Raw genomic sequence first — 57,671 nt, 5'->3', positions numbered from 1 at the left:
CCCTGCAACAGGAAGCCGCATTTCAGGCTTTTGTGCGAGCTCTGCAAGAGACGATGAGGGCCCTGCAGACCCCGCAAAGGCGCACTTCTTGGATGGCGCAAAGGAAAGAGGCTTTAAGGCGCCGCCTGGAAAGGGTATTGGACGTCATTTCCAAGGAACATCTTCAGGCACAGCGATGGAAAGAAAAACTGCGCCACTATGCGGAAGACGCCGTGGCCGAGATCGTCGATGATCAGCATCGACGCTTTTCTTCAGAGACTCGATCTTATCTTCAAGCTGAAATTCGCGCTCTGTTTTCCCGTTATGATGTGTTGGCAGGCCCGAGGCGTTGGCTTTCGCGGTGGGTCACGGCTCCGCTGCGCTTTCTGGGGCTCATGTCTTTCGAACCCTATCCGGACCGTGCCGAAGCCTTGCAGCGGATCAGGAATCGCATGGATCTCAGCGGTATTCAAAGCGCCGTGCAACGTTACGGGCGAAGGGTTCTGGAAGAGACGGTACCCAATCGGCCCGAAAGCCCCATGCACCAGGCCGTCATTCAACCGGGTGTGCTCATGACCCCCGAGGAAATCAGCCAGCATGTCTATCACGAACAGGAACAGCTCATTCAGTGGCTGGAAACGGTTTTTCTGGACCTGGCTCGAGACATTCCCAAAGGGAAAAAATGGGGCATCTATTCCACGTCGGTTCTTTGGGGCCTTTTGATACTAAGCCTGGAAGTGGCGGTGGGGGGCGGTCTTTCGGTGGTGGACGCCGTCATCGATGCGGCCATTGCGCCTTTTGTGACCAAGGGAGCGGTGGAACTCTTCGCCTATTCGGAAATTCAAAAAATCGCGCGACAGCTTTCGGAAAAATACCGAGCGAGCCTCCTTTCGGTGGTGGAGGCGCAGCGGCGCCGCTTGGAAGCGTGCCTGGAACTTCTGATGCCTTCAGCCGACGCCGTGGATACTCTTCGCCACTGGGCTCGTGAAATCGCCGTATGAAAGGCAGCGCCTCGTCGTGGGCTGGCAGGCCGTGTGAGTCGGCGCCGGCCCGTCGCGCCCGCCATAGAACGCTCGATGGCGCCCCATGTTTAAATTGAAAACGATCCGGGACATCTCTCTTTCCGGGACCGCGCGCCTCTGGCTCGCACAAGAACCGCGTGGAAGGCCCTACCTTCTAGAGAAAATGCCCACTTCAACAGCCTGACAAGGCCCGTGACATGAAGCGTGCGTCGCCATAAAAAGACAATCCAAAGTCGAGAGGGGAACTTCTGTGTCGAGCGTTGAAGACCTTCGCCGTCGAGTTCACGATCTTCAGTCCGTGCTGGCGTCGGCATCCTTGATGCCCATTGTGGACGAAGAGCGCCGAGACCTGCGGCGTCGCCTGCAAGATGTTCAACAAAAACTAGAGAGCGTGGAAGACCAATTCCTGCTCATGGGACTAGTGGGCGGCACGGGAGTCGGCAAGTCCACCCTCATGAACGCCTTGGCTCAAAAACCCATCGCTTCCGTCAGTCACAGAAGGCCGCACACGGATCGAGTCCTGGTCTACCGGCATGCGGACTGTTTGCTTCCGCGTTCTCTCAAGCTCATCGACGAGCTTGTGCACGAAATCGTTCACCAGGCGGACGCCGCTCGGCAGGTCATTATGGCCGACCTTCCCGATTTCGACAGCCTTGTTCAAGAGCATCGGCAGCGGGTTGTGGCGTTCATGGAACACATGGATTTGGTGTTGTGGGTGACGACGCCGGAAAAATATGCCGACGGTCGGTTTTACGAAATGCTGCGCGAAGCCCCCAAGTCGCGGCAAAATTTTGCTTTCGTTTTGAACAAGGCGGACCTTTTGTTTTCCGGATCAAGCCGTTCCATCGACTCGGAAGATTTCCACAAAGTCGTTCACTCCATGGGCCGACTTCTTGAGGAAAACGGCGTGGACGATCCCGTGCTCTATGTGATTTCTGCCCAGGAAGTTCTTGATGGGGCGCCCCTTTCTGTCTGGAATCAATTTCCTTTTCTTCGCCGCTGGGTGTTTCAGAAGCGCGACGCCAAGGAAATTCGAGCCATCAAGGAAGCCAACCTGGATGTGGAGTTTCAGGCTGTGTTTCTTCGAATTCGTGAAGGAATGGAGCAACTGGAGCGGGCCGTGCGTTTCCTGAATCTTCTCGAAGCCGACCTCTTGCATCAGGACCGCCTCGGTCAGACAGTGTCCTGGGGACGAACGGTGTTGGGTGAAGTGTCTGTTTTGGAAAGCCTGACCCACAGCCTGCAGAAGGTCAGCGATCTTCAAGGCCCAGCTGCGCTGTTTGGCTGGATGGTCCGCTTGATTTCCAGAGTGTCGGACGCTTCCCAGAGCATGACCACCCTGAGCCGCCATGTGGCCACAGCCCTTCACGAACGTTTTCAAAAGCAGATGACATCGTTTAAGGATCACAGCGTCGCCTTGGCGTATCAAGAAGGGCTGGTGGATCCGCTGCGAACAGAACTCTTGGAAAGACTGCATGGATCCTGGCCACAGATTTCCCTGGCCGAGGCGGTGCGGGAAGCCATAGAGATTGCGGTGGTCCAGGCTCAAAGGCGCACGAAGGGCTTCATGCAGTGGCGCCAGAGGCTGTGGAGCTCTTGGATCACAGCTTTGTTGCTGTTGGCGTTGGGAGGGCAGGATGCGTGGCGGGCTGCCCTGGCCCATCCCGGGGCGGCGCAGATCGTGGCCTTGGTGGCCGCCATGGTGGAAAAACTTTTCAGCGGCCAGGGGCTCGCCGCACTCGGCACATGGACTTTTCTGCAATTTTTGGTGGGAGCTCGATTTTATCGAGAATACAAGAAATCCTTGCAGCGGCACAGCGAAACGATTATAGACTCGCTGCAGTCGGCTCTGGAACAGGTTCTTCGTGAGGCGCTGGAAGCCCACGCCGCCGTGGTCCGCCGGTGCCGAGAAGACCTGGAAGAAGAAATGGCCGTGATGGCCCGTTTGGGCGGAGACGAGGCTTCAGCTGAGATGCCCGTGACGCCCGGGGCTTTCGCGGATCGATGACATAGAAAGGATCGGTTTCCGTGCCACTCAAGATCCTTATCTTAGCCACGATTTTTGTACTTCCCTTGGTGCCCACCTTTTGGGCCATTCAGGAAATTCCCAGGCGCCGATTTCGCAGCCGACGGCGCAAAATGGTCTGGTTTGCCGTGGTGGCCACCGTGCCGTGCCTTGGAGCCATTCTGTATTGGATTTTGGAAAGGCGTCATACGACACCGATGATGCCTGCGTGAAGGAGGACATCCCGCTCATGCTTACCGTTTTTCGTAAACATGCCGGCAGTTGGCTCATCAAGGTCGCCCTTTTTGCCGTCATTGTGGTTTTCATTTTCTGGGGCGGATACTCATATAAATCCACAAAGGCCAGCCGTTTGGCGAGGGTCGGGGATGTCTACGTCACTTACGCCGACTACAACCAGGCCTACGATCAACTGCTGAACATGTATCGGCGCCAGTTTGGCAACCAGCTGACTCCGGAGCTGCTGGAACGCGTGAACCTGAAACAGCAGGCTCTGGATCGTCTCATCGACCGTATCCTCATCATGCAAGCGGCGCACGAGCTGGGCTTGAGTGCCGGTCCGGAAGACATTCAAGCGGAAGTGCTTTCCATACCCGCCTTTCAGGTGGACGGGCGGTTCGACAGGCAGCGCTACCTGGCTGTTCTGCAGCACAATCGAATGACACCGCAGGCCTTTGAACAACAACTGGCTCAGGATTTGACCCTGCGGCGCGTGGAAGCCTTTATCAAAGGGCAAGCTCTCGTGACCGACGCGGAAGTGGCCGCGGATCTTCAGTATCGGTTCAGCACGGTGCAGGTGGCCTATGCCCAGTTTGACCCTAAGAGCTTTCTGGACAAGGTGACGGTGGATGAGGCGCAGGTGGCGGCCTTTTTCGAAAAGAACGCCGACCGTTACAAGGAACCGGAAAAGCGCCTTTTGGCGTATGTCCCCTTTGTGCTGGACGATGAGATGGCAGGCGTTTTCGTAGAGGACGACGAAATTCTTACCTATTACCAAGACCATCGAGACACGTTCCATCAGGAAAAGCAGGTCAGAGCGCGCCACATTCTGTTTCGGGTTGACGCCGAGGCTTCCGAAAGCGAAGTAAAAAAGGTGGAAACCGCGGCCCGTGAAGTCTTGAAAAAGGCGCGTCGAGGCGAAGACTTCGCCGCCTTAGCCAAGGCCTATTCGCAAGATGGGTCGGCTCAGGCTGGAGGCGACCTGGGATGGTTTACCAAGGATCAGATGATACCAAACTTTGCCGAAGCGGCTTTTGCCTTGAACCCCGGGGAAGTGAGCGATCTGGTGCGTACGCCCTATGGCTTTCACATCATCAAAGTGGAAGAAGTGCGTCCTGAAGAAACGGTGCCTCTGGAAAAAGCCAAGGCCCAGATCGAACTGAACCTCAAGCGGGAAAAAGCTCGGGATGTGGCCTACAACAAGGCTAGAGAATTTGCCGATGCCGCCTACGCCGAGGGCGACCTCGTCAAGACGGCCGAACGCATGAATCGATCCGTGGAGGTTTCCGACAAAGCTTTGGCGTCCACCGATCTTCTTCCTAAGCTGGGTCGTGTCCCCGATGTCATGAAGGCCGTGTTCAGCCTTGATGAAGGAGAAGTGTCCGACCCTTTGGAATGGGCCAACGGCTTTGTGGTCGTTCAGGTTAAGTCGGTTCAGGCGCCGCGAGTGCCTCCTTTGGAATCGGTGGAAAACCGCGTCGAGCAAGACCTGAAGATGGAACAAGCTCGAGAGGAAGCGGAGAAGGCAGCCCAAGCTCTTCTGGACCAAGCGCGCACTCTGGGCGCCTTGGACAAGGCGGCGTCTTCGGCGGGGGTGACCGTGCAGGTCAGTGGCTGGTTTTCTCTCATGGAACCCGACGAAAAGCTCAAACTGTGGGGCGAGGCCGCCGAGGAGGTTTTTCAACTTCAGAAACCCGGCGACATGCCGCAGGCTCCCTTGGCGCATCAGGGAACATTTCTGGTCTGCCAACTTCTCGGCCGCCAGGACCCGGCTCCGGAAACACTGGAAAAGGAACGGGAAAACGCTCGCGCACGCCTCACCCAGATGAAACAAACTCAGCTGTGGCAGGCGTGGCTTTCCAAACAGAGGACCATTGCCAAGGTGGAAATTCTTCAGCAACTGTAACGTGAAAATGCATCACGCGAGTTTTTCTCCCTGGAAACATGCCCGAGGGGGCGTGGTGGCGGTCGGGGATTTCCTTTCCCCGGCGCTTTCGCTCAGTGTGTGTGGCTTGAAGAGAGAGCGGCAGTTTAGTGCCGGCCGAAAATGATGGATCCCCGTTGACGCGTGGATAAGGAATTCATGCGGGGGATGGTGAGTGTCAAAGGGATGGTGAGTGTGACGGGGCGGGAGACGGGACGTTTGCAGAGCGCGAGAGATTCATTTCAAGACAAGGTGCTGGAAGGGCCACGTTCTCCTAGGAGCATTGTTTGAACGAGAACAAAGCGACCTTGGAAGCCCCAGACCTCTTGGCCGCTCTTGATGCCGGCGGGAACGCGGGCGGCGAAATGGCCATGTGGTCGAGAAGGTTTTTCAGGAGTGCCCACGCTTTAGGGCTCCAAAGAGGGGCGTGGTTCCGAATGGTCTTTGAATCCTGAATGTGCGGTCCCTCCGTGATCTCGTCGCTGCAATGGCGAAGCAGCCGTTCCACACCCTCTTCTGTGGATTCCAAAGGAAACAGTCGTCCCACGAGCCGGTCTTCGTGAACGAAGGCCTGGCTTCCATAAGCCGCGCTTCGCGCCACATGGAGGGCGCCTTGGGGCACGGCGAAGGTGTCGCCGTGCCAATGAAAGGCATCAGAGGATGCCCGAAAGTCCTGAAAGAGCCCCGAAGCGCGAAATCCCTCCATCCTCTGCACGGGATACCATGCAATTTCTCTAAAGGGCCCGCGCGGCGCACGGGTGATCCCATAGCGTCGGCCAAGAATTGGTCCCCCAGGCAGATGCCGAGAATTTTTTGCCGGCCTAATGGCGTCTTTTCTGAAACGCCTTTTCGCGTTCAGCCACGGGTAGGGCTTATCTTGTTAAAGTTCATGGGGCCGCCCATGACGACAAGCTCATCCAACACGTCAGGTGCCGGCAGCGGATTGTCTGCGTAGAGCCGGCTTTGGCGGAGGATGTGGCGGCGACGGCGGGCCCACGAAGGCGATGTGCCCTGGACCCTTAAGGGGTACGTGGGTCAGCACGTGAAGCCTCACCATGGACGACTCGTGATTTGTCCGGTGATGTGCCAAGGTGGGCGCCAATGCCGAAGCGGGTTTTCCTCCGATAGGGCGAAGGCAGCGAACGGGGAACGGGTGTCGCCGCCTCGCCGGCGTCGAGACGTGAACACCTTGTCGGCTTCCATGGAAAGCGGAGACAAGGCATTCACACCCAGCTCGATCGTTCATACCGTCGCCTGAAGGGCTCGGTCCAGATCCTTAAGAAGGTCTTCCGTGTCTTCGATGCCCACCGAGAGGCGGATGAGGTTGTCTCGAATGCCCATCTTTTCTCTTTGGTTCGGCGGGACGGAGGCGTGGGACGTTTCCACGGGAAAACAGGCCAGAGATTCCACCCCACCGAGGCTTACGGCCGGCTTGAACAGAGTGAATCTTTCCATCACGCGGTGCGCGGTTTCGGCGTTTCCTTTGGGTTCAAAGGAAAGCATCCCCCCGAAACCTCGCATCTGGCGGGCTGCGATGGCATGTTTCGGGTGGTCTGTAAGTCCGGGATAATAGACCCGTGCCACACGAGAATCCTGAGCGAGATAGGAAGCCACGGCCATAGCGTTCTGGTTGTGTCGAGCCATGCGCAACGCCAAAGTCTTGAGACCCCTTTCCAAAAGAAAGCAATCGTAGGGGCTCAAACTGGGGCCATAGAGCGAAATCACGGGCGCAATGGTTTCCATGAGTGTGGAGCGACAGGCCAGGGCGCCGCAGCACAAATCACTGTGTCCGTTCAAATACTTGGTGCCGCTGTGCACGACGATGTCGATGCCGAGGTCCAGGGGGTTTTGGTTGATGGGTGTGGCGAAGGTGTTGTCCACCACCGTGAGCACTCCTCGGGCCTGGGCCATTCGAGCCAGAGCTTCCAGATCCAGGATTTTCATCAGCGGATTGGAAGGAGTTTCCACGTAAATGAGGCGCGTTTTGGGGCGTAGGGCCGCCTCGAATTCTTCAATGCGATGGGAATCCACCCAGGAGACGTCGATGCCTCGGCGCGGCAGGTCTCTTTGGGCCAACCCGAGCGTGCCTCCGTATAGGTCACTCTGAAGGACGACGTGATCGCCGGTCTGACAAAAGGCGAGGAATATGCTGCTGATGGCGGCCATGCCGGAAGAGACCACGATGCCGGCCTGAGCGTTTTCCAAGGCGGCGATCTTTTGGGCCACCGCCACCTGGCCGGGAATGTTCTGGTATCGCGGGTACACCACACGGCCCGTGGGCCCGGGGACTTGAAATGCAGACGACGCAAAAATAGGTGTGTTGACCCCGCCCGCCATGGTGTCTTCAAAGGTCCCCGCGTGAACACATCGTGTGGACAATCCCCAATTGGACGATTCTTTTGCCATAGTCCTTGGTCCTTTCTTTGGCTTTGAGAAAATCAGGCGTCCACTCGTGCCGCTACGGCCAAGGCCGTGGCCACCACATGGTCGACGTTGAAGCCGAAGTGTTTCATGAGAACAGATCCCGGCGCCGAGGCTCCAAACCGGTCGATGCCGATGACGGCACCCTGAGTTCCCACCCAGCGATGCCAGCCCATGGTGGATCCGGCTTCCACGGCGCACCGGGCTCGAATGTCGGGAGGCAGCACGGCGTTGCGGTACGATTCTTCTTGCCGTTCAAAGATCTCCCAAGACGGCATGGAAACCACCCGGGTGGGGATTCCCTTTTCCTGTTCCAGAACTTTTTGCGCTTCCAGAGCCAAGTGGACTTCCGATCCTGTGGCGATAAGGATCAGCCGCGCAGGCTCGGCGCTTTCCGACACCACGTAGGCCCCTTTGGCCACGCCGTCAAGAATTCTGCCCCGATCCATGTTCAGGACCGGCACGTTTTGCCGCGTCAAGGCCAAGGCCACAGGACCCTCGGCTTCCAGGGCGATCTTCCAAGCCGCCGCCGTTTCGTTGGCGTCGGCGGGGCGAAGCACCGTGAGATCGGGAATGGCTCGAAGCGATGCCAAATGCTCCACGGGCTGGTGTGTGGGACCGTCTTCACCGACCCCGATGCTGTCGTGTGTGAAAATGTAGATCACTTTGGTTTTCATGATCGCAGCCAAGCGAATGGCGGGGCGCATGTAGTCTGCGAACACGAGAAAGGTGCCCCCGTAAGGGCGAAGGCCACCGTGCAGGGCCATGCCGTTAAGAATGGCTCCCATGGCATGTTCCCTGACCCCGAAGTGCAGATTGCGGTCGCCGCCCTGAGTCAAAAAGGTCTTGTTGGACGGTGCGAGATCCGCGGATCCACCCAAAAGATTGGTGATGACTTGGGCCAGTGCATTGAGGACCGTGCCGGAGGCGTTACGGGTGGCGATAGGCCCCTTGGAAGGATCGAAAACCGGAAGGGCTTTTTCCCATCCTTCGGGAAGGGTTCCGGTGAGGTATTGATTCAGAAGAGCGGCATCCTCGGGATACGCTTCGGCGTACCGGGCCAGCAGGGCATGCCATTGTTCTTCACGATGCTGCCCTTCGGTCACCGCCCGGCCCATGCTCTGGCGCACCTCCTCCGGGACGTGAAACGAAGCCTCCACAGGCCACCCGTAGCTTTCTTTCGTTTTTCGCAACGCCTCGGGGCCCAGAGGTTCTCCGTGGCAGGCAGGGTTGTTTTCTTTCGGGCTGCCGTAGCCGATGAGGGTGCGCACCGCGATGAGTGAAGGCCGATCGGCCGTCTTTTTGGCCCGTTCAATGGCCGCGTCAATGGCTTCCAGGTTGTTACCGTCGGTGACCCGTTCCGTATGCCAGCCGTAAGCGTGAAAACGCGCCAGCACGTCTTCCGTGAAGGCCAGTGCTGTGTCCCCTTCGATGGTGATGTGGTTGTCGTCGTAGAGGTAAATGAGCTTGCCCAATTTCCAATGGCCGGCCAAGGAGGCCGCTTCGGAGGCCACACCTTCCATTAGGTCGCCGTCAGAAACGAGCCCAAAGGTGTAGTGGTCAATCACGGGAAACCCAGGCCGGTTAAACCGTTCGGCGAGCCACTTTTCCGCCAGGGCCATGCCCACGCCCATGGCAAAGCCTTGTCCTAGAGGGCCCGTGGTGCATTCAACACCTGGAGTGAGACCGTATTCGGGGTGCCCGGGCGTTTTGCTTTTCCATTGGCGAAAGTTTTGGAGTTCTTCCATGCTGAGGTCATAGCCCGTGAGATGCAACATCGCGTAGAGCAGAGCCGAGCCGTGACCTGCGGACAAGATGAAGCGATCTCGGTTGACCCACAACGGATGGGAAGGATTATGCCGAAAGTGGCGGCGCCACAAGACATAGGCCATGGGGGCAGCCCCCAGAGGCAAACCAGGATGACCTGACTTGGCCCGTTCCACCATATCCACCGCCAGTAGCCGAATCGTCGTCACACACCGTTCATCCATCGTGTCCGCCTGCATCATTCACTCCTTGTCACCACAAATTAAAAGTCATTCCAAACCCTCATGATTCACAGCGCCACTCCCGCGCACTCGTGCCTCACCTGCACAACGATGTCAAGTCACCATATCGACAGGTGTTTGAAGATCTGCGTCCAGGAAAGCTTGTCCGAGCCTCGTATTGGATTCTGCCGAAGTGCCGTGAAGCGGGATACGGTTCGGCCGCGTGTGCCGCTTCTTTAAGAACCGTTCACAAACAAACTTTTCGGTTGCAAAGAAAAAAGCCAATTGCCACAAGACTTGCCGTGCCCGTCCTGCTCTGAATGGAGATCGTGATCAAGACTTCGAGACAATGTGGGCTTGAATGGACGGCCGTCTTTATTAAGGTCTTGACTTTCAAAGGCGTATGAACGAATAAGAAGCGCCGGCAAGTGGGATCTCAAGCCTGAAAGCGCAACGACAACCAGGGGAGGATGGATGATGAGTGAGTCGGATGGCAGTCACAGTTGCCGACCCACAACCCGTCACCTGATGCACAAACCATCGAACGATTCCCCAACGCAACCCAGAGGGTGTGTTGCGGCCTATGACCTAATCGGTGTACTGCGCAGGCAATTCTAGCCCACCGGTTCACCTTCGGCCGCGCCCCCGATGGGCTGCGGTGAAGAAGGAGGTGAACCATGCTGCAAAAAAATCCGCTTTCCCTTCACGAGCTGAGGGAAAAGATCTCAGCCCGGGATTCCAAGGCCCTTCGAGTTTTTTGCAAACAAGAGCACCCGGCAGCCGTTGCCGATGCTGTTGCCGCCCTTTCGGCGGATGAATTTTGGGCGGTGCTGCGGCATGCGGAGCCACCGCAGCGTGCGGAGATCTTCAGCCACCTGGATGAGGACCTGCAGGTGGAAGCGGTTAGAACGCTGCCGCGCGATGAACTCGCCCGGCTTTTGGCCGACATGTCTGCGGACGATCGCGCGGACCTCTTCAAAAGGCTGCCGGAAAACATGCGGGAAGCCGTTCTTCCCGCGCTGGCTCACGCGGAACGGGAAGATATTCGGCGCTTGGCGGCCTATCGCGAAGGGACCGCCGGCGCGGTGATGACCTCCGACTACGCCGCCTTGCCGCCGCACATGACGGCATCCGAAGCCATCGAGCATCTAAGAGAAATTGCCCCGGACAAGGAAACCATCTATTACGCTTATGTGGTCGATGAGCGTCGTAAACTTCTAGGTTTCGTATCGTTACGAGAGCTTATTGTGGCCCCGCGGCACGCCCTCGTCGGGGACATAATGCATCGGGAAGTCGTTTTTGCCCGCGTGGACGACGACCAGGAAGATGCGGCTCGAAAAATACAGAAGTACGATCTCATCGCCCTGCCGGTGATCAACGGCGATGACGCCTTGGTGGGCATCATCACGCACGACGATGCCATGGACATCATCACGCAGGAGCACACCGAAGATATGGAAAAACTCATGGCGATTGCCGGAAGCCATGAAGTCGGTGTGTACCTCAAGACCCCTTCCTGGGTGCATTTCAGGAATCGAGCCTACTGGATCATCGGCTTGGCAGCTTTGGGTTTGGTCTCCGGCATCATTATTCATAGCTTTGAAACGGCTCTCGCTCAGATGCTCATCCTCGCCCTGTACATGCCCATGGTGGCTGACACGGGGGGCAATGTGGGCAGCCAGTCGGCCACAGTGGTTGTGCGTGCCCTGGCCTTGCGGGAAATCTCTCCAAAAGACGCGCTCAGGGTGTTTTTGAAAGAATTCCAAATCGCTTTCCTCCTTGCTCTGGCCCTGGGTGTGCTTTCGTGGGGAAAAGTCATGTTCCTGTCTCAGGGCTCGGACATTCCTTCGGGATATAACCTGGTCCAAATCGGAGCCGTGATCGCCCTTGCTCTGAGTTTGCAAGTGGTGACGGCGGCCGTTATTGGAGCCATGCTGCCATTGGCTGCCGCAAAGATGCAATGGGATCCCGCCGTCGTGGCCAGTCCCGCCTTAACAACCGTTGTGGACATTACCGGTTTGCTGATCTATTTCGGCACGGCCAAGCTGTTGCTGGGTCTTTAAGGGCGAATTGCCTCTCCGTGGCTGGCCGGATCATGCTCTGTGAACCAAAAACCTTATGCTGAACTCGGCCACAATGGGGGCTGGGGCGATGGCGCCTTGACAATATTTCCTGGGCTAAGGCATAAGCGATTTCACATCGCATTCTGTGAACCATCTTGGTGATCCCGTGCCAAAGTCGATCATGCGGAAAGCGGTGCTCGCCCCAAACCATCATTGACCTGGGCGCCGCTTCCGCACCATAAACCCGTGGGGGCGTTCTTTGAGAAGCTTCCTTTGACCCACATCCCGTTTATTTGGAGTGCGCGCCATGGTGGCGAAGCTTCGGCGGTCTGTTCGGCTATGGGTAGGGTACCTCGCTTTTGTGACGAGCTTCTTGTGGACTCTGGCGGCTCTGCCGGTCTTCATGCCCGGAGTGCAGGCCGCCGACCGGCAGCCTTTGCGCGTCGCCCTGGACGACAATTACCCTCCGTACATTTTTCGAGATGCCGAAGGTCGACTTCGAGGCATTTTGGTGGATCGGTGGGCCCTATGGGAAAAAGCCACCGGACGCTCCGTGCAGCTTCTGGCCATGGACTGGGCGAAGGCTCAGGAAGTGTTTCGCCAAGGCCAAGCTGATCTCCTCGATACGGTGTTCCTTACACCGCAGCGGGCCGAAGTTTGGGCGTTCGGAAAAGCTTATGCCGAAATCCCCGTGAGCGTCTATTACCACGAAACTATCTCGGGCCTTGCGGATGTTCACGCCCTCAAGGGATTTGCCGTCGCCGTGAAAAAAGGGGATGCATGCATTGAAGTTTTGCGGGCGAAAGGCATCACGAACGTGATCCTTTACCCCAGCTACGAAGCCATTGTGCGGGACGCCGCGGCGGGCACGGTCAAGATTTTTTGCATGGATGAGCCGCCGGCCAATTACTTCCTGGCCAAATACGGTGCCCACGGGTCTTTTAAAAAAGGCTTCACCCTCTATAGCGGGTGGCTTCATCGGGCCGTGCTCCAAGGGCGTGAAGATGTGCTCCACGCCGTGGAACAGGGCTTTGCGTCCTTGGATCCGGAAGCGCTCCAGAAGATCGATCGACGGTGGATGGGGATTCCCTTGGCATCGCGAATTCCGTGGCGCACGATCGTCTGGGTCTTGGGCTCGGTGGGTGTTGTGGTTATGGCGGCCTTTGGATGGATTGTGCTGCTCAGGACTCAAGTGCGCCGAAGAACGCAGGAAATCCAAAGGCTTTTGAGCGAAAGCCGAAAGCGACAAGAAGTTCTTCGAATCACTTTTGAAAGCATGGCCGAAGGGGTCATCATCACGGACAAGGAAGGCTTCATTCAGGATATGAACCCCATGGCGGAAGAACTTACGGGATGGAAGGCCGAAGAAGCCCGAGGCCGTCCCTGTGCCGAAGTGTTTCGCATTGTCAATGAAAAGACGCGCGTTCCCGTGCCGGATCCTGTGGCCAAGGTCCTGGAACAAGGGGTGACCGTCGGTTTGGCCAACCACACAGTGCTCATGGCTCGCAACGGTACGGAACGGCCCATTGCCGACAGTGCGGCGCCCATGGTGGATCTTGCAGGGCAGATTCTGGGTTGTGTGCTGGTCTTTCGGGACCAGACGGAAGAGCGCCGCACGCTGCAGCTGCTCCATGAAGCCCTGGAAAAACATCAATTGGCCCTTGAGGCGGCGTCCATGAGTTCTTGGGACTGGCATGTGTCGAAAAGACGGATCGTGCGAGATGCGGCATGGGCCGAACGCCGAGGACTGGATGCGAAGCGCGTTTGGGAGGACGAAAAGGCATGGTCGGAAACCGTGCATCCCGAAGACCGCCCCCGCGTGCTGTCCTGCCTTCGGGAACACCTTGAGGGCAAAACGCCGTATTTTGAAGCGACCTATCGTGTGCGCACCAATGAAGGTGGCTATGTGTGGATTTTAGATCGCGGCAAGGTCATCGAGCGCGATGATGCCGGAAAGCCTCTGCGCATGATCGGCATCGAGACGGATATCACCGCGCAAAAAACCATGGAAGCCCGATTGCGGGTTCTAACGCAGGCGGTGGAACAAAGCCCTCTATCCATTGTCATTACAGATCCCTCGGCACATATCGAATATGTCAACGAGCAGTTCTGCCGCCTCACAGGCTACACGCCTCAGGAGGTCATGGGGCAGAACCCGAGAATTTTGCAGTCCGGAAAGACGCCCCGCGAAACTTACGACGCTTTGTGGACGGCACTCAAGCAAGGGCAAGTGTGGCGGGGTGTTTTTTGTAATAAGAAAAAGGACGGCACCTTGTTTTGGGAAGAAGCCACAATTTGTCCCATAGTGGACGAAGCCGGACGCATCAGCCATTACTTGGGTCTGAAGCAGGACATCACGACCACAAGGCAATTGGAAGACCAGTTGTCTCAAGCACAAAAACTGGAATCCATCGGACGCCTGGCCGGCGGCGTGGCCCACGATTTCAACAACGCGCTGCAGATCATCATGGGGTACGCCGAAGTGGCCCTGGGGTTGGTGCGTTCCGAGGATCGCGTGCACCGAATGCTCAACGAAATCTACAAGGCCGCGCAGCGTTCCGCCGGCGTGGTGCGACAACTGCTCACCTTTGCCCGCAAGGAAGTGATTCGCCCCGTGCCCCTGAACCTCAACGAGCACCTTGCGGAAACCCACCGCATGCTCCAAAGGCTTATCGGGGAAGAAATCTTTTTGGAACTGCGCCCCGGGCGAAACCTTTGGCCGGTGCTCTTGGACCCTTCCCAAGTGGATCAGATGGTGGCCAACCTGGTGATCAATGGTCGAGACGCCATTCAAGGCACGGGCATGATCACCCTGGAGACCGAAAACGTTGTTCTGGATGGAACTCGAAAGGCGGGTCCCGTTCACATTCCTAAAGGCCAGTATGTGCGACTGACGGTTTCGGACACCGGCTGCGGCATGGATGCCCAGACCCTGGAGCGCATCTTTGAACCTTTTTTCACCACCAAGGAAGTGGGCAAAGGGACGGGGTTGGGATTGTCCACGGTCTACGGCATCGTTAAACAAAACCATGGTTGGATCGACGTGGAGAGCATTCCGGGCCGAGGCACACGCTTTGATCTCTTTTTCCCACGCCTGATTGTCGATGACGAGGGGCACCGCGCGGAATCGGGGCCATCGCCGGAAGAGGAGTTGCAAGGAGCAGGAGAGACGGTGCTTTTGGTGGAGGACGAACCCGCCGTCTTGGAATTAGCCCAGTCGGTTCTGGAAAACGGGGGCTACCGGGTCCATGCGTTTTCAGAGCCCCAAGCGGCCCTGCAATGGGCGGAAAAGACGTCCGATCCCGTGCATCTGCTCCTAACGGATGTGATCATGCCCCAAATGAGCGGTCGGGAATTGTGGGATCAACTGAAAACGTGGCATCCCGAGGCGGCCTGTCTGTTCATGTCCGGATACACAGCGGATATTCTCGTGCATCGCGGTGTCGGGGGCGAGGACTCCTTTTTCATTTCCAAGCCCTTCACGGCCCAAGCGCTTTTGTGGAAGGTTCGCGAGGTGCTTGGTGCCGAACCAAACCACAGATCAACCCCATCCCCCAAAAAGTGACATGCAATGAAACCTTAGGAGTTCTCGCCACATCGGCTTGACTCTGTGAGAAGGGCTGCTTTATAACCCCAAGGGATTTCGGCCGTGCAGCACACTTACCCGTCGCGTTGTCTTTTGTGCGGAATCCTGGAGGGACGTGAGCCGTACCACGGCCGACATCAAGTGAAGTATCCTTTTGAATCTCGAGTGGACAGGGAGAAAGACCATGAACTCCAACGGCACGAGCACCCCCCTGATCGGATCGGTCCTGGTGGTAGGCGGTGGAATTGCGGGCATGCAATCGGCGCTGGATTTGGCGGAAATGGGTTATTACGTGTATTTGGTGGAAAAGGAGGCGTCCATTGGGGGTGTGATGGCCCAGTTGGACAAGACCTTTCCCACCAACGATTGCGCCATGTGAATCATCTCGCCCAAACTGGTCGAGGTCGGCCGGCATTTGAATATTGAAATTTTGACGTTGAGTGAAGTGGAAGCCCTGGAGGGGGAGCCCGGGAATTTTCGGGTGAAAATACGGCAGAAGCCGCGTTTCATTGATGTGGACAAATGCACGGGCTGCGGGGAATGCGCTCGGGTGTGTCCTGTGGGCTTGAAAAACGAGTATGACATGGGTTTGAGCGAGCGGCGGGCGGCGTACCGCCGGTACGCTCAAGCGGTACCTGGGGCTTTTGCCATTGAAAAGCGCGGAACGTCTCCGTGCAAAGCCACCTGTCCGGCGCACATTTCGGTTCAGGGCTACGTGGCTCTGGCGGCCCAGGGCCGGTATCGCGAGGCTTTGGAACTCATCAAGAAGGACAATCCGCTTCCGGCCATTTGCGGCCGGGTGTGCCACCATCCTTGTGAGACGGCGTGTCGGCGAGGCACGGTGGATGAGCCGGTGGCCATTGATTTTATCAAGCGCTACATCGCCGATTTGGATCTCAAAGCCGAAACCCGGTTTGTGCCGGACATTAAGGTGAAGCGGGACGAAAAGGTGGCCATTATTGGATCCGGCCCTGCGGGGTTGACCTGCGCCTATTACCTGGCTCAGGAAGGCTATGGGGTGACGGTGTTTGAAAAGCTGCCGGTTCTCGGGGGCATGCTGACGGTGGGCATTCCGTCCTACCGGCTGCCTCGGGAGATCGTTGAAGCGGAAATCCAGGTCATTCGCGAGATGGGGGTGGAATTTAAAACCGGCGTGGAGATCGGCAAGGATATCACCATCGGGCAGCTGCGCGAGCAGGGCTACAAGGCGTTTTTTATCGGCATTGGAGCGCATGAGTGCAAGAAGCTGGGCATCGAGGGTGAGGATCTGGAAGGGGTGATTCCGGGCGTGCGGTTCCTGCGGGACGTGAACCTGGGGGAACGCATCTATTTGGGCGACCGCGTGGCGGTTGTGGGTGGCGGGAACGTGGCCATGGACTGTGTGCGCACGGCTTTGCGCACGGGATCCACGAAGCCCTTTATTGTTTATCGACGAAGCGTAGCGGAGATGCCGGCCAATGAGGAAGAGATCGAGGAGTGCCGCGAGGAAGGCATCGAGATTCTCACCCTCACCAATCCCGTGCGGATCCTTGGGGAAGACGGCAAGGTCAAGGGCATCGAATGTGTCAAGATGGCCCTTGGAGAACCGGATGCCAGCGGAAGGCGCCGACCTGTAGCGATTCCGGGATCCAACTTTATTCTGGAAGTGGATGCGGTGATTGCGGCCATCGGCCAGGAGACGGACTGGGCGTGTCTGACGCCGGAATGTGCCTGCTCGCTCAGTGACTGGCGAACCCTCAAGGTGGATCCGGTGACCTTGCAGTCGGACGATCCGGACATTTTTGCCGGAGGCGATGCGGTGACGGGGCCGCGCACGGTCATTGAAGCCATTGCGGCGGGGAAAGAGGCGGCCATTTCCATTGATCGGTTTTTGCGCGGTGAGGATTTGAAGAAGGGGCGCGAAAAGCGCTGGGAAGCGGTGCAGGATGTGCCGACGGAAGGCTACGATCGCATGCCTCGAGAGCGCATGCCGCGGCTGAGTCCCGAGGAGCGGCGGGGCAATTTCAACGAAGTGCAGTTGGGTTTCAGCGAAGAGCAGGTGCGCCGCGAAGCGCAACGGTGCCTGAACTGCGGCGTTTGTTCGGAATGTTACCGCTGCGTGGACGCCTGTTTGGCCAACGCCGTGGTGCATGAGGACCAAGAAAGGGTTCGAGAGCTTCAGGTGGGGGCGGTGATTTTGGCGCCCGGTTTTGAACCGTTTGATCCCAGCCTCTATGACACGTACGGCTATAAGCGGCTGGCCAACGTGATGACGGCCATGGAATTCGAGCGGCTTCTTTCGGCCTCGGGTCCCACCATGGGCCATGTGGTGAGGCCGTCGGACCACAAGGAACCCAAAAAGATCGCGTGGCTGCAGTGCGTTGGATCCCGAGACATTCACCACTGCGACCATGCGTACTGTTCGGCCGTCTGCTGCATGTACGCCATCAAGGAAGCGGTCATCGCCAAGGAGCATGTGGGCAAAGATCTGGAGGCGGCCATTTTTTACATGGACATGCGCACGCACGGCAAAGACTTTGAGAGGTACTACAACCGAGCTATGGAAGAGCACGGGGTGCGCTTCATTCGCTCCCGTGTCCACAGCTTGGAAGAAGTGCCGGGCAGTGGCGGGGACGTGGAAGTCCGTTACGTCACGGAAGACGGCCGGGTGGTCTCAGAAGTCTTTGATCTGGTGGTGTTGTCCGTGGGGCTGCAGACGCCCGCGCACGCCAAGACTTTGGCCGACCGGCTGAACGTTCGACTCAACGAGGATCTTTTCGCCGAACACTCTTCCTTTGACCCCGTGGCCGGTTCCCGACCCGGTGTCTTTGTGTGCGGGGCTTTTCAAGGCCCCAAAGACATACCCCAATCGGTCATGGAGGCCAGTGCGGCGGCGGCGGCCGCGGGAAGGCTTTTGGGAGCGGTGCGCGGCACGCTGGTCAAGGAAAAGGAAATTCCAGCTCAACGCGACGTCTACGGAGAACCTCCTCGCATCGGCGTCTTTGTATGCCATTGCGGCATCAACATTGCCGGCGTGGTGGATGTGAAGGCCGTGGCCGAATACGCCAAGTCCCTGCCGTATGTCGAGTACGTCGCAGACAACCTCTACACGTGTTCGCAGGACACGCAGGAAGTCATGAAAAAGGTCATTCGCGAACACCAGTTGAACCGCATTGTGGTGGCGGCCTGCACGCCCAGGACACATGAGCCGTTGTTTCAGGAAACCATGGCCGATGCCGGGTTGAACAAGTATTTGTTTGAAATGGCTAACATTCGCAACCACGATTCATGGGTGCACAGCATGGATCCGGCTCTGGCCACGGAAAAGGCCAAAGATCTGGTGCGCATGGCCGTGGCCAAGGTGGCCCTTTTGGAGCCGCTGTCGGAGCCAGAACTGTCCGTCACACGGCGCGCTTTGGTGCTCGGGGGCGGCGTTTCAGGAATGACGGCGGCCTTGAGTTTGGCCGATCAGGGCTACCCCGTGGATCTGGTGGAAAGTGGAGCGCAGCTGGGTGGTCAGGCTCTGAATCTGAACCACACGTGGCGCGGCGAAGACATTCAGAAACATGTCGCGCAGCTGCAGCAACGCGTTCTCCAACACCCCAACATCACGGTCCATCTGCAGGCGCGGCTGACCCACGTGGACGGTTTTGTGGGCAACTTTAAATCGGTGATCCAAAATGGCGCGGAACCCGTCACGGTGGAACACGGCGTGGCGGTCATCGCCACGGGCGGTCGGGAATTCAAGCCCGACGAGTATTTATACGGACAGGATTCAAGGGTGCTCACCCACCTGGAACTGGATCAAAAGCTGCGCGCGCAGGATCCGGCGATTGAAAAGGCTCAGTCTGTGGTCTTCATTCAATGTGTGGGCAGCCGGGAGCCCCAGAGGCCCTATTGCAGTCGCGTGTGCTGCACCCACACCATCCAGAGCGCCTTGGAAATCAAGAAGCGCAACCCCGACGCGGAGGTCTACGTCCTGTATCGGGACATTCGAACCTACGGGGAGCGGGAGCGCCTCTATCAGGAGGCACGGCGAGCGGGGGTTCTGTTCATTCGGTACTCTTTGGAGGACAAACCCAAGGTGGTGCAGGCCGACGGCCGTCTGACCGTTACGGTCACCGACCACATTTTGCGACGCCCCGTGGTGTTGCCGGCCGATGTGGTCACCTTGGCCACGGCCATCGTGCCCAACGCCGATGAGGCTCTGGCCCAGCTCTTTAAAGTGCCCATGAACGAAGACGGCTTTCTCATTGAAGCCCACGCCAAGCTGCGCCCGGTGGATTTCGCCACGGACGGCGTGTTCCTCTGCGGCCTCGCTCATTATCCGAAGCCATTGGAGGAAAGCATTGCGCAAGCCCAGGCCGCGGCGGCGCGAGCGGCAACCCTTTTGGCCCGGGACCGGATTCACTTTCCGGGAACGGTAGCTCGAACCAATCCGTTCTTGTGCAGTGCGTGCGGCACCTGTGTGGCCATTTGTCCTTATTCGGCGCCTCGGTTCAATGAGCGCGGCGTGGCGGAGATCAATCCGGCCCTCTGTAAAGGATGCGGCTTGTGTGTGGCGTCGTGCCGCTCCGGAGCTATTCAGCTTCAAGGGTTCGATGATGCGCAAATCCTGACCATGATCGACAGCCTCTAAAAGACCATGCTGGGAGCGAAAGCGATGAATTCCTGGGAACCCAAAATCATAGCATTTCTGTGTAACTGGTGCTCCTACGGCGCGGCGGATCTGGCCGGTGTCAGCCGGTTGCCGTATCCTGCGAACATTCGAGTGATTCGCGTGCCGTGCAGCGGCCGCATCAATCCCAAATTTATTCTGGCCGCGCTGCGCCACGGTGCCGATGGTGTGTGGGTGTCCGGTTGCCATCCGGGCGATTGCCACTACATCGAAGGCAACTATTATGCGCGGCGCAAGTTCGCTTTGCTCAAGAACTTCCTGGAATACACGGGCATTGAACCGGGACGCCTTCACTTTTCGTGGATTTCTTCGGCAGAGGCGTCCAAGTTTGCGGAGACGGCTCGAGAGGTGGTGGAAGCCGTGCGGTCCGTGGGTCCGGCCAGGCATTTTATCAAGACAAAACCGATGTGGGATGATGTCGAGGCGCCGGTGAATGCGGCCTGTCAAGCTGAGGTGGGATAGATGGAGGCGTATACGAAGAAGATTCGAGAGGCGGCCCAACGGCTTCTTGCGGAGAAAAAAGTGGACGGTGTGATCGGCTTCCGTCAAGGCACGATCCCCATGATGAGCGAGCCCGTTTTCATTCGCCACGTTGACCAGGTCAACCAACTGGTGTGGAACAGCTTTTGCGGCGTCAATCTCGCCAATTACCTGGTCAAGCGCAAAGACCGTGTGGCCGTGGTGGCCAAGGGATGTGACAGTCGAAATATCGTCTTACAAATCCAAGAAAATCAATTCCAAAGACAGCAGATCTATATCCTGGGCGCACCGTGCCACGGCATGGTGGATCGGCGCAAGGTGTGGGCTTTTCTGCAAGGGCGGGAGCCTGTGCAGGTGACGGAAAACGGCTCCCAACTGCAGGTGTCGGGCAAAGGTTTTGACGAGGTGTTGCCTCGGCAGGAATTTCTTCAGGAAAATTGCCGCATCTGCACGCATCGCAACCCCGTCCTTTACGATGAACTTCTCGGGGAGGAAGTGCCGGAACAGAGCGATGTGGACCGCTATGAGGACGTGCGCCGCGTGGAGGCCATGACTCCCGAAGAGCGATGGCGCCACTTTGAAGATCTTCTGGCGCCGTGCATTCGCTGCTATGCGTGCCGCAATGCCTGCCCCATGTGTTACTGCCCCACCTGTTTCGTGGACGAATCCCGGCCTCAATGGGTGGGCAAGACCCTGGACGCCACGGACACTCGCACGTTTCATCTGCTGCGCGCGTTTCACCTGGCCGGACGATGCACGGACTGCGGCGCCTGCGAAAGGGCCTGCCCCATGAATATACCGGTTCGCCAATTGACCAAGAAGCTGGAAAAGGATGTGAAGGCCCTGTATGGCTATGAGGCCGGCCTGGTTGTGGAAGGGCGGCCGCCGTTGGATACTTACAGACCGGACGACCCGCAGGACTTTATCAAATGATCCAGACGCGAAGCCGCATCAGCCGAGAACCAACGCGACAGAGGATGAATCCATGCTGACAATCTACGTGCCCAAGGAAAAAATGCCCCTTGTCATCGGCCGCATCATGGACAGGGCTCAAGTCTTTGCGCCGGTCAAGGAAGGTGACGCTCATCGGTTTCGGCTCGTGAACCGTCCCCACCACGTGGATCTGACCTATCAAAACACGCGGCTTTCTCCCAAGGAATTGATGCATCCTCCGGCGGAAGCCATGTTTGCGTACACCCTGAAAAAGGGGGACCCCAAGGAAGGGATTTTGGAAGAGATTCCCAAAGCCTTGGGGCCTCGCGTGGTGTGGGGTATTCGCCCCTGCGACGCCAAGGCCTTTCAATTGGTGGATGTCAATTTCATCACCGATCAGTACGTGGATCCGTGGTGGCAGAAACGCCGTCAGTCCACTGTTCTCGTGGGCTTGGGCTGCCATGAACCCTGCAGCACCTGCTTTTGCACATCCGTGGGATTGGGGCCTTTTGACCGCAGCGCTCTGGACGTGCTCATGACCGAGTGTGCCGACGGCTATCTCGTGGAAGCTGTGACCGAAGCTGGCCAAGCCCTGTTGGCCGACGTGCCGGATGGGGAGCCGGCTTCCGAGGATCACGTCTCTCAAGCACGCAGCATCGCCGAAAAAGCCGAAAAGAGCCTTCCCCGGCTCTTTCTTACCGATCCCCTGCGGGACAAAGCCACCAACGAGTTATTTAATGCAGCCTTTTGGGAGGAAGTGCAGTTTGCATGCATCAACTGCGGCACCTGCACCTTTTTGTGCCCCACGTGTTGGTGCTTTGACATCCAAGACGAGGTGCATCGTGATGAAGGCGTGCGGGTGCGCCTGTGGGATTCATGCATGTTCCCCCTGTTCACTTTGCACGGATCTGGCCATAACCCGAGAAACCAAAAGCTGCAGCGAGTACGCCAGCGTTTTATGCACAAATTTAAGTACTATGTGGACAAATACGGCAATGGGCCGGCCTGTGTCGGCTGTGGCCGATGTGTTCAATACTGCCCCGTGAACATCGACATTCGACGGGTGGCGAGTATGATGACGGCGTCCTGCGTGTGCCCGACCACCTAGGAGCCTGCTAGGAAAGGTGCCATGGGGATGTGGCACATGCGGCGAACCCACTCCCGCTGTGCGGCGCTCCCACAAAAAGGAAGTCGAAAAGCCCGGGAAAGAGCCAATCGCGGACATGCCCGTCAGGACCATGAGACCTGCTGCCCGGGTGGATTGATCGGAGGACCAAGGTGAAGAATCCCTATCTGCCCTATCCTGTGAAAATTCAAGAGATCATCACGGAAACTCAAGATCGGAACCTGAAAACCTTTAAGCTGGCGTTTCTCAATCCGGAGGATGCGGCGTCTTTTGACTATAGACCCGGACAATTCGCCGAACTGTCTGTGGCGGGTCAAGGGGAAGTGCCCATCGGCATCGCGTCGTCTCCCACCGAAAAGGGCTTACTCATGTTCACCGTCAACCGCGTGGGCCGCGTGACGAGTTACTTGCACAACATGAAACCGGGCGATGTTATGGGCGTGCGCGGTCCTTTGGGCAATTGGTATCCGTGGGACGAGATGAAAGGTCAAAACGTGGTCATCATCGGCGGCGGTTTCGCTTTCACCACCTTGCGTTCATCCATCGTGTGGATGCTGGACCCTGCCCATCGCGGAGACTATGGTGAGATCACGGTGGTCTACGGAGCCCGCAACCCCGGCATGCTGCTCTACAAGGACGAGCTGGTGGCCTGGGAGAAGCGCGACGACATTACCATGCATTTGACGGTGGACGCCACGGACGATCCCCAGTGGAAATACAACGTGGGGTTCGTGCCGGCCGTGACCAAGGAAAAGGCGCCTAGCGCGGACAACGCCTACGCCATCGTCTGCGGCCCGCCCATCATGATCAAATTCACGCTGCCCGTATTGGCCGATTTGGGATTTCCACCGGATCGCATTTTCACCAGTCTAGAAATGCGCATGAAGTGTGGCATCGGCATGTGCGGTCGCTGCAATATTGGCACGGAATACGTGTGTAAAGACGGCCCCGTGTTTTCCATGGAAAAACTGGCCTCCTTGCCCAACGAATACTAGCCGAGCCTCACAGGCGGCCTTGGGGAAAAATTACTTTTAAGCGCGCTGGTCTTGTGTTAGATATAGATGGAAACGATGAAACGGGAACCGAGTCAGGGGAGAGAACGATGGAGCCGTTGCTGTTGACGAAACGAGAAAGGCGCAAGCTGGCGAGCCAATATGCCGAGCTGTGCCTGACGTGCGGCACCTGTGCCGGCGGGTGTCCCGTCACAGGGGTGGACGGCCTGGATGTGCGCAAGGTGGTGCGTTTAGCCGTTCTAGGCCTGGACCAGGAGGTGGTGGATTCCAAGTTTCCGTGGGTCTGCACCTTGTGTGGTCGGTGTGAGCATGCGTGTCCCATGAACATTGATTTGTTGAAGCTGTTGCGGTCTGCCCGTGCCATGCGTGAACGGGACAAAGTGCCGGGCGTGTTGCACAAAGGTGTGGAGATGTGCCTTAAGACCGGCAACAACGTGGGGATTCCCGAGGAAGATTTCCGGTATCTTCTGGAAGACTTGGCTGCCGAACTGGCCGAGGAGCTGCCCGGTTTTGAAGTGCCCATTGACAAGAAGGGGGCTAAATATCTGTTCACCATCAATTCCAAGGAGCCCTTTGCGGAACCCGAAGACATGATGTTCTGGTGGCGCATTCTTTACGCCGCCAATGAATCATGGACGGTGGCGTCCAAAAACTGGGAAGGGGTCAACTGGGGCTTATTTACGGGCGACGATGCGGCCATGAAGGAAATCGTCGGGCGCATCGTGCAAAACTACAAGGAACTCGAGTGCGAGTACCTGGTCTTACCTGAATGAGGGCACGCCTATTATGCGACCAGGCTTGGTCTGCAAATGTGGTTTGCCGATGAAGGCGTGAAGTTTGTCAGCGTTCATGATCTCCTGAAGCAGTACCTGGAAGAAGGCCGCATCAAGGTAGATAAGTCCATTCACCATGAACTGACCACTTACCATGACCCCTGCAACTATGGGCGTAAAAGCGAGCGGGCCTTCGGGCATGGCTATTACGAAGAACCTCGGTGGGTGGTGCAACAGTGCTGTGAAAATTTCGTGGAGATGTACCCGAATCGGGCCAACAATTTTTGTTGTGGCGCAGGCGGCGGGGCCTGGGCGTCTCCGTACGTGGAAGAGCGCATCTTTTATGGTCGTGTAAAGGCCAAGCAGATTAAAGACACCGGAGCCAAGTTGCTCATCGCCCCCTGTCACAACTGCCGCGACCAGATCATGAAGAGTTTGCGCAAAGAGTATGATTTCATGGACGTGGAAGTGAAATACCTGTGGGAATTGGTGGCGGATTCGCTCATCATTGAGCCTCGAGAGGAGGCGCAAGAGCGAGAATAACTTCCCACAGAGTGTGTGCTTATCGAGCCCCGGAAACTTTGTTTTCCGGGGCTTTTTCTTTGCCTGCAGGTTCTATAACCTCTAAAATCATTGAAACGAAGCGTGCAGGGACAAAACAAGAGGCGAGTGAAACAGGAGCGTCGCCATGGGCAAGAAAAAGGAATCGAAAAAAGGACTGAAGCTTTCCGAGAACGAAAAAGCGGAACTGAGTTTTTTTATGGACCGGCTTCGCATGCAGGACCCACAGGGACCAAGCCTGGAGAATTGTCTGAGAAGCCTGAAACAGGCTTTGGCCCGGCGCGAAGTCTTGGCGGCAGCCCTGTTGGAAGCCTTGAGTCTGGAAGGCAGCCCGGTGTGTTTTCGCGCCTTTTGTGAACTGCAGGGCATCGTTCGGGACAAGCGCCTGGCAAGAATCGTGCGCCAAGCTGCCTATCGATTTCGCCAAAAGGGTTTTGTGCAACCTGAGCCTTTGACGTTGGCCGAAAAATCGACCCCGGTAGTGCTCATCAAGGCCGAAGAGGTGATAAACGAGAGCTTCATGGTTGTCGGCGTCAAAGAGGGCTTATTTCACTACGGCGCCTTTGTGCATGCCAGGGACGAGAGGCAGCCCTACGGAGTCTCGCTGCTGCTGGGCGCCGGGCTGGTTTTTCATGACCTTGTTGTGGTTCCCATGTCTCGAAAGAGTTTTCGAAAGTTGCTGCGCCAGGCCGCCGAACAAATGGAAAGCCGAATCCATGAGATTCCTCTGGGCCACTTGGCGCGTCTGTTGGAAACTATGGCCGAATTGGGCCGCTTACCCAACGAGAAGAGGGTTCATGTGGCCAAGGCACGAAAGCTCCTACAACCTCACGCTCTGCAAGATGCACGCCCCCTATTCGTGCAGCTGTGGGAAGAAAAGGGACGGACACCCTTGAGAAACATCGAGATGCACGATCTTGTGGATTTTCTCACTCAAAACGTGTCCATCATTCCCTACGAGTCCCTTTTCCCCGATTCGCTAGCTCTTGAAGCGGTGGTGCACACTTTGCGGACGCTTCAGGACAGCGTCATTGAAGTGTCAGAGCATCTCAAGCGCGAGCGCGTGCTGGAAGCTCTGCGCTCGGCCACCCGGCGCCTTCTGCCTTTGACGGCGTGTCGCCTTCTTGCCAAGCATTGGGAGGAACTGGCTCTATGGTGGCTCATGGACAGCAATGAGCCTAACGAGGCCGAAAAAATCTTCTCTTTGGCCGAGCATGTGCGCACCGTCGAGGATTCGGGATTGAGCCCGATCCTGAACCGAGTCGTGGAAATGGCCTGTGCTGTTTTCCATAAGTTCATCACCAATGATCTGGAATCCGATTTTCGACGCCTCCACGAGGTGACCATAGCGCCTGAGGAAGAACTGGTGCAGACATCGGCGGGCCTTTATGTGCCTCGCCTTGTTTTGGAGTGATGCAAAAGGAGGGGGCCCATGAAGCGGTGGAGCTTTCAGGTGAAGACATCGGCGCGCAGTGACGCGGTGGACGTGACGGCCCTGGTGGCCGAAAAGGTTCGAGAAAGCGGCATAGAGGACGGCATCTGCTGCGTCTACGTCCCTCATACCACGGCGGGCGTGACCATCAACGAAGGGGCGGATCCGGCGGTCATGGAGGATGTGCTCCGCACGTTGGACCGCCTGATTCCATGGAAAGCCGACTACAAGCATATGGAAGGCAATGCGGCGGCCCACATTAAGACGACGCTCACAGGGTCCAGCGTGACCGTGCTTGTGGAGCGGGGACGACTTCTTCTCGGCACATGGCAAAGAATTTTTCTGTGCGACTACGACGGGCCAAGGACGCGAACGGTCCAGGTGGTCATGCAGGCATCCCGTCTCACCTCGTGAGAGGCCTTAACACAAAAGGACGCTCGAAAGAAAAAAAAAAATATTACTTATCAAGTTGTTGTCGGCATGGCCCGCAAGGTCGCTGCCCCGGACGCGAACTGCGAGGGCCTTCTTTCGTGGAGTTTTTGAATAAGCCGCCCGGGCGGCAAAGCGTACAGTTGAAGCGGCGCACGCCGTAAGAGCGCATCGCGCTGTGCGACCTGCGCCAAAAGAGATCAGCGCACGGTCGCCTGAGCATCTGTCTTGAACGGAATCGTTGATGTGGCGCTGAAGCTGGCGCCATGATGATCAGGGAGGTTTCATGGAACGCTTGGATGCCATTTTTTCTCCGAAATCCGTGGCCGTTGTGGGCGCATCGACCGTGCCCGGAAAGGTCGGTCATGATCTTTTTGCCAATATTTTACGCGGCGGCTACACGGGAATCCTCTATCCCGTCAACCCTGCGGCACGCTCGGTGCTGAGCGTCAAGGCCTATCCCACCTTGAAGGACATTCCCGATCCGGTGGAGCTGGCCATTTTGGTGGTGCCGCCCAAAGCGGCGCTGGCTGTGGTGGATGAGGCAGCACAAAAGGGGGTCAAGGCTGTTGTCATTGTGTCCGCAGGTTTTCGAGAGGTCGGGCCAGAGGGGCGGGCCATTGAAGAAAGCATTGCGGCGCGGTGCCGTGAGGCGGGCATGCGCCTTGTGGGGCCCAATTGTCTCGGGGTCATCAATCCACATCCTTCGGTGCGCATGAACGCCAGTTTCTCCAACCGTATGCCGGCCCCGGGCCATATTTCCTTTATTTCTCAAAGTGGTGCCTTGTGTACGTCGGTTCTGGACTTTGCCGCGGAACGGGATTTCGGGTTTTCCAAGTTCATTTCCATCGGCAACAAGGCCGATGTGGACGAATTGGATCTCCTGCGCTACCTGCACCAGGATGAAGACACGCAGGTCATCATGATTTACCTGGAAGAGCTGCGCCGAGGTCCGGAATTCATTCAGGAGGTCAAAGAAATCACGTCAGGGGATCGGCCGACCCCAGTTCTGGTCATCAAATCGGGCCGCACGGTGGCCGGAGCTCAAGCTGCCGCCTCACACACGGGATCCCTGGCCGGGTCGGAAGCCGTCTACGAGGCTATTTTCAAGCAGGCAGGAATCCTTCGCGTGGATTCCATCGAAGAATTGTTTAATTTTGCCGGAGCCTTTGCCAGAAAAAAAACGCCCTTGGGCAACAAGGTGGCCATTGTGACCAATGCCGGCGGTCCGGGCATTGTGGCCACCGACATGACGATTTCATCCGGCTTGGAATTGGCTAGGTTCCGCGAAGAAACCGTAGAAGCTCTGCAAAGCCATCTGCCCGCCACGGCCAATTTACACAACCCCGTGGATGTCATCGGGGACGCCACCCAAGACCGATACGAGAAAGCTCTAGAAGCCGTCATCAAAGACCAAGGGGTGGACGGCGCCTTGGTAATTCTGACCCCTCAGTCCATGACCAACGCTTTGGAAACCGCCAAGGCCATTGTGAAGATCGACCAGCGGACTCAAAAACCCATTCTGTGTTGTTTCATGGGCATCTTTGACGTCTCGGCCGGCGTCAAGGTCCTTCAGGAACACGGCCTTCCCGTGTATCGGTTTCCCGAGCATGCCGCCAAGGCTTTTGGCGCGCTGTACCGTTACTCCAGTTGGCTAAATCGGCAAAAACTTGCCCAGTTTTCCTTGCAGCACGACAAGGAAAAGGCACGGCTGATCATTGAAGCCGCGCTACAGCAGAACCGAATGGCGTTGACTGAATGGGAAGGGGCCGAGTTGGTGCGCTGTTACGGCTTTCAGACCCTGCCGTCCTTTGTGGCGTCAACACGGGAAGAGGCCGTAGATTACGCCGCCAGCCTCACCTTTCCGGTGGCGATGAAAATCGTCTCGCCGCAGATTCTGCACAAAAGCGACGCCAAAGGCGTCCGCCTCAACCTGGCCTCGCCCCGAGAGGTCGCAGAAGCCTTTGACACCATTGTGGCCAACGCCAAGGCCTATAACCCTGAGGCGGAGATTCTGGGAGTTTTGGTGCAGAAGATGGCTCCATCCGGAGATGAGGTCATTTTGGGCATGACCCGATACCCCGTCTTTGGGCCGCTACTCATGTTCGGCCTTGGGGGCATTTTTGTGGAAGTGTTCAAGGATGTGGAGTTTCGCATGGCCCCCATCGGCCGCAATGAAGCGCGGCGCATGATTCGAGGCATTCGAGGCTACGACCTCTTGAAGGGGGTGCGCGGGCGCCCCGAGGCAGACACAGGAGTTTTGGAGCGCTATCTCGTCAGCCTTTCCAATTTGGTTTTGGATCATCCCGAAATCAAGGAATTGGACATGAACCCGGTCCTGGTTCATCCAAAGGGTTCGGGAGCCACGGTGGCCGACGTTCGAGTCATCCTGGAACCCGTGAAAGGGCTGTGAAAAAAAGGGGCAACAGTTGACGATGCTCAAGGGGACGCTTAAAGTTACACGCAAAACAAGGCTCCATGGTGGATCACGGCAATCCGTGACGAGTTCGTTGACCCCATGACCTCACGAAGGAGAATGCTTATGCAAGAAAGACCCGGCGCCGTCACCATGAAAGGCTCCCCCTTGACCCTCGTGGGGCCCGTCATATCCGTAGGAGATACGGCTCCTGATTTCGAAGCCCTCAACAATGATCTTCAACCCGTGCGCCTCTCCCAGTTCAAGGGAAAGACGGTCATCTTGTCTTCCGTGCCATCCCTGGATACGCCGGTATGCGATATGGAAACCCGGCGTTTTAATCAGGAAGCGGAAAAGTTGGGTGAAGACGTTGTCGTGCTGACCGTCAGCATGGACCTGCCCTTTGCCCAAAAGCGCTGGTGCGGTGCGGCGGGTGTGACGCGGGTCCTCACGCTTTCTGATCATCGAAACGCTTCCTTTGGGCAGGCTTACGGTGTACTCATCAAGGAATTACGCCTTCTGGCGCGAGCCGTCTTTGTGGTTGGAAAAGACGGCGTCATCAAGCACGTTCAATTGGTTAAAGAGACGAGCGAAGAACCCGACTACGATGCGGTCCTGAAGGCCGTCAAGGCGTGACGGCGTGGGGGACCTTCTGGGTGAAGACAAGCATGCTGCGCTGCGGCGAAAACTGAAAAGTTTTGGCGATGCGTCATGGTGTGCCGAGGTGATGCCGTGCAGCGGCGAGCTTTCGGCACGCCATGTCTGACCACGGGGCGTGCCTGTTCCAGCCGCGCAAGAAAACTCATGAATCAACCCACACAAGGAGGAATGAACCAATGGCGGAAAGACGACAAGTGTACAAGTGCGACGTCTGTGGAAACATCGTGGAAGTGCTTTGGGGAGGCCAGGGCGAATTAGTCTGCTGCGGCCAGCCCATGGTCCTGCAAAAGGAAGGCGTTGTGGACGCAGCCAAAGAAAAGCATGTGCCGGTGGTGGAAAAGACGGCCGACGGCTACAAGGTCAAGGTGGGCAGCGTGGCCCATCCCATGGAAGAAAAACACTACATTCAATGGATCGAGCTTGTTGCCGATGATATTTCCTACTTTCACTTCCTGAAGCCCGGGGACGCTCCCGAAGCCACTTTTTGTGTGCAGGCGCAAAATGTCTACGCGCGCGAGTACTGCAACCTTCACGGTCTGTGGAAGGGGTAAGAGGGTATGTTGAGTGAAAAGATGGCCACAGCATTGAACGACCAGATCAACGCTGAACTGTATTCCTCGTACCTGTACTTGGCCATGGCGGCTTATTGTCGTGAGGTGGGCCTCAACGGCTGTGCCCGCTGGATGGAAGCTCAGGCCCTGGAAGAGTTGTCTCATGCGGTGAAATTCTACGACTTTGTCACCGAACGTGGCGGACGAGTGCTCTTGAGGGCCGTCGAAGCGCCGCCGAGCCGTTGGGATTCTCCTTTGGCCATGTTTGAACACGTCGCCGAGCACGAGAACAAGGTCACGGGCCTCATTCATCAGCTGGTGGATCTGGCCATTGCGGAAAGAGATCATGCCACCAACAATTTTCTGCAGTGGTTCGTTTCCGAGCAGGTGGAAGAGGAGGCCAGTGTCGGTGAGATCGTCCAGCAAATGAAGCTCATGGGCGAAGCCCAGGGCGGCCTTTTCATGCTGGACAAAGAGCTGGGCCAAAGGGTTTTTACCCTGCCTCCGGGAACGACCTTGGTGGCCCCCGCCGTCAAATAGGGGTGCAGCGCCCTAAATTCACGGCCGGGCAGCGCTCGAAACCTCCATGAAAAAGCCGGCAGAAAGGCCGAGGAGCTTTTCTGCCGGCGTGCTACCGGATTGTGCGGCCATCAGCTTGGGTGTAGGAAAGCCTGCAGGTTGCCGACGAATGGGCGCAGGGTTCGACAAAACAGGTGAAGCGGCATCCTGGGGCATCTGAGGGCCACAAACCGTCCACCACAAGGGATTCAAGGAGAAAAACCGATGGAACCGGCAGGAACCTCGCTGGTCAATCTTCTGTGCAAGGCCTTGGAACTTAAGGGAAAAAAAGAAAAGCTATACCAGGAGGCCATGGCGTCCTGTGAAGACGCTGTAGGGCGGGAGACGTTTCGTATCCTGTACGAAGCGGAGCAGGAACACGAAAAGGCCTTGTCGCGAATCAACGAAGAGCTGCAGGCAGGAAAGGACTGGACGGCTGCGTGTCGGTATGAGCCTTCAGAGCAGAACCTCTTTCAGCGCCTAGCCCATAGGATCTCCTTGGATCACGACAAGCTGCCCGAGGCGTGTACGGACGAAATCAAGGCTCTGGATGCCGGCATTCAACTGGAAGAGGCGTGCATTCGACTGTTTGAAGAAGAGATGCAGCAGCTGACGGATCCCTTCCAGAAGGAGTTCCTGAGGCGCCTGTCGGCCGAGGAGCGAGAACATCATAGAGTGCTTCAGGATTTGCGATTCTATTACACGGATCCTCAGGGATGGTTTATGGAAAAGAGCCGAGCGCGCTTGGACGGTGCCGGAGCCGTCACGTAGGCAGAGGGCTGTCCCTTGGGGGTTGCCGGCCACCACGCTGAATTCACCAGCATGAGCGCACACGTCTATGCCTGCCTGCGAAAAGCGGGAGATGAAATCCCGCGAGGGGTGTTTGCCCGCGCCCTCAAAAACGTAGAGGCGGAAGGGACCGCAAATCTTAGGCTTTTGGAATCTCGCATCGAGCCGTGCGGCATTCCCCCAGAGAAAATGGCTTGATGAAGGAGCGGCGCAAGCCGCGACACGGCGAGTGTGGGAGCCTCACCTGCTGTCGGCGTGGTGCCCGCTGCACCACAGTGTGGCGGCGATCCGGGTTTTCTCGGCGTCTCAAACCCGCCCGTGGACGACGCTTTAATGGGAAATAGCCTGATTGTGGAAAACCTTTGGGACACCTTTCATGCCCGCTCCTCGGTGGCTCAGGCCCTGGCGGCGACCCTTTTTACCTGGTTCATGACGGCTCTTGGGGCTTCTGCCGTTTTCTGGCGCCGGTCTTTTTCCCAGAGGTTTCTGGATGCCATGCTGGGTTATGCGGCAGGGGTCATGATGGCCGCCAGTTATTGGTCTCTTTTGGAGCCGGCGTTGAAGCTTTCGCAAGAGGCGTCCCTGCCGTGGATGCCCGCCGCCGCGGGTTTTTTAGCGGGAGGCCTTTTCCTTCGCGGGATCGATGCGGTGTTGCCCCATGTGCACTTGGGTTTTCCAACGACCGAAGCCGAGGGTTGGCCTACGCGATGGCGGCGCAGCATTTTGCTGGTTTTGGCCATCACGATCCATAACATTCCGGAAGGCCTAGCCGTGGGCGTGGCGTTCGGGGCCGCGTCCGCCCATATTCCTGAAGCGACCGTTTCGGGCGCCGTAGCTTTGGCTTTGGGCATCGGGTTGCAGAATCTACCGGAAGGCACGGCGGTTTCCGTTCCCCTTCGGCGCGAAGGTCTAGGGCGTTTGCAGAGTTTCTGGTACGGGCAATTGTCCGGGGCGGTGGAACCGGTGGCGGCGGTGTTTGGAGCCGCCATGGCGGCCACTTTCCTGGCGTTGCTTCCCTATGCCTTAAGTTTTGCTGCGGGGGCCATGATCTATGTGGTGGTGGAAGAAGTGATCCCGGAAGCGCAAAGGGGTGGTCACACGGATGTGGTCACCATGGCGTGCTTGCTGGGTTTTGTCTCCATGATGATCCTCGATGTGGCTTTGGGATGAGCGAGGAGGTGCCGAGGTGAAGAAAGGTCGCCCCTTTGTTCTATTCATAGTTCTCGGCGCGCTGTTTTACGGCGAGGGATTGCCGGGACGGCTTCATGCCGCGCCGCACAGCGCCGAAACCCAAGACTGTTTGTCATGTCACATCCAAGCCACGCCGGGCATTGTTTCCGACTGGCAACAAAGCCGCCACGCGCAAGTGACGCCTGCCGAGGCCATGGCCGTAGAGCCCCTTTCTCGCAAAGTGAGTGCCTCGGAAGTGCCGCAGGGTCTCAAAAGTCACAGTGTGGGGTGTGCCGAATGCCATACCGTGCGCGCCGAAGCGCACAAGGACACCGTGGAGCACAACGGCTACAGCATGTACGTGGTGGTGAGCCCGGAGGATTGCCGCACCTGCCATCAGGAAGAAGCGGTGCAGTATCAGCGCAACCTCATGGCCCATGCCCACGACAACCTGATGAAAAATCCTTTGTATGGTCAATTGATTCAAGCCATCAACGGCCTTCAGACTCTTGAGGGAACGTCCCTTCAAACCCTGCCCCCCATGGCTCATACCAATGAGGACTCGTGCCTCAATTGCCACGGCACAGATGTTCGAGTTCAGGGCACTGTTTCCCGGGACACGGACTTCGACACGATGGATTTTGTCGTGCTTTCCGGCTGGCCCAATGTGGGGGTCGGTCGCCGAAATCCCGATGGATCCAACGGTTCGTGTGCGTCCTGCCATGCACGCCATAGCTTTTCCATTGAAGTGGCTCGAAAGCCGGAAACATGCAGCCAGTGCCACAAGGGGCCCGATGTTCCCGCCTACAAGATCTACAGTGTGAGCAAGCACGGCAACCTTTACGGTGCGCTCAAAGGGCAATGGAATTTTTCCAACGTGCCGTGGGTGGTGGGCAAGGATATGAAGGCGCCGACTTGTGCCACGTGCCATGTGAGTTTGCTGGTGGATGAGGCCAAGAACGTGGTGGCCAAACGTTCCCATGCCATGAACGATCGGCTTCCTTGGCGCATATTCGGCCTCATCTATGCCCATCCCCATCCTCGAGAAGCCCGGGTGCACACCATCAAAAATGCCAAAGGCCTGGCCTTGCCCACGGAACTAGACGGCTCCTGGGTGTCCCGTGCCCTCATCGATGCGGACGAACAGGACAGGCGGCGCGCCACCATGCAGGCGGTGTGTTCTGCTTGTCATGGAACCCAATGGGTTCACGGGCATTGGCAACGTTTTGAAAAAACCATTGAAGAAACCAACCGCATGACCAAAACGGCCACGGACATCATGGTTCAGTCGTGGAAAGAGAAGCGCTCCAGAGGCCTTCCGGACAATCCCTTTGACGAACCTCTGGAAAAGAGATGGGTGGAACAATGGTTCTTTTTCGCCAATTCCATTCGCTTTTCATCAGCCATGATGGGGGCTGACTATAGTGTGTTTGACAATGGGCGTTGGTTCCAATCCAAGGGGCTTCGGGAGATGGAGTGGCTTGAGCGCATGGGGTCGCTCCAGTCGACCAGGAGGTGAATGCATGAGGCGGCTTAAGACTTTTCCTGCGAAACTTTTTGTTCTTCTCCTTTTTGGAGCGTGCCTGGCATGGGCGGGGTGGGCTCATGCCGAATCGGGTTTGCCCGATGTGGGCGGCACCTTCCCCTCCATCGCACTGGAAGCGCCCAAGGATCCGGCCATGCGGGACTATCTTGGTCTCGGCGAAGCCCAAACCTTTACCGTGGACCAAGTGGATGCCGATCTGGTGGTGGTGGAAATCTTCAGCATGTATTGCCCGTACTGTCAAAGGGAAGCGCCGGTGGTGAACGCCTTTTACGAACTGGCTCAGAAAAAAAACCGGCCGGGCAAGACCGTGAAGATTCTCGGCATCGGGGCGGGCAACACGGCGTTTGAAGTGGATGTTTTTGCCAAGAAATATAAAGTGCCTTTTCCCCTGATTGCCGATGGAGACTACAGCGTGCACAAAACCTTGGGACAGGTGCGCACTCCGTATTTCATCGCCGTCCGGAGAGGACCCGACGGCAAGCGCTCCGTCGTGTATTCTCAAGCGGGCAGTATTGGATCGCCTGAAGATTTTTACCGCCGGCTCATGGGGCCTTAAGGTTTGCCGGCCCGAAAAGAATGTGGCCAAGCCGTCGAGGCATTCTTCAAAGAGCCGGGGTTGAGGGAAGCAAATATGGACAGAAGCTGGATGTGGCGCCTTGGTGGTGCTCTGATCATGGCCATGGTGGTCCTGAGCTCGGTGTGGACGCCCCCGGCCCATGGAATTTCCGAAGCCTTTCAGGGAAAGATTTACACACCTGGGCCGTTGAAGCCCGTGGATTCCACACTCAAGGTGCGTGTGGGTGATGTGGCTCCCGACTTCACGTTGCCCTCCATTTCGGGTGAAAAAGTGCAGTTATCTCAGTTTCGCGGGCAAAAACATGTGGTGCTTTCCTTCGTGCCCGCGGCGTGGACGCCGGTCTGTTCTGATCAGTGGCCGGGCTACAATATCGCCAAAGAGCTTTTTGAAGCGCACGACGCGGTGGTTTTAGGTATCAGTGTGGATAATCTTCCCACACTCTTTGCTTGGACGCAGGAGATGGGCGGGTTGTGGTTTCCGGTCCTTTCGGATTTCTGGCCTCACGGAGAGGTGGCATCTCGGTATGGCGTCCTACGTTCCGATGGCGTTTCGGAACGGGCCACCTTCATCATCGACAAGGAGGGCGTGATTCGTTACATTGATATTCATGACATCAATGAGAGGCCTTCATTGGAAAGCATTCTGAAGGAGCTGCAAAAGCTTCCATCACCGTGACAGCCTGTTCGAGGAGCTCGGAGCGGAGGTGCGGCGTGCGCCGCGCCATGCCGGCCACGTGCCTTGTTCAGCCGAGACGAGGGAGGAAGCGAGGATGGACAAAAGGGTCGCTTTGTGTGCCTTTCGAGGCGAAATCATGTGCTTCGTGCACGTGCTGCTCAATGCTTTGGATTTTGCCCAAAGGGGCTACGAAACAGCCGTGGTGGTGGAAGGAGCGGCCGTGCAGGTGATTCCCCAAATCGCTGCCCCCGATCACGCCATGCATGGGCTGTATAGGCAGGTCAAAACCGCCGGCTTGATCCACGGTGTGTGTCGGGCTTGTTCCGTGCAATTTGGTGTCCTCGATGCCGTGGAAAAGGAAGGTTTAAAGGTGCTCGCGGACATGAAAGGTCACGCGAGTCTGGCCAGGTATGTGGACCAAGGGTTTCAGATCATCACATTCTAACAAAGGAGGATCCGCCATGACGAAGAAAAGATACACGGTTCGAGGCCAATGTCCCCAGTGTGCTTGTGGCGACGTGACGTTTTTGGGTCCGGAAAAGCTGAGGGATAAGTATATCGGCCCGGAAGAAGAAATGGAGATCCTTTGCCCCACGTGCGGAACCAAACACAAGGGTACCGTGGTCCATGTGGAAGATGTGGAGGAGTCCAACTGAGCGGAAAGGAGCATGGTCGTGTCCAAAGCCCTCGTGCTTTATACCACACGGACGAACCAAACCAAGGGCATCGGGGAACTCATCGCTGAAGGGCTGCGCGAGGCCGGAGTGGATGTCACGATCATGGCGGTGCAGGCCTTTGAACAGGCTCACGAGAGCCCTGAAGCCTTTGATGCCCTTGTTTTGGGATCGGCCACGTATCACGGTGAGATGATGCAGCCGATGAAGACCTTTCTTTTCAAGTTGGAGCAATACGACCTGAAGGGAAAGGTTGGCGGAGCCTTTGGTTCCTTTGGGTGGAGCGGGGAGGCGCCGGGGCGGATCTTTGAAACCATGAAAAACATCTACCAGATGGACATGGTGAGCGGTCCCTTGAAGCTGAAATCCGGAGCTATGAGCGGCGCTGTGTCGATGGCGAAACGCTACGCTCAGGAAATCGCTCGCAAACTTCAGAGCGGCGCTTAACCAACACGGCGGCCTTGCCCTCCTCGACGCATAGGGCACCGCGCCGAAGTGCCAGCCCGCCTACCGGCGAGAGGGCCTCGTTGAAGAGATGGTTTGGCAACGCGAAGCAGACAACGGTTATGAAAGGAAGAGCCCACGACGACGCCGAGGCATTGTCTGGGATTTGAACAGTTCAAGGATTTGCGTTCCTTTGTGTGCAAGTGTGATGGGTGCAGTGCGGAAAAGGAAATCTTTTCCGACAAATTCGACAAGAAGCATGTGTGCGCTCAATGCGGACAACCCATCGATTTTACCAAATTCACCGCGTATGCGGGCGGTCAAGACGAGACGCCTCGATAAGGATACGGCATGCCCAATAGGCTGGTCGGGGAAAAGAGCCCCTATCTTTTGCAGCACGCCCACAACCCCGTGGACTGGCATCCATGGGGGGAAGAGGCTTTTGCCAAGGCGCGGCGTGAGGACAAACCCGTTTTTTTGAGCATCGGGTATGCCACATGCCACTGGTGCCATGTGATGGCCCATGAGTCCTTTGAAGACCCCGAGGTGGCCCGTTACCTCAATGAGCATTTTGTGGCCGTTAAGGTGGACCGTGAGGAACGTCCGGACATCGACGGCGTCTACATGAGCGTCTGTCAGGTGATCGCCGGGCATGGCGGATGGCCGCTGTCCGTGTTTTTGACGCCGGAAAAGGTGCCCTTTTTTGCCGGCACCTACTTTCCCAAGACGGCGCGCCTGGGGATGCCTGGATTTCTGGATTTGTTGCAGGAGGTGCATCGGCTGTGGCGCGAGGAACGACCCAAGCTGATGACCACCGGGTACAAGATCGTGGAAGTGCTTCAGCAAGCTTCCCAAGGTCCGGAATCTTTTTTGGAGGAAAGCGATCTGGAGCAGGGCTTTAGCCAGCTTCGAGGAGCCTTTGACCCGCGGTGGGGCGGCTTTGGGGACGCGCCCAAGTTCCCCACGCCCCATCAGTTGACCTTTTTACTGCGCTACCATGCTCGCACCGAAAATCCGGCGGCTCTGGGCATGGTGGAAGAGACCCTTATGGCCATGCGCCAAGGCGGCCTTTTCGATCAGTTGGCCTACGGGTTTCACCGCTATTCCGTGGATGCACGATGGCTCGTGCCCCACTTTGAAAAGATGCTCTACGATCAAGCCCTTTTGGCCATGGCCTACTTGGAAACCTATCAGGTGACGGGCAAGGCCTTTTATGCTCACGTGGCCGGGGAAATCTTCGCCTATGTTTTGCGGGACATGACCGACGCGGAAGGAGGATTTTATTCCGCGGAAGATGCCGACACCGAGGGCGAAGAAGGGCTGTTTTACACATGGACGCCGGAAGAGATACGCGCCGTGCTGCCGGAAGATCAGGCGCGGTGGGCCTGTGAATACTTCGGTGTCACGGCCAAAGGTAATTTTGAAAAAGGCCGCAGCGTGTTGCATCTGGCCGAAATGCCGGAAACGCTCGCTTCACGAGCCGGCTTGAGCGTGCCCGCCTTTGTGGACCTCATGGAAAACGCTCGGCAGGCCCTTTTCAACCACCGCAAGACTCGGCCGGCCCCTCTTAAGGACGACAAAATTCTCACGGCGTGGAACGGCCTCATGGCTGCCGCCCTGGCCCTGGGATATCGAGTTCTGGGGGAGGCACAATACCTCATGGCGGCGACCAAGGCGGTGCAGTTTGTCTGGAACACGCTTCGAGACCCTCAGGGCCGCCTGTACCGCCGGTTTCGCCACGGCCACGTGGCCCATCACGGCTTTTTGGACGACTATGCATTTCTTGCATGGGCTTTGCTAGAACTTTACGAAGCCTCTTTCGACCCGCAGTTCCTGCAAAAGGCCGTGGATGTGCACGAGCTCATGCTGGCCCTGTTCTGGAATTCAGAAAGAGGCGGTTTGGATTACACGGCCAAGGATGCGGAGGAGCTCATCATCAAGGAACGCCAAGTGTACGACGGAGCCTTGCCCTCGGGCAATTCCACAGCTCTGAACACCTTGGCCCGTCTTGGCCAAATCACCGGCGAGGCGCGTTGGGAAAAGGCGGCCGACGGCATTGTGCGCGCCTTTGCCCATGAAGTCAAAAAATACCCTCGAGCTTACACGCATTTTCTCAACGGCTTTGATCGCCTCTTGGGTCCGGGGTGCGAAGTGGTGCTGGTGGGAACGGGCCCAAGCCTGGAAAACGAGGCCATGGTGCGGTGCGTGCGTGAAGGGTTTCGGCCTCGAACGGCCCTTGTCGTCAAACACTTGGACGAAACGCGGCGCGCCCTCCTCGAAAAGCTGGCCCCCTTTGTGGTGCCCATGCAACCTGTGGAAGGCCGGACGACGGCCTATGTGTGCCGAGCCAGGCAGTGTGCGGCGCCGACCACCGACGTGGAACACCTGCGCACCCTCTTGAACGAGGTGCGTTGAAAAAAGATGAGGTGAAAAAGAGAAAGAAGCTGACAGGGCTTGAAGGAGAGAGGTCATGAGCGCCAATCAAGCGGTCATCAAGGTGTTCGAATATGCGCTGAATCAGGAAGAGACGGGAAAAATGTTTTTCCAAACAGCGCTGCAGCGCCTCGGTATCGGGGCGGCGGTCAGTGCTTTCAAGAGGCTGATCGCCGAGGAAGAAAAACACATCGCCTTCATCAGCCGCATTTTGGACGAGCTGCACCAAGGCAAGGAAGTGGATCCCGGGCAACTTCAGGATTTGGTCTTGGAGCCTACGGATTACTTCGATGAAAGGGCCAAGAAGGAGTTCATGGAGCAGTGTGTGCAAGGGTCCATGGTTCCCGATGTCACCGTGTTCAATACCGCATGGCTTATCGAAAAGGACCTCAGCGAGTTTTACGCTTCCATGGCTTCCAAGGCTCAAGGCAAGGTCAAAGACGCTCTGTCGATGCTGTCCCGGTGGGAAAGGCAGCACGAAATGTTCTTCAGGCAGTTTCGAGATAAACTCAGTGAAGCCTACGCGCAGATGCCGTGGGGAGGCTGAGATCTCAGGGAATCGGCCAAAGCCATGAGGAGTGTGATTGTGGGCGGCGGCGTTGCGTATCATGAACGGACGGCGTACCGGCGCGGTGCCTTGGGTGGAGGGTTTTTGGACTGGAATGCCCGTCCGAAGGTCTTTAAGACATACCACGGGCTTCCCGAGGTGCCTCTGTCTTGGGACATCGAGGGATCTTCCAAGCCTTTTTTTCAGGTGCTCTTTGATCCGATTCCGGAGAGAACGGGCCATCTGGATTTCAAGACCCTGAGCCGCGTCTTACGCCTAAGTTACGGCATCACGGCCCAAAGTGGCACGGGTGCCGACGCCTTTTATTTTCGGTCCGTGCCTTCGGCGGGAGCCCTTTATCCATGCGAGCTTTACGCAGCCGTTCAGGGTGTGCGGGAGCTGGACGACGGCCTTTACCACTACGATCTGGCGCGAAGCCGCCTGGTGCGATTGCGTTCCGGGTCTTTTTTGGCTTCGAAAGCCTTGCCGACGGCCGCCTTTTTCATCACGACGATGTTCTTTCGCAGTGCATGGAAGTACCGGGACCGCGCCTATCGGTACTGCCTGCTGGATGCCGGGCATCTTGTGGAAAACGCCCTCTTGGTCCTTCGATCGGAAGGCTTCAAGGCTTGCGTGTACGACCGCTTCAACGACGCGAAACTAAATGCCTTTCTGGGAGTGGATACGGAAAGGGAAGCTTGCGTGGCGGTGATTGGGTTGCCTTCGAAAGCTTGGGCAGGGGAAGCGGCGGAGCCCTTAAACAGTGCCCGGGAGTTTTCGCTCATGGACGAATTGCGGTCCTGGGACCCGGTGCAGCCTGAAGCGTGTCGCCTCAGTCCAGTTGATGCGGTGCCGCACGCCATTCTGGAGGCGCATCGTACGACAGAAGGGGGGGCACCTTTGCGTGGCGCCGGGGAAAAAGGTGCGGGCGAAGAGGCAAAGGACTTTGTAAAGGAAGTAAGGAAAATTCCTCGTCCCGAGGTGCTGCCCGAAGGTCTTTCCTTTGCGGAATGCGTATGGCGACGCCGCTCTCATCGCAACTATGTGTCCGCCCGCGTGACCAAAGAGAATTGGCAGACCTTGTGGCACAGCCTGCGACTGGACGGCGCTCTGAGCTCTTGCGTGCAAGTAATCATAGCGTGCGGTGAAACCGACGGATTGCCGCCGGGTGTTTATGCCTGGAATGTCGTCGAGGAAGTGGCGCAGGAAATTTCCGGAGAAGATATTCGTAGGTCGTCGGCACGAGCGTGCCTGGATCAGGGATGGCTCAAGCAGGCTCTGTTTCATGTGATCTTCCATGTCTTCTGGACAAGTGTACATGAACGCTTTGGGCCGCGAGGTTACCGGTCGGCCATGCTGGACGCCGGTCGTCTGGGACAGCGGGTGTATTTGGCCTCCACGGCGCTTGGGTTGGGGTGCTGTGGGATCGGCGCGTACTATGACGAAGAACTGCGCAGCCTTTTTCACCTTGGATCGGGCTGCGATGTGGTCTATCTCACGGCTTCGGGGCCTGTCAAAAAGCTGAGGAGTTGAACGGACGTGGATCGTTTTGAATATTCCGTGACGAGACATTCGGCAGAAGCGTTTCGCGAAACCGCCTATTTTTGTACGGATCAGGGAACGTGCACCCTAGAAGATGTGCCTGTGGATCAGGCGGCCATTTTGGAAAACCTGTTGAACGAACGTGGCAAGCAGGGATGGGAACTGGTGCAGGTGGTTTTTGGTAGAAACGGCTTGCTGGCTTTTTGGAAAAGACGCGTTCCGGATGATGCCGTGCCCTGACCGGTGCGTTCACAAGGAAGGGCATATTGATCTTTGGTCATTCGAACAAAATGACAAGAAAGGATCGGCATGCAGGAGACGTTGCACATCAAGGGCATGTCTTGTGGCCACTGCGTCAAGGCCGTAGAAAAGGCTCTCAAAGAAATTCCGGGCATTCAGCACGTTCAGGTGGATTTGGCCACGGGCACGGCGACGGTGGAAACCGCCAGCGCTTTGGATAGGCAGGCGGTTCGCCAAAAAATCGAAAAAGCGGGCTATGAGCTCGTCTGACAATGTCCGAATCCAAGACCCAGAAGGCCATGAGGACTCTGGAGTCGTCCCGCGAGCCGGTGCCAAGACGATTGTCTCCATTGGGGGTATGAGCTGTGCCGCCTGTGTGCGGCGTGTGGAGAATGTGCTCAGAGACCTTCCAGGGGTGTCGGACGTGGCGGTGAACCTGGCGACGGGCAAAGCCGTCCTCATGCATGAAGACGGCATCCTGGACGCCAAGGCCATCGACCGGGTTCTGTCTGAGGCGGGCTATGAGTTCCTTGGCGTTGTGGACGAAGGGCGGCGGCACGATCCTCTCGAGGCACGGCGCCGCCAAGAAACGGCGGATTTGAAGCACCGCGTGGTGGTGGGCTGTGTGCTGTCGGCCCTTGTCATGATCCTTTCCATGGGATCCCATGTGCCCGGAGTGGATCGTATTCCCCCCTCCATGCTTCAAGGGCTTCTCATTCTTTTGACGACGCCGGCGGTCTTTTGGGTGGGCAGCCGGTTCTTTGAAGGCGCGTGGAAGGCCCTGCGCCAAAAGACCTCAGATATGAATACGCTCGTGGCCGTGGGAGCCCTGTCCGCCTATGGGTATTCCGTGGCCGCCGTCGCGGCACCCTCTTTCTTTGCTCGATCGGGCCTGCACCCTCACCTGTATTTCGATGGGGCCGCCATGATTGTGGCCCTGGTGCTGTTGGGGCGATACTTGGAAGCGCGGGCTCGCGGCAAGACGTCCATGGCCATTCAAAGGCTTATGGAACTGCGACCCACCACGGCCTGCGTGCTGCGCAACGGCGTCGAAAAGGTGGTTCCCGTGGAGGTGGTGGAACCGGGAGATCTGCTTCGCATTCGGCCAGGAGAACGTCTTCCCGTGGACGGCGAGGTGGTGGACGGGACCTCGGCGGTGGATGAATCCATGCTCACCGGAGAAAGCCTTCCCGTGGACAAGATGCCCGGAGCTCGCGTCTTTGCCGGCACGGTCAATGGCTTTGGGGCCCTGGTGGTGCGGGCGACACGCGTGGGATCCGACACCTCCTTGGCCCGCATCATCCGTCTGGTGGAAGAAGCCCAAGGCTCTAAGGCCCCCATTCAAAGGCTGGCCGACCGCGTGGCGGCCGTCTTTGTGCCTCTGGTCATCGGCATCGCCGTGGTCACCTTCGGGGTGTGGGCCTTTGTGGTACCGGGATTGGATTGGGGCCGAGCGGTCCTCACCTTCGTTTCAGTGCTCATCATCGCTTGCCCTTGTGCCATGGGATTGGCCACACCCACCGCGGTCATGGTGGGGACGGGCTTGGGAGCTGAAGCGGGCATTCTCATCAAGAGCGGCGAGACCCTGGAAAAAGCCCACAAGGTGAATGCGGTTTTTTTTGACAAAACAGGCACGCTCACTTTGGGCCACCCCGTGGTCACGGACGTGAAGGCGGTCCCGGGAATGTCTCCTCGAGACGTGCTCCAGCTGGCCGCATCTTTGGAAGCGGCATCCGAGCATCCTCTGGGGCGGGCCATTGTGGAGCATGCTCGCGCTGAAGGGGTGTCCTTGGACGCGGTTCAAGGCTTTGAAGCCTTCTCGGGGCTTGGAGCCAGGGGCCGAGTGGGCGGGGTGGTGGTGATGGTGGGCAATGGGCGCCTCTTGCATGAATGGAACGTGGATGTGCAGGCCCTGGAAACGCCCGCCAAGGCGTGGGTTCAGGAAGGCAAGACGGTGGTCTATGTGGCGCGGGGTACTGCGGCCGTCGGCATGGTGGCTTTGCGGGACAACCCCAGAGCCCATGCTCGAGAGGCGGTGGAGGCGCTCAAGGGCCTGGGGGTACGCGTGGGCTTGATCACAGGAGACAACGCCGCCACCGCCCGCGCAGTGGCCTCTCTTGTGGGTATTGATCATGTGGTGGCCGAAGTGCTTCCCGAGCATAAAGCGGACGTGGTGCGTGAGGCGCAACGGCACGGCCATGTGACGGCCATGGTCGGGGACGGCATCAACGATGCGCCGGCCTTGGCCGCCGCCGATGTGGGGGTGGCCATGGGCAGCGGAACTGATGTGGCGGTGGAAGCCGGTGACATTGCCCTCATGCGTCCTGATCTGCGCCTGGTGGCCGAAGCCATGGTCTTGTCCCGTTTAACCCTGAAAACCATTCGCCAAAATCTCTTTTGGGCTTTCTTCTACAACTGTGCCGGCATTCCCGTGGCCGCCGGAGTGCTCTATCCGGTTTTCGGCCTCATGTTGAACCCCATGGTGGCCGCGGCGGCCATGGCCTTCAGTTCGGTCTCCGTGGTGAGCAACGCTTTGCGCTTGCGCCGCGTGTGGCAAAAACGCCGCCCGAGCGTTGCAATGCCGGACACATGATTTATATTGCAAACGACCTTATCGTCATGATGTAAGTGCAGTGCGTTGCGTAAGAGAAGCTGGACTTCATTGAGAACCATGCCAAGAGAGGAGGATTCGATGGACCGTTATGTGTGTCAGATCTGTGGTTATGTGTACGACCCTGAGAAAGGCGATCCCGATAACGGTGTGGCTCCCGGCACTCCGTTTGAGAAACTTCCCGATGATTGGACTTGCCCCGTGTGCGGCGCCGCCAAAAGTGACTTTGCCAAGGAATAGCCCTCCTCAAAGGGCGTTGTGAGGAGAAACTTCATGATCTTTGGATTCAATGCGGCGGAAGTGTTTCAAATTGCCGTGGAAATCGAAGAAAACGGCAAGGCCTTTTATGAAAAGGTTGCGGCCAAGATTGACGATCCTGATGTACAGGCCATCTTCAGAGACTTGGCCCAGCAGGAAGTGGAACACCAGAGAAAGTTTCAGGAACTCAAGGCGCAGTTGCCGCCCCAAGCCGCTCAATCGACCGTGTATGACCCCAACAACGAAATGGCCCATTACCTCAAGATGATGGCCGACGGCCATGTGTTTCGCACGAGCGAAAGCGTGGACGCCAAGATCGCCACGATCCAGGACGCCGTGGACGCCTTGCGCATGGCCATGGAATTTGAAAAGGATTCCGTGATCTTTTTCCTCAGCATGCAGGATGCCACCGAGGAAGAAAAAGGGCGCCAGTTCATCGGCTTGCTGGTCAAGGAAGAACAGGAACATTTGCGGCGCCTGGCGGTGCAACTGAAAAAAATGACCCATTAGCCGCTTCTTCGAATGGGAAACACGTGGGAGCGGCGCGAGCCGCGAGAGCTCATGGCGTCGTGTTTCGCTCCCACAGAATGCACCCCTGCTGACATCGGGCTTCGATGGCGAACGTTGGGGCGTGAAAATGGCGCCCCAGCCAAACGACCGGATTCGAAAGGGATCCGGTTTTTTTGGGCTTTGGGCCATGAGGGTTTACCCATGAGACGACCCGGACAATTGGGACAAGGAGCTTATCAAAAAGATGCGCCGTCCTGTGGTGGATTTGAGCGACTGTGTGGACTGTGACGGTTGCGTGAGCGTGTGCCCTCAGGTGTTTGCGCGCAGTGAGGCGGGCTACATTGAAGTGCGGGAGTGCGCTATGTATCCCGACGCCTTGGTGGAGGAAGCCATCATGATGTGCCCGTCCCACTGCATTTTTTGGGAAGACGACGAGGAGACGACCGAGTGATCGAAAAAGAGCCTTCGAGGCGGGTGGGCAAGAGGCAGATTGAGAGCCTTTTGGCTTCCCCGGATTTTTCAAAAAATCTGGAGGTTTGGCGCTCCTTTTCACCTCGGCGGGTCATCAATCCGCTCCTGTCCTTTTTGTGTTCCACCGATGAGATGCTGCGATGGCATGCCGTGACGGCCGCAGGCTTTATCACGGCGACCCTGGCGGAAGACGACCTGGAATCGGCCCGCGTGATTGTTCGTCGGTTTCTGTGGCTGCTCAACGACGAATCGGGGGGGATCGGATGGGGCATTCCGGAAGCCATGGGAGAGGCCCTGGCCCGCAGCCCTGGGTTGGCTCAAGAATATGGTCGGCTCGTGCTGTCCTTTGTGAGGCAAGACGAAAACTACCTGGAGCATGAACCCCTGCTGGCGGGCGCTCTGTGGGCCTTGGCGCGCTTGGTTCAAGCCCACCCAAAGCTTCTTTCAGCAAGCGCTCAAGACTTCGTCGTGTACGCTCGGCACCCCCGTGCCCTGTTTCGCGCTTTGGCGCTGTGGGGGTTGCGTGCCGTGGGAAATGCATCCTGCCTTGGGGTTGTGGCATCTTTTACTGGGGATGCGGCTCCGGTGCGCCTTTACCGCCATGAAACCCTGGAGGACACCTCCGTAGCTGATGTGGCTCGGGAAGCTCTTGCGGCCATTCGCGCTCGAGAAAACCTCACGAACTCTCCATGGGCAGGCGAATGATAAAGGTCGTGCCGCGGCCTTCTTCGGTTTCAAACAGCAATTGGCCCTTGTGTTTTTCCACCACCACGTGATGAGAGATGGCCAGTCCCTGGCCGGTGCCTCTGCCCACTTCCTTGGTGGTGAAAAAGGGGTCGAAGATACGGTGCCGAATCTTTTCGGGAATACCGGTACCGGTATCGGCAACGCGAATTTCACACCAATCGTCCACCACCCGCGTGGCCACCGTGATGGTGCCCTTGGTGTCGGGTTGATCCTTCACGGCGTCTTTGACGGCATGGGCGGCATTGACCACAATGTTGAGAAACACCTGGTTCATTTCTCCGGGAATGCAGGGCACCAGAGGAAGATTGGGGTCCAGCTCGGCGACGAGGTCCGCCACGTACTTCCACTCGTTGCGGGCCACCGTCAGCGTGTTTTCCAAGGCCCGATTGATATCCGTCGGGACCTTTTCTTCTCGGTCGGGATGAGAGAATTCCTTCATGGCCAGGACGATTTTGGCCACCCGCTGGACCCCTTCCAGCGTCTGTTCAATGGCCCGTGGAATTTCCGTTAGCAGGTAGTCCAAATCAATGGTCTCGGCGGCTTCTTCCACCTCGCGAACCAGATTCGCCAAGTCCTCCGCCTGGCGCGCGCGCTGCACCAGTTCCTGATATTTTTCCAGCAACCTAGAAAGGTCTCGAAAGGCATCTTCAAGAAACCGCGTGTTGTCTCCGATGAACTGCACGGGCGTGTTGATTTCATGGGCGATGCCTGCCGCCAGCTGGCCGATGGATTCCAGCTTTTGGGCCTGGGCCAACTGCGCCTCCAGAAGTTTTCTTTGCGTGATTTCGGCGCCCATGATGAGGAGCCCCAGCTCAGTGTCATGGTCCAAGCGCATGGGGTTAATGGTGAAGCCGAGAAAACCCGGCTGACCATCGGGACGCGTGAATCGAACGTCCTCCACGCGATGGATCCTCTTCTTTCGGCGGCAGGATTCTACGGCCAACTGCACCCGTTCCCATTGCCACTCAAGGGGCAGGTCTTCCAATTTTTTGCCCAGAACTTCGGTGCTGAGCAATCCAAAGACGCTTTCGGCCATGGTGTTCCATCGGGTGATGCGCCCTTGCGGATCCAGCCCGATGAGTATGGAAGAGATGGCCGAGACGAGCTGTTCCAGTTCCCAGTGGGCTCGGCGCACTTCCTGCTCGGCTTCCTTGAGGGCGGTGATGTCGTGGGAGACGGAAATGCAGCCCGCCAAGGACCCGTCGCTGTTGTACAAGGGGGCGCTCGTGATGTGGAAATAGCCTCCCAGGTGTTCATTGTAGACTTCCCGTTCCAGAGGAAAGTTCAAAGACTCGGCGTTGTCCCACGGGCACTGCGGGCATTTTTCCAATCGCCCGTAAATAATGTCGTAACAGGAGCGACCGATGATGTCCTCGCGAGGGATTCCCACTCGGTTGGCGAGAGCCGCATTGACTTTAAGAATGCGCCTATTCTTGTCCGACACCTGGATCAGAGCCGGAACAGCATCAAAAGTGCGTTCCCATTCTTCCTTGGCTTGCTCTAGAGCTTCTCGAACTTTCTTCTGCTCCGTGATGTCAAAAAACACTCCGGAGACGTGATCCAAATTGCTTTCGGGGCTGAGAATGACGCGGCCTCGATCCTGAATCCAGCGAATCTGACCATGGGCATCCACGATGCGGTATTCTCGAATGAAGGTCCCGTCACGGGCCATGGCTTTCTTGAGAGGTTCTGACAACGTCGGAAGATCCTCCGGCACAATGCACTCGCTCCATCGCTTTTGTCCCGAAAGAAAGACCTCAGGCTCATAGCCTGTGACATCTCGCACCTTTTCCGAGACAAAAGCCACCGACCAGTCCGTGAAGCCCGTGTAGACGACACAGGGAAGATTCGTGACCAAAGCGGCATAGTCCTGTTGCTGTCGATGGAGTTCTCGAGTCCTCTGTTCCGCGAGCCGCTCGAGATCTTCACGATACCGGCGGTTGGCCATCTGCACTTCCCGTTGCTTCAAGGCGCAGGCCACGTGAATTCGCAAGGACGTCATATCAAAGGGTTTGACGACATAGCCGTAAATTCCCAAGTCCAGAGCTTTTTGAGTCAAGGCCGGGTCATCCAGGGCCGATAGAATGAGCGTTCCCGTATCCGGATAGGTTTCAACCACATGGGCGATCAAATCGAGCCCGTTTTCGCCGGGCATGATCACATCGGAAATGACCAAGTCGAAATCCTGGGCCTTTAAGAGGGCCCTGGCCGCGGCGGCGTTGGGCGCGGTCTCACACTGATAGCCGAAACTCTTCAAGGCGCCTTGAACCAGTTCGCGAATGGCGGCTTCATCGTCCACAACGAGGATGCGTGCCATGGAATGTGCCTTCCTTTAAAGGGTTTCATGGACAGTTCGAGAGGCCTGTGTACTTGTTCTATCGGCACGATCGAAGGGCGACTTGAAATAAAGAAAGGTATTCGGCGTCAATGGCCCAAATTCTGCTCGCCTCTCTTGAGGGCGTCCCATCAGATGGGAGGCTTGTTTCGCGCAGACGAGTGCACCGTGTGTTGCCAGGCATGGCTGACGGCGGGACCCCAAAAGGGCCGGTGGCCGCCTTAGCGTTTGACCGTGCCAAGGAAAACGGCCGAAACCACACGCACGGGTGTCAAGTTGAGTTTTCTCCCAGAATCTGATCCATGACCCGCTCGATGCACCCCTCCACAAAAGCTTCTCGTTGTGGTATGCCCCGGGCGTCCTCCAAGGAAAAAGACAAGCTGGTGGGGCTGTGTACGGAGAGCAATTCGAGGCCCGTTTCCAGAGCGTTGCGCACCCAAAGACGAAAAGCTTTCATGGCCGTCGCGCGGCGATCTTTTAGATCTTGGACGGTAAAGGAAGTGGAAAGGCCGGCCCACTGCGCGTCTTCAGCAATGGCGGCCACCAGGTCGGGATCCAGACGAGGGCGCCGAACGGGAAGGCACCGGGCGATGATGTCCACGTAGACGGTGAAGGGATCGCCGGCGCATCGGTCCGGACGGCACACCAGACACTGATCGGTGTCGTGGGCGATGGAGGCGTTTTCGGCGAACCGATTCTCTTTGGCGATTCGTTGAAAGTGGCAAATGGTCGCTTCAAAGGCTTGTGTGTCTTTTCTGTCCATGACCCCTTTCCTCACGAGGAAAAATCGCTACAATGCCGATTTGTCCAGAAAGACCATGAGAGATGCCGTGCCAGCTTATGTTCACGCATTCCATACAGGGGCTCTGCAGCGCACGGCGGCGTCCCTTAAAGAACAGCTCAGGATGTGTGATCTGTGCCCGCGCCGCTGTGGTGTAGACCGCCTATCGGGCCGCCTGGGCTTTTGTCGCACCGATGCGCGCCTCAAAGTGGCCGCCGTCAGTGTCCATCCCTGGGAAGAACCGCCCATTGCCGGCACCCGCGGCTCGGGCACTATCTTCTTTTCCGGCTGCACGCTCCAATGTCTTTTTTGTCAAAATTATCCCATCAGTCAAATGGGTGTGGGCCGAGTGATGGACGCCGAGACGCTGGCCGAAAAGATGCTTGGGCTGCAGCGGCGAGGCGTCCACAACATCAACCTCGTCACGCCGACTCATCAGGTGCCGCAGTTTCTCGAGGCTTTGGTCATTGCGACCCAAAAGGGTTTAAGCATTCCGTTGGTCTACAATTCCAGCGGCTATGAAAGGGTGGCCCTTCTTCGAGCCTTGGACGGCATTGTGGACATCTACCTTCCCGATATCAAGTTTGCGTCTCAGAAGGCGGCGGCCTGGTGCTGCGGCCGAGCCGACTACGTGGTGCAAAATCGGCGCGCTCTTTTGGCCATGTGGCGTCAGGTGGGGCCATTGCAGTGTGATGAGGACGGTGTGGCCGTCCGTGGGCTTCTGGTTCGCCATTTGGTGTTGCCCGAAGATCTGTCTGGCACGAGCCAATGCCTGGGGTTTCTGCGCCGAGCTCTGGGCAAGGGTGTGTGGGTGAGCCTCATGGACCAGTACTTTCCCGCCCACAAAGCACTGAAGAAACCGCCTCTGGACCGAAAACCCACGACCGAAGAAATTCACAGGGCTTTTAAGACCGCCTGGAAACTGGGATTGCGTCTCGGATTCACGCAAGAAACCTGCCCGTGCGGCGCCTAAAGACCCTGTCCGGACGCTGGGCCAAGCGCTTGCCCACGGTCAGGCCTTGTGGGACCGGTGCGCGCCGCGGCCCCTGATCGCCCCTTGCGGTCATCCCACAGAATATGTCGCCACAGGATAGACTCGACGCGCTCTCGTGGACAATCGTCTAGGAAGAGATGCGCTCGGCCAGATGTGCAGCCAAAAGGGCGCACTGTTCCAGGTCCTGGGCTGTGCCCGCCCCCTTGACCTCCACGACCGGAGGCACCACCTCCAAGGATAACCTTTGGGCAAAGGCTTCCAGTGCCTTTCTGGCGCCACCGGCCCAGGCATAGCTTGTGACAAAACCCAAAAGGCGATTCTTGAGAAGCTTGTTTTCCAGCAAGGCCAGCAGGGATTCCATGGGAGGAAAGAGGCCTGTGTTGTAGGTGGGACAGGCCAAGATCAATCCCTTGCAGGTCCACAGATCGGCCACCACGTGGGAGGCATGGCTGCGCGCGATGTCGTGCACCACAGGCGCGAGACCGCGCTCGGTCAAGGCCCGAGCCGCCACTTCCACAAGCCGGTACGTGTTGCCATACATGGACCCGTAGATGACGGCGACGGTGGGGTCGCATTCCTGAGCGCTCCAGCGCGCATACAGCTCCACGGGCAGTGAAGGATTCCGGCGCCACACGGTACCATGGGTCGGAGCCACCACGCGCAGGGGCACGGGCCGCAGTTTCTCAATGGCCTTGATCACCATCTGGCCGTAGCGGGCGACGATGTTTGTGAAATAGCGAAGCATTTCCCTTTGCATCAGCTCCAGGTTCACTTCGTCGTCAAAGAGGCCTCGATCCACGGCACCAAACCCGCCAAAGGCATCTCCGGAAAAGAGCACCCCCGTGGTGGCATCAAAGGTCATCATGGTCTCCGGCCAGTGGACCATGGGCGTGAGATGAAACTGCAGCCTGTGCGTGCCCAAGTCCAGCTCGTCCCCGTCGCCCACTTCAAGGCAGGCGCTGTCGGCCCCGTAAAAGGCGCGGAGCATCTCCAAGGTCTTCTTGTTACCCACCAGGGTCATGTGGGGAAAGACGGATCGAAGAATATCAATGGCTCCCGTATGATCCGGTTCCATGTGGTTGATGATCAGGTAGTCCAAAGATTTGTGCGCAGGCAACAGGGCGCGAATTTTGCCCAGATGATCGGCGAGAAAATGGCCTTTTACGGCATCGATCAAGGCGATCTTGTTATCCACCACCAGATAGGCGTTGTAAGAGACGCCGTATGGCAGGGGCCAGAGGGCTTCAAAGAGATCGGTTTCATGGTCATTGACGCCGACCCAGTAGGTGTCGCGAGCGACGGCGGGCAATCCAATCATGGGGGCTCCTTTCCATTCCGGTGCGCTACATTTTGCCGATATGCATGCTCCTCACAATGATGCTGGCCCTTAACTTTCGAAGATTAGCACATGCGTGCCTGTGAAAAAAGCACTAGGCAGGGCTCTATAAAGGGACTGGGTAAAAAAAGGTTGCGCGTCGTCCCGTCTTTGATCTTTGCGGAATTTATTTTCGGCATTCACGTTGCTAATCCCCTCAAGAACGCTTAAGTTTTAAAAGTTAAGTTCCGATCTCAAGGTTGAAGCGGCTTCTCCCGCTCCCATACCGATTGTTGGAAAGGATCTCGCCATGCGCCTGGTCACGGGAATCATTGCGGCAATGCTTGTGTTGAGCAGCGGGCTGAGCGCCGGCCACGCCATGCAGACCGCCACGGACCTTGTGGAAAGGGCCCGCAAGGATACCATCATGTACCGTCGAGCGGCTTTGTACACGGAAGCTTTGGCTTTGGATGCCGGCTTAGTGGAAGCCCTCAGGGAACGCGGTACCATCTATTATTATCAGGGAAAGCTCGACGAGGCCGAAGCGGACCTCACGGCCTATATGGAAAAGGGCGGGCGGGACGTTCGAGGCCTGCTTTTTCGTGCTCTGGTTTTCATGAAACGGCAGCAATGGGAAAAAGCCCTGGCCGATCTCCAGGGAGCCGACGCGTGGGACGAAAAACGCAGCGATGGGCTTAGCTACCGTGCCGAAGTTTTCTACGAACTGGGCCGTGTTGCGGAAGCGGAAAGGGATGTGGCCGCGGTGCTCAGCCTCCATGACGACTCGACGGCCATGGCCCGCGCGCTTCTGGTGCGCGGCAGAATCGAAGCCGACCGCGGCAACTCGCTGGCGGCTCGGGAAGCCTATCGGCAGGCGGCCAGCGTGGATCCCACTGTGGGACTTCTCGGCACCTGGGCCAGTGTCTTCAGCCCGGAACAGGTGAGCCGCATCGGCTTTTGGGCTCTGCTCGTGTTGCCGGCCCTGCTCATCTTTCGCATCGCCCTTCCCAAACCCGTGCGACGCAACCGACGGCCTTAGTGATCGACCTTTTCGCTCTTAAGTCCTGGCGAGGGTGAATCGGCGCACGAGGCACCGCGCGCCGATCTGGTCAGGGCACCGCGAAGCGCCTCAAATCATCATATCGCCTCGGGTTCCATCCAGCGCGTGTTTCCGATTAACGAAACAGCACAGCTTCCTTAAGGCCTCTCAAGAAGTGTCGTCCACCGTTACCTCGTACCCTTGTCCTGCATGAAGACCTTGCGGAGGAATCCGGAGCTCTTCTGAAACAGGCCCACAGCCCGCGAGCGGACCTGGCAGGGGGTTGGCATGCACGATGCTCCTTTTGGCGAACGAGAAGCAAGACGGTCTCCGGGGACGTACCCCACGCCGTCCTTTCGCCATGGCGGCCGGGTTCGGGAAACTTCACGACATGTTTCAAATGTGAAACGGGTATTGTGAAACTGTTTCATGGTCGCAACAGCCGCTCGGCTTTTCCGCGCCGGCCCGTGCCTAAGGTCCAGAACCTTACCGATGGAAAGGAGGGAAAGCCATGAAGACCGTTGCCACAGGCCGTTTTCGAGAAAAGCTCAAGAGAGGCCTTTTGGTCATGGGGCTCAAGAGCAATCTGTTGCGCAACGCCACCTTGAAACAGGTGGAAAAGGCTCTCTACGATTACCTGGTTGTGGAAAACCCCGAATGTCGGCCCCGCCAGGTGCAGCGGCTGCGTTTTCAGGCCATGAAAAATCTTCTTCACGCCGGAGCCCGCGGCGCCCGGCGCGGCTTTATTGCCGACAAGCCTCTCGAGAGCCTGGCGGACACCTTTGTGGACAAGTTCGTTTTGGCCGACACGGAAAAGATTCGGGCCTTTGCCGCCTTTTACGGGTTCGATCCGCCGAGTTTCCTTGTGGTCAGCCCCACCGAAAATTGCAATCTGCGCTGCCTGGGCTGTTACGCGGGGGACCGCTCTCATCGTGCGGCCTCTTTGGAGGCGGCCGTTTTTCGACGGCTCCTTCGCGAGAAAACCGAGGCATGGGGATCGCATTTCACGGTCATTTCGGGGGGCGAACCGTTTCTCTATCGCAGTGCCGGCTGGGATCTTCTGGATGTGATCGCCGAAAACGCCGACAATTACTTTCTCGTGTTCACCAACGGGACCCTGATCGGCGAAGCCCTGGCGGAACGCATGGCCGAGCTGGGCAACGTGACGCCCGCCATTTCCGTGGAAGGTTTTGAAGAAGACACGGACGCTCGGCGGGGTTCGGGAACCCATCAAAGAATCTTGCATGCCATGAAGTGCCTGCGGCAGGCGGGGGTCCCCTTCGGCATTTCGGTGACGGCCACCCGTGACAATGCCGAACGGATCCTTTCGGACCGGTTTCTCGACTTTTACTTTGAAGAGCATGGTGCCGCCTACGGTTGGATCTTTCAATACATGCCCATCGGCCGCGATGCTTCCTTTGATCGGCTGGTGACGCCTGAACAGAGGCTGTGGATGCTGGAGCGAGAGCTTCAAGTCCTTGAGAAAAAAGGTTACTTTTATGTGGATTTCTGGAACGGCGGGGTCCTTTCTTTGGGATGCATCGCAGCGGGCCGTGCCGGTGGGTACCTCCATGTGGATTGGCACGGAAACATTGCCCCGTGCGTCTTCTTTCCGTACCACGTGGACAACGTCTACGATCTTTACGCTCGAGGCCGCACGCTGTCGGATGCCTTGAAATCGCCCTTGTTTGTCCACATTCGGCGCTGGCAGGCGGAATACGGATACAATCAGCCTCCCGAACGCGTGCGCAATCTCTTTCTGCCGTGCCCCATTCGGGATCATTACGCCGAGGCCCGCGCCATCATCGGGGCCACCGAAGCGCGGCCCATCAACGCGGAAGCTGGCCGTTCCGCCGAGGATGTGGAATACATGAGGTGCTTCATGGAATACGACCGCCGCCTGGAAGAGCTTTTGGATCCAGTGTGGGAGCGCGAGGTCAGGCTTGATGAAACGGGCTGAAGCGGTATCGCGGAATCCGCCGGCCGGTGAGACAAGCGAGGGGTTTTGGGAAGCGGCCTTTGTGGCATTCTGGAGGCGCACGATTCGGGAGGGCGTTGTGCGCGGCCCCTCTCGTGCCGTGGCCTTGGGTGCGAGCGGGGGCCTGGACAGTGCGGTGTGCGCCGCCCTCTGTGCGACCTCTGGAGTGCCCACGCTGGCGGTGCAGATGATCGATCGGCGGGTCCTGGGGGAAAACTACAATCTGCATCTTTACGAACGCTTAGGGGTTGAACTCATCCCTGTGGACATTACGGGCGTAGTGGGAGAGCGGGAAAAGCCTCTGCGGCTCCCGCCCTATTGGACGACACAGTTCGGGCTGCAGATCCTCACTCGACTGGCTCCGCGACCTTTGCTCTGGGCCTTGGTCCTTCGGATGAAGAGGTCGCCGACTCCCCCCCTGGTGGGGCGTCATTACGAGCGGCTTCTGACGGCCCACAGGGTCCGAAAGGCGGTGCTGGAGACCATCGCCGCCAAACGCGGGGCGGCCATCGTGGTGTGCGCCAACCGCACCGAGTTGGAACTCGGTTATTTTGTGGAAGGCGGCATTGACGATGTGACCATAGGGCGATGGGCTCCTTTGGCCGGGCTCTACAAATTTCAAGTGCGCCGTTTGGCCGCCTTTCTTGGACTCCCGCCGGCGGTCCTTGCGCAAAGACCTTCCCCGGGCTTTGGGGGCGTTGGAGATGAACATTTTCTTGGCCCGTACGAACTGGTGGATCTGGTTTTGCTGGGTTTTGGACGAGGGCTGTCGGACGCTGCGGTTCTTCAGGTCATGTCCCATTACGTGCGAAGCCTGCACAAGCGCTACTCAAGGCGGCTAAGGCCCTATCTCTGCCCGGGCTACGTGCGATACCTGCGATGCCTTTGGGAGATGAGGCTTAGGAAAGGTGGGGCGCAACAAGGAGGAGATGGGGCATGAACGTCCAAGACGTAGGTTCCGCGCTCAACAGGGGGCTGGCAATTCTCGATCAGATTCAAAGAGAATACCCCAAAGGGGAGTTCGATCGGGAGATGCTTCACGGCGACATGGACTTTCGTTACCGCAGAATTCACGAGCTGCGGCGGCTTTTGGATGCCTTGCCGACGGAAGTGCGCCGCTTTGCCACGTTCGCGCACGCGCTCCCTTACGAAAAGGCCATGGTGGTGCGGGTGTTGCGCCTGCTTCAGGAAGACCCGGCAGTTTTCCGCGGTGCGTCGGCCAAGGACCCGCAGGCCTTAAAGGCTGTCGCCGAGGAGGTGGCCCAGAAAATTGCCGGTCAGCTCTCTGAAGTTGTCCAGATAATCAGCCGCATGCGATTGGCAGGGATTTTGACCGCAACGTGGGAGATTTCGGAGCCATATCGGCCTGTGGTGGCGGCTTACGTGAGCGGGGCAGAATCTGCGGAAGGCTCACGGCTTGATGATGGGGGTGCGTGCCGTGAGTCGGCCTGAGAAAACGCTCCTTGACGGCAACGGCGCCGCTCCGGCCGTGGGCTGGTTGTGCTCGGCAACTCCTGAGGAACTCCTCTTGGCGGCCGGTTTTAGGCCTGTGAGGCTCTATGGGTTTGAAGCGCGCGGAGAAGAATCCGAGGCGGTTCTGCCGACCACCTTTTGCGCCTATGTCCACGGGGTGCTTCAAGCCGCCCTGAGCGGCGCTTTTCGGCATATGGCGGCCGTCGTGGTGGTGAACTCCTGCGATGCCATGAGGCGCCTTGCGGATGTGTGGGAGCGTCACATCAAGGCCCCGCCTGTGTATCGGCTCGATTTTCCCTTTGTCGGCGGTCCGGCGGCGGAAAGCTACTGGGTGGCAGTCCTGAAAAAACTGGCGGCCTTTTTAAAGGCCCTTTCAGGGAGGGCCATGACGGAGGCGGACCTTCGCCAGGCGGTGGCGATCCTGAACGAGACACGGCTCAGGGTGCGAACGCTGGATGGGTTGCGGGCTGCGCTGAATCGCGGGATATCCGGAACCGATTACATGCAATGGCTGGTCAAGGCTTTCGTGGAAGACAAGAGGGGTTTTCTTGCCGAAAGCGCCGCGCTGTGCACCCTCGCAGAAACTTTCAAAGACGGCATCGGGATGAATGTGCGTGTGGTGCTGGGCGGATGCGCGGGGGATGCGCGGCTTCTCGTGCGACGGGTGGAAGCGTGCGGGACCCAGGTTGTGGCCGACGCCCTGTGTACGGGAACACGCCATTTCGATACACTCGTTCGGGAAGACGCCGATCCGCTGCGGGCCGTGGCGCGCCGGTATCTCCACCGAGCGCCCTGTGCCCGGCGCGTGGACGCCATGGGTTTTGTGGATTACATCTTGCGTCTGGTTCGAGAAACGAAAGCGGACGGGGTGATTTTTCCGACCTTGAAGTTTTGCGACATGGTGCGGTGGCGACTCCCGCGCCTGGCCGCCGTGATGGCGCAGGAGAGAATCCCGTTTTTGCACGTGGAACGGGATGGATCGGCGGCTTCATGGGGGCAGATGGAAACCCGGGTGCAGGCCTTTGTGGAAATGGTCGGCAAGAGACGGGATCCGCCGATGGCGGGGAGGAAGGATAGGCATGCGGGACTTTGAGCGTTTGATGTTGCCGCTCATGGCCAGAGGTTTGCTCACCGTTGAAAAACTGAGAGCCATGACCCGAAGGTCGGCTCTCGATGCTTTGCACCATGAAATCCTGCGCTTTTTGGCCGCGTTGTATGCGAAGAGGAAACCCACGGTGCTGGCGGGCTTTTTCTTTCCCGTGGAACTGCTCCACGGCCACGGCATGACGCCCATGTTCGGCGAATTCCTGGCTTCGGCTTTGGCTTCCACGGGCCTTGAAAAAAGCGCTCTCACGGCAGTGGATGGGGAAGGCTTCCCCGTGGAAAGCTGCACATTTCACCGTGCCGCCATGGCCGCTTTCCTCAAAGGGTATCTGCCCTCTGTGGATGCGGTGGCGGCGACGACCCATCTGTGCGACACCCAGTGCAAGGCCTTGGAAGAACTGGCCGCACGCCTGGATATTCCCTTCATCGTCCTCGATGTTCCTCAGGAAGATACGCCGGAGGCTCGCACCTATTTGGCGCAGCAGATCGAGCACGCGGACAGTGTTCTGTCGACGCTGAGCGGGAAAAGACCGAGCCGCACTGACTGGGAGCGCGTTTTTGGCTACAGTAACGAAGCCCGGGCCGCGATGGTCCGGCTGAATAA

The 57,671-nt window shown here is 57.8% G+C and carries 50 protein-coding genes (2 of these 50 cut by a window edge); 44 read left to right on the top strand and 6 right to left on the bottom strand.

Translation table 11 applies throughout. From position 1 onward, the window contains the following. The 4 genes from EDC27_RS02855 to EDC27_RS16670 all read left to right on the top strand — a co-directional run. A protein-coding gene (locus EDC27_RS02855) for a GTPase (RefSeq protein ID WP_170161536.1) crosses the window boundary here: on the top strand, window positions 1-980 show its 3' portion. The gene continues 742 nt to the left of window position 1, outside the view; only the last 980 of its 1,722 coding nucleotides appear in the window; its start codon lies beyond the left edge, outside the window; its stop codon occupies window positions 978-980. Between the two features lie 271 nt (window positions 981-1,251). After that, complete coding sequence (locus EDC27_RS02850) at window positions 1,252-3,009, top strand: GTPase (protein WP_123289094.1); 1,758 nt, start codon at window positions 1,252-1,254, stop codon at window positions 3,007-3,009. A gap of 20 nt (window positions 3,010-3,029) precedes the next feature. Beyond that, a complete protein-coding gene (locus EDC27_RS02845) occupies window positions 3,030-3,239 on the top strand; it encodes a PLDc N-terminal domain-containing protein (protein WP_123289093.1) in 210 nt (69 codons plus the stop codon). Window positions 3,240-3,256: 17 nt separating this feature from the next. Continuing rightward, window positions 3,257-5,149, top strand: coding sequence for a SurA N-terminal domain-containing protein (locus tag EDC27_RS16670; protein WP_123289092.1), 1,893 nt, complete (start codon window positions 3,257-3,259; stop codon window positions 5,147-5,149). Window positions 5,150-5,441: 292 nt separating this feature from the next. On the opposite strand, the gene EDC27_RS02835 is transcribed toward EDC27_RS16670, so the two are convergent. From EDC27_RS02835 to tkt, 3 genes are all read right to left on the bottom strand, one after another. Beyond that, a complete protein-coding gene (locus tag EDC27_RS02835; protein WP_148045661.1) occupies window positions 5,442-5,882 on the bottom strand; it encodes a hypothetical protein in 441 nt (146 codons plus the stop codon). Window positions 5,883-6,409: 527 nt separating this feature from the next. Then, window positions 6,410-7,573: a trans-sulfuration enzyme family protein gene (locus EDC27_RS02830; RefSeq protein WP_123289090.1), complete on the bottom strand. Its 1,164-nt coding sequence runs from the start codon at window positions 7,571-7,573 to the stop codon at window positions 6,410-6,412. Window positions 7,574-7,605: 32 nt separating this feature from the next. Beyond that, window positions 7,606-9,597: a transketolase gene (tkt, locus tag EDC27_RS02825; RefSeq protein ID WP_123289089.1), complete on the bottom strand. Its 1,992-nt coding sequence runs from the start codon at window positions 9,595-9,597 to the stop codon at window positions 7,606-7,608. A gap of 656 nt (window positions 9,598-10,253) precedes the next feature. On the opposite strand from tkt, the gene mgtE reads away from it, so the two are divergent. The 33 genes from mgtE to EDC27_RS02650 all read left to right on the top strand — a co-directional run bounded on the left by mgtE (window position 10,254) and on the right by EDC27_RS02650 (window position 46,006). Beyond that, entirely contained in the window at window positions 10,254-11,639 is a 1,386-nt protein-coding gene (gene mgtE / locus EDC27_RS02820) for a magnesium transporter (protein WP_123289088.1), read from the top strand. 307 nt (window positions 11,640-11,946) lie between these two features. Further along, window positions 11,947-15,204, top strand: a complete 3,258-nt coding sequence (locus tag EDC27_RS02815) for a PAS domain S-box protein (protein WP_148045660.1) — start codon at window positions 11,947-11,949, stop codon at window positions 15,202-15,204. 205 nt (window positions 15,205-15,409) lie between these two features. Next, a complete protein-coding gene (locus EDC27_RS16865; RefSeq protein ID WP_170161535.1) occupies window positions 15,410-19,843 on the top strand; it encodes an NAD(P)-binding protein in 4,434 nt (1,477 codons plus the stop codon). Between the two features lie 24 nt (window positions 19,844-19,867). Next, a complete protein-coding gene (locus EDC27_RS02800) occupies window positions 19,868-20,344 on the top strand; it encodes a hydrogenase iron-sulfur subunit (protein ID WP_123289161.1) in 477 nt (158 codons plus the stop codon). Further along, window positions 20,345-21,295: a 4Fe-4S dicluster domain-containing protein gene (locus tag EDC27_RS02795; RefSeq protein ID WP_123289085.1), complete on the top strand. Its 951-nt coding sequence runs from the start codon at window positions 20,345-20,347 to the stop codon at window positions 21,293-21,295. 52 nt (window positions 21,296-21,347) lie between these two features. Beyond that, window positions 21,348-22,403, top strand: coding sequence for a 4Fe-4S dicluster domain-containing protein (locus EDC27_RS02790; protein WP_123289084.1), 1,056 nt, complete (start codon window positions 21,348-21,350; stop codon window positions 22,401-22,403). Window positions 22,404-22,573: 170 nt separating this feature from the next. Then, entirely contained in the window at window positions 22,574-23,416 is an 843-nt protein-coding gene (locus EDC27_RS02785) for an FAD/NAD(P)-binding protein (protein WP_123289083.1), read from the top strand. Between the two features lie 107 nt (window positions 23,417-23,523). Continuing rightward, entirely contained in the window at window positions 23,524-24,750 is a 1,227-nt protein-coding gene (locus EDC27_RS16655) for a (Fe-S)-binding protein (RefSeq protein ID WP_123289082.1), read from the top strand. A gap of 145 nt (window positions 24,751-24,895) precedes the next feature. After that, a complete protein-coding gene (locus EDC27_RS02775; protein ID WP_123289081.1) occupies window positions 24,896-26,182 on the top strand; it encodes a hypothetical protein in 1,287 nt (428 codons plus the stop codon). 18 nt (window positions 26,183-26,200) lie between these two features. Beyond that, on the top strand, window positions 26,201-26,614 hold the full coding sequence (locus EDC27_RS02770) for a secondary thiamine-phosphate synthase enzyme YjbQ (RefSeq protein WP_123289080.1): 414 nt from the start codon (window positions 26,201-26,203) through the stop codon (window positions 26,612-26,614). A 301-nt stretch (window positions 26,615-26,915) separates the two neighbouring features. Beyond that, window positions 26,916-29,042 (top strand): acetate--CoA ligase alpha subunit, encoded by a 2,127-nt coding sequence (acs, locus tag EDC27_RS02765; RefSeq protein WP_123289079.1) that lies wholly within the window; start codon window positions 26,916-26,918, stop codon window positions 29,040-29,042. Between the two features lie 129 nt (window positions 29,043-29,171). Beyond that, window positions 29,172-29,681, top strand: a complete 510-nt coding sequence (gene tpx, locus EDC27_RS02760; RefSeq protein WP_123289078.1) for a thiol peroxidase — start codon at window positions 29,172-29,174, stop codon at window positions 29,679-29,681. A 200-nt stretch (window positions 29,682-29,881) separates the two neighbouring features. Beyond that, window positions 29,882-30,256 carry a desulfoferrodoxin gene (locus tag EDC27_RS02755; RefSeq protein ID WP_123289077.1) on the top strand — a complete coding sequence of 125 codons (375 nt, stop codon included), beginning with the start codon at window positions 29,882-29,884 and terminating at the stop codon, window positions 30,254-30,256. Between the two features lie 6 nt (window positions 30,257-30,262). Then, the gene (locus tag EDC27_RS02750; RefSeq protein WP_123289076.1) at window positions 30,263-30,796 is read left to right on the top strand and encodes a ferritin; all 534 of its coding nucleotides are present in this window, start codon (window positions 30,263-30,265) and stop codon (window positions 30,794-30,796) included. A gap of 243 nt (window positions 30,797-31,039) precedes the next feature. Further along, complete coding sequence (locus EDC27_RS02745; RefSeq protein ID WP_123289075.1) at window positions 31,040-31,585, top strand: ferritin family protein; 546 nt, start codon at window positions 31,040-31,042, stop codon at window positions 31,583-31,585. Window positions 31,586-31,936: 351 nt separating this feature from the next. Beyond that, window positions 31,937-32,773: a ZIP family metal transporter gene (locus tag EDC27_RS02735; protein WP_123289160.1), complete on the top strand. Its 837-nt coding sequence runs from the start codon at window positions 31,937-31,939 to the stop codon at window positions 32,771-32,773. 16 nt (window positions 32,774-32,789) lie between these two features. Next, on the top strand, window positions 32,790-34,292 hold the full coding sequence (locus EDC27_RS02730; RefSeq protein ID WP_211334747.1) for a multiheme c-type cytochrome: 1,503 nt from the start codon (window positions 32,790-32,792) through the stop codon (window positions 34,290-34,292). 4 nt (window positions 34,293-34,296) lie between these two features. Further along, window positions 34,297-34,875, top strand: a complete 579-nt coding sequence (locus tag EDC27_RS02725) for a peroxiredoxin family protein (protein WP_245994182.1) — start codon at window positions 34,297-34,299, stop codon at window positions 34,873-34,875. A 75-nt stretch (window positions 34,876-34,950) separates the two neighbouring features. After that, window positions 34,951-35,571 (top strand): peroxiredoxin, encoded by a 621-nt coding sequence (locus tag EDC27_RS02720; RefSeq protein WP_245994180.1) that lies wholly within the window; start codon window positions 34,951-34,953, stop codon window positions 35,569-35,571. A 94-nt stretch (window positions 35,572-35,665) separates the two neighbouring features. Beyond that, window positions 35,666-36,016: a DsrE family protein gene (locus EDC27_RS02715; RefSeq protein ID WP_123289072.1), complete on the top strand. Its 351-nt coding sequence runs from the start codon at window positions 35,666-35,668 to the stop codon at window positions 36,014-36,016. A 16-nt stretch (window positions 36,017-36,032) separates the two neighbouring features. Beyond that, a complete protein-coding gene (locus EDC27_RS02710) occupies window positions 36,033-36,227 on the top strand; it encodes a hypothetical protein (RefSeq protein WP_123289071.1) in 195 nt (64 codons plus the stop codon). Window positions 36,228-36,239: 12 nt separating this feature from the next. Continuing rightward, the gene (locus EDC27_RS02705) at window positions 36,240-36,692 is read left to right on the top strand and encodes a flavodoxin domain-containing protein (RefSeq protein WP_407923340.1); all 453 of its coding nucleotides are present in this window, start codon (window positions 36,240-36,242) and stop codon (window positions 36,690-36,692) included. Window positions 36,693-36,884: 192 nt separating this feature from the next. After that, complete coding sequence (locus tag EDC27_RS02700) at window positions 36,885-37,031, top strand: hypothetical protein (RefSeq protein ID WP_245994177.1); 147 nt, start codon at window positions 36,885-36,887, stop codon at window positions 37,029-37,031. Window positions 37,032-37,040: 9 nt separating this feature from the next. Then, complete coding sequence (locus EDC27_RS02695; protein ID WP_123289069.1) at window positions 37,041-39,104, top strand: thioredoxin domain-containing protein; 2,064 nt, start codon at window positions 37,041-37,043, stop codon at window positions 39,102-39,104. Between the two features lie 55 nt (window positions 39,105-39,159). Continuing rightward, on the top strand, window positions 39,160-39,669 hold the full coding sequence (locus EDC27_RS02690; protein ID WP_123289068.1) for a hypothetical protein: 510 nt from the start codon (window positions 39,160-39,162) through the stop codon (window positions 39,667-39,669). A 24-nt stretch (window positions 39,670-39,693) separates the two neighbouring features. Continuing rightward, a complete protein-coding gene (locus EDC27_RS02685; RefSeq protein ID WP_123289067.1) occupies window positions 39,694-41,202 on the top strand; it encodes a SagB/ThcOx family dehydrogenase in 1,509 nt (502 codons plus the stop codon). A 6-nt stretch (window positions 41,203-41,208) separates the two neighbouring features. Then, window positions 41,209-41,451: a hypothetical protein gene (locus tag EDC27_RS02680; RefSeq protein ID WP_123289066.1), complete on the top strand. Its 243-nt coding sequence runs from the start codon at window positions 41,209-41,211 to the stop codon at window positions 41,449-41,451. Window positions 41,452-41,520: 69 nt separating this feature from the next. Further along, window positions 41,521-41,721 carry a heavy-metal-associated domain-containing protein gene (locus tag EDC27_RS02675; protein WP_123289065.1) on the top strand — a complete coding sequence of 67 codons (201 nt, stop codon included), beginning with the start codon at window positions 41,521-41,523 and terminating at the stop codon, window positions 41,719-41,721. After that, window positions 41,708-44,044: a heavy metal translocating P-type ATPase gene (locus tag EDC27_RS02670; RefSeq protein WP_123289064.1), complete on the top strand. Its 2,337-nt coding sequence runs from the start codon at window positions 41,708-41,710 to the stop codon at window positions 44,042-44,044. Before EDC27_RS02675 ends, EDC27_RS02670 begins: the two co-directional genes overlap by 14 nt. A gap of 99 nt (window positions 44,045-44,143) precedes the next feature. Further along, window positions 44,144-44,302 carry a rubredoxin gene (gene rd, locus EDC27_RS02665; protein ID WP_123289063.1) on the top strand — a complete coding sequence of 53 codons (159 nt, stop codon included), beginning with the start codon at window positions 44,144-44,146 and terminating at the stop codon, window positions 44,300-44,302. 33 nt (window positions 44,303-44,335) lie between these two features. Further along, window positions 44,336-44,830 carry a ferritin-like domain-containing protein gene (locus EDC27_RS02660; RefSeq protein WP_123289062.1) on the top strand — a complete coding sequence of 165 codons (495 nt, stop codon included), beginning with the start codon at window positions 44,336-44,338 and terminating at the stop codon, window positions 44,828-44,830. A gap of 244 nt (window positions 44,831-45,074) precedes the next feature. Next, window positions 45,075-45,281 (top strand): ferredoxin, encoded by a 207-nt coding sequence (locus tag EDC27_RS02655; protein ID WP_123289061.1) that lies wholly within the window; start codon window positions 45,075-45,077, stop codon window positions 45,279-45,281. Continuing rightward, window positions 45,278-46,006 (top strand): DVU0298 family protein, encoded by a 729-nt coding sequence (locus EDC27_RS02650; protein WP_123289060.1) that lies wholly within the window; start codon window positions 45,278-45,280, stop codon window positions 46,004-46,006. The genes EDC27_RS02655 and EDC27_RS02650 overlap by 4 nt, the downstream gene beginning before the upstream one ends. On the opposite strand, the gene EDC27_RS02645 is transcribed toward EDC27_RS02650, so the two are convergent. Together EDC27_RS02645 and EDC27_RS02640 are read right to left on the bottom strand one after the other, a co-directional pair. Next, a complete protein-coding gene (locus EDC27_RS02645; protein WP_123289059.1) occupies window positions 45,978-48,365 on the bottom strand; it encodes a hybrid sensor histidine kinase/response regulator in 2,388 nt (795 codons plus the stop codon). The two genes, EDC27_RS02650 and EDC27_RS02645, sit on opposite strands and share 29 nt — an antisense overlap. A 289-nt stretch (window positions 48,366-48,654) precedes the next feature. Next, the gene (locus EDC27_RS02640; RefSeq protein ID WP_123289058.1) at window positions 48,655-49,146 is read right to left on the bottom strand and encodes a hypothetical protein; all 492 of its coding nucleotides are present in this window, start codon (window positions 49,144-49,146) and stop codon (window positions 48,655-48,657) included. Between the two features lie 67 nt (window positions 49,147-49,213). Here EDC27_RS02640 and EDC27_RS02635 point away from each other — a divergent pair, with 67 nt between their 5' ends. Continuing rightward, the gene (locus EDC27_RS02635) at window positions 49,214-50,137 is read left to right on the top strand and encodes a radical SAM protein (protein ID WP_245994174.1); all 924 of its coding nucleotides are present in this window, start codon (window positions 49,214-49,216) and stop codon (window positions 50,135-50,137) included. Between the two features lie 148 nt (window positions 50,138-50,285). On the opposite strand, the gene EDC27_RS02630 is transcribed toward EDC27_RS02635, so the two are convergent. Continuing rightward, window positions 50,286-51,476, bottom strand: coding sequence for an FprA family A-type flavoprotein (locus EDC27_RS02630; protein WP_123289056.1), 1,191 nt, complete (start codon window positions 51,474-51,476; stop codon window positions 50,286-50,288). A gap of 307 nt (window positions 51,477-51,783) precedes the next feature. On the opposite strand from EDC27_RS02630, the gene EDC27_RS02625 reads away from it, so the two are divergent. The 6 genes from EDC27_RS02625 to EDC27_RS02600 all read left to right on the top strand — a co-directional run. Further along, window positions 51,784-52,512 carry a tetratricopeptide repeat protein gene (locus EDC27_RS02625; protein WP_123289055.1) on the top strand — a complete coding sequence of 243 codons (729 nt, stop codon included), beginning with the start codon at window positions 51,784-51,786 and terminating at the stop codon, window positions 52,510-52,512. Between the two features lie 511 nt (window positions 52,513-53,023). After that, a complete protein-coding gene (locus EDC27_RS02620) occupies window positions 53,024-54,472 on the top strand; it encodes a radical SAM/SPASM domain-containing protein (protein WP_123289054.1) in 1,449 nt (482 codons plus the stop codon). Then, on the top strand, window positions 54,459-55,430 hold the full coding sequence (locus tag EDC27_RS02615) for an ammonia-dependent NAD(+) synthetase (protein WP_123289053.1): 972 nt from the start codon (window positions 54,459-54,461) through the stop codon (window positions 55,428-55,430). Before EDC27_RS02620 ends, EDC27_RS02615 begins: the two co-directional genes overlap by 14 nt. Next, entirely contained in the window at window positions 55,427-55,942 is a 516-nt protein-coding gene (locus EDC27_RS02610) for a hypothetical protein (protein ID WP_123289052.1), read from the top strand. Before EDC27_RS02615 ends, EDC27_RS02610 begins: the two co-directional genes overlap by 4 nt. Next, entirely contained in the window at window positions 55,911-57,056 is a 1,146-nt protein-coding gene (locus tag EDC27_RS02605; protein WP_123289051.1) for a 2-hydroxyacyl-CoA dehydratase subunit D, read from the top strand. Before EDC27_RS02610 ends, EDC27_RS02605 begins: the two co-directional genes overlap by 32 nt. After that, window positions 57,043-57,671, top strand: partial view of an acyl-CoA dehydratase activase gene (locus EDC27_RS02600; protein WP_170161534.1) — the 5' portion only. 1,399 nt of this gene lie beyond the right edge of the window; only the first 629 of its 2,028 coding nucleotides appear in the window; the start codon lies at window positions 57,043-57,045; the stop codon falls past the right edge of the window. The genes EDC27_RS02605 and EDC27_RS02600 overlap by 14 nt, the downstream gene beginning before the upstream one ends.

The sequence above is a fragment of the Desulfosoma caldarium genome (assembly GCF_003751385.1).
Taxonomy (GTDB): Bacteria; Desulfobacterota; Syntrophobacteria; order Syntrophobacterales; family DSM-9756; genus Desulfosoma; species Desulfosoma caldarium.
The sequence above is the reverse complement of the archived record's forward strand: the minus strand, read 5'-3'. Positions and strand labels throughout refer to the sequence as shown.

Coding starts and splice junctions, on each gene's coding strand:
- mgtE (WP_123289088.1), top strand. CDS start 10,254: ATGCTGCAAAAAAATCCGCTTTCCCTTCACGAGCTGAGGGAAAAGATC.
- EDC27_RS02640 (WP_123289058.1), bottom strand. CDS start 49,146: ATGGACAGAAAAGACACACAAGCCTTTGAAGCGACCATTTGCCACTTT.
- EDC27_RS02610 (WP_123289052.1), top strand. CDS start 55,427: ATGAACGTCCAAGACGTAGGTTCCGCGCTCAACAGGGGGCTGGCAATT.
- EDC27_RS02770 (WP_123289080.1), top strand. CDS start 26,201: ATGAAGCGGTGGAGCTTTCAGGTGAAGACATCGGCGCGCAGTGACGCG.
- EDC27_RS02645 (WP_123289059.1), bottom strand. CDS start 48,365: ATGGCACGCATCCTCGTTGTGGACGATGAAGCCGCCATTCGCGAACTG.
- EDC27_RS02690 (WP_123289068.1), top strand. CDS start 39,160: ATGAGCGCCAATCAAGCGGTCATCAAGGTGTTCGAATATGCGCTGAAT.
- EDC27_RS02830 (WP_123289090.1), bottom strand. CDS start 7,573: ATGGCAAAAGAATCGTCCAATTGGGGATTGTCCACACGATGTGTTCAC.
- EDC27_RS02745 (WP_123289075.1), top strand. CDS start 31,040: ATGGAACCGGCAGGAACCTCGCTGGTCAATCTTCTGTGCAAGGCCTTG.
- EDC27_RS02630 (WP_123289056.1), bottom strand. CDS start 51,476: ATGATTGGATTGCCCGCCGTCGCTCGCGACACCTACTGGGTCGGCGTC.
- EDC27_RS02655 (WP_123289061.1), top strand. CDS start 45,075: ATGCGCCGTCCTGTGGTGGATTTGAGCGACTGTGTGGACTGTGACGGT.
- EDC27_RS02705 (WP_407923340.1), top strand. CDS start 36,240: ATGGTCGTGTCCAAAGCCCTCGTGCTTTATACCACACGGACGAACCAA.
- EDC27_RS02725 (WP_245994182.1), top strand. CDS start 34,297: ATGAGGCGGCTTAAGACTTTTCCTGCGAAACTTTTTGTTCTTCTCCTT.
- EDC27_RS02800 (WP_123289161.1), top strand. CDS start 19,868: ATGAATTCCTGGGAACCCAAAATCATAGCATTTCTGTGTAACTGGTGC.
- EDC27_RS02625 (WP_123289055.1), top strand. CDS start 51,784: ATGCGCCTGGTCACGGGAATCATTGCGGCAATGCTTGTGTTGAGCAGC.
- EDC27_RS02605 (WP_123289051.1), top strand. CDS start 55,911: ATGATGGGGGTGCGTGCCGTGAGTCGGCCTGAGAAAACGCTCCTTGAC.
- EDC27_RS02615 (WP_123289053.1), top strand. CDS start 54,459: ATGAAACGGGCTGAAGCGGTATCGCGGAATCCGCCGGCCGGTGAGACA.
- tpx (WP_123289078.1), top strand. CDS start 29,172: ATGCAAGAAAGACCCGGCGCCGTCACCATGAAAGGCTCCCCCTTGACC.
- EDC27_RS02790 (WP_123289084.1), top strand. CDS start 21,348: ATGCTGACAATCTACGTGCCCAAGGAAAAAATGCCCCTTGTCATCGGC.
- EDC27_RS02795 (WP_123289085.1), top strand. CDS start 20,345: ATGGAGGCGTATACGAAGAAGATTCGAGAGGCGGCCCAACGGCTTCTT.
- EDC27_RS02755 (WP_123289077.1), top strand. CDS start 29,882: ATGGCGGAAAGACGACAAGTGTACAAGTGCGACGTCTGTGGAAACATC.
- EDC27_RS02715 (WP_123289072.1), top strand. CDS start 35,666: ATGGACAAAAGGGTCGCTTTGTGTGCCTTTCGAGGCGAAATCATGTGC.
- EDC27_RS02675 (WP_123289065.1), top strand. CDS start 41,521: ATGCAGGAGACGTTGCACATCAAGGGCATGTCTTGTGGCCACTGCGTC.
- EDC27_RS02775 (WP_123289081.1), top strand. CDS start 24,896: ATGGGCAAGAAAAAGGAATCGAAAAAAGGACTGAAGCTTTCCGAGAAC.
- EDC27_RS02720 (WP_245994180.1), top strand. CDS start 34,951: ATGGACAGAAGCTGGATGTGGCGCCTTGGTGGTGCTCTGATCATGGCC.
- EDC27_RS02670 (WP_123289064.1), top strand. CDS start 41,708: ATGAGCTCGTCTGACAATGTCCGAATCCAAGACCCAGAAGGCCATGAG.
- EDC27_RS02660 (WP_123289062.1), top strand. CDS start 44,336: ATGATCTTTGGATTCAATGCGGCGGAAGTGTTTCAAATTGCCGTGGAA.
- EDC27_RS02815 (WP_148045660.1), top strand. CDS start 11,947: ATGGTGGCGAAGCTTCGGCGGTCTGTTCGGCTATGGGTAGGGTACCTC.
- acs (WP_123289079.1), top strand. CDS start 26,916: ATGGAACGCTTGGATGCCATTTTTTCTCCGAAATCCGTGGCCGTTGTG.
- EDC27_RS16670 (WP_123289092.1), top strand. CDS start 3,257: ATGCTTACCGTTTTTCGTAAACATGCCGGCAGTTGGCTCATCAAGGTC.
- EDC27_RS02750 (WP_123289076.1), top strand. CDS start 30,263: ATGTTGAGTGAAAAGATGGCCACAGCATTGAACGACCAGATCAACGCT.
- EDC27_RS02685 (WP_123289067.1), top strand. CDS start 39,694: ATGAGGAGTGTGATTGTGGGCGGCGGCGTTGCGTATCATGAACGGACG.
- tkt (WP_123289089.1), bottom strand. CDS start 9,597: ATGATGCAGGCGGACACGATGGATGAACGGTGTGTGACGACGATTCGG.
- rd (WP_123289063.1), top strand. CDS start 44,144: ATGGACCGTTATGTGTGTCAGATCTGTGGTTATGTGTACGACCCTGAG.
- EDC27_RS02695 (WP_123289069.1), top strand. CDS start 37,041: ATGCCCAATAGGCTGGTCGGGGAAAAGAGCCCCTATCTTTTGCAGCAC.
- EDC27_RS02710 (WP_123289071.1), top strand. CDS start 36,033: ATGACGAAGAAAAGATACACGGTTCGAGGCCAATGTCCCCAGTGTGCT.
- EDC27_RS02735 (WP_123289160.1), top strand. CDS start 31,937: ATGGGAAATAGCCTGATTGTGGAAAACCTTTGGGACACCTTTCATGCC.
- EDC27_RS02620 (WP_123289054.1), top strand. CDS start 53,024: ATGAAGACCGTTGCCACAGGCCGTTTTCGAGAAAAGCTCAAGAGAGGC.